Source organism: Geomonas sp. Red276, from assembly GCF_054784495.1.
Genome location: NZ_BLXW01000040.1, coordinates 1 through 45,679, shown reverse-complemented (window position 1 = coordinate 45,679; position 45,679 = coordinate 1). Strand labels below are relative to the sequence as shown.

The following is a 45,679-nucleotide window of genomic DNA, read 5'->3' as shown; positions in this document are numbered from 1 at the left end:
TTTCGTTGAATTGCGGCCAGATCTGGCCGTTCTTTGAAAGGATAGTCACATTCGGCAATAAAAAAGGCAGCCTCCTGAGAGACCGCCTTTTGATGGTTCACTGTTGCCGCGCCAGCGGCTTAGTTCAACATGTAATTGACCGGATCCGGTCATCCGCCCCGGTTAGGGGGCGAGAACGTGTTTTGATTTCTAGCAGCCTTGCCAGGTGGCCGATATTCCATTACTAGCGGGGGGAAATAGTTCCATTTCGGAGGATGAACAGTCCCGCTCATCTATCCCGTCTCCGGCTTTTGAAACGGCCTGTTCACCGCCACAAGGTGCTTTCCCGCCCTGACTGGCGTCCTTTCGGTGAGGAAACCGGGATGGGGTGGCGGATATCCCGACTAGCCCGAGAAACATTAGTAGAAATACATTATTTACGTTGACGTAACCTGCCGTTATGCCACAATTCCAGGGCGGGAAATGTTCCATTCGGGTGGATGACCAGACCTTGATATTCTTCCTTCTCTCGGTGCCTGAGGCCTCATTCCTCGGGGAGGAACCGCTCGCCGGAAACCTGCCGGGTGCGGTAGGGGGAAATATATATATCTTTACCTTTATTGTCAAAGGCGAACTTATGATGAGCGTTCATGACGACATTCTTACTGAGTACGGGTCCTATCTCCAGAAGTCGAATGTTCCCCCTCCTTTTCATACTGAGTACCTGGAATGGTGCTCCTGCTATTTGGATTTCTCCGCAAGAAATATACTGCCCAATTCGAGGTCCGAGTGCGTGCGGCTTTTTTGTGAGGATCTGCGCCGCAGAAAGGTTTCCCAGCGTCAGCTTGAAAGGGCAGCCAGGGCCGTTTCGATCTACTTCGCGATGCTTAGGTCTCCAAAGACCCAGGAAGAAACGTACCGTGTCGACTCGCCACCGGTTTCTTCAGGAACCGGGGGCCTGGCTGATGGTGCGGCACCCGGGCCCGCTCCGCTACCTTACGACGACTCGACGAACCGCCCATCGGCCTACCTGGAGGCCGGTTACCAGATCAAATCGGCGTCTCCACAATGGGATGCGGTTCTCAAACGGATGGTCGCAGAGATAAAGCTCCGCCACTACTCGAGAAAGACCCTGCGGGCCTACGCCCATTGGAGCCGGCGGTTCCAGCGGTTTCTCAAGAACAAGCCCCCTGAGTCAGTCTCCACCGATGACGCCAAGGCCTATCTCACCTATCTCGCCGTGGAGGGAAAGGTTTCCTCCGCCACCCAAAACCAAGCCTTCAATTCGTTACTGTTCCTCTTCCGCCAAGGGCTCCAGAGGGAGTTCGGTGTCCTCACCGGGGTACCCCGCGCGAAGAAATCCCTCTACGTGCCGATGGTACTTTCGCGTCCCGAGATTGACGCCATCCTGAAGGAGTTAGCACCCCCTTTCCGGCTTTTCGCCAGCCTTTTATTCGGCTGCGGCCTGAGGCTCTTCGAATGCCTGCAGCTGAGGATCAAGGATTTCAACATGGACGCCAATGTGCTCACCATTCATGGCAAGGGAAAGAAGGACCGGACGGTTCCCCTTCCCCGATGTATCCACCCGGAGCTTTTAGCCCAGATTGAGACGGTTGGGAAATTACACGATCAGGACTTGGCCAACGGCTACGATGGGGTCTTTCTGGATGACTCGGTCGAAAAGAAGTACCCGAATGCTCCCAAGGAGTTCGCCCAACAATGGTTCTTCCCCCAGAGAAACCTGACGGTACTGGCTGAAACGGGAGAGGCGAGGCGTTATCACCTGCATGAGACCGAGTTCCAGGACGCACTCTATTACGCGGTACGCCGTGCCAGGATCTCCAAAAAGGTCACCGCGCATACCTTCCGGCACTCGTTTGCCACCCATCTGTTGCAGGCCAACTACGACATACGCCTCATCCAGAGACTGCTCGGGCACGCCAACCTCAAGACCACTATGATCTATACCCACTGCGTACCGGTCTTGACGACCAAGGAGCCGATGAGTCCGCTTGATTTTTGACGCAAAGCCATTGCCCAAAGGCCGGGATGGCGAGCTCCCGCGCTGAAGCAGGTGGTGTGCCCTTTTCGTCCGGTCCCCTTTTCGCCCCCAGTAGGGTGGCGCCGCCGCTCGGTAATTCCAACCTTGCATTGATTAACTTTTTCAAATATACTTGCCTGCACATCCGCTCCGAAGGACAACCACGTAGATGATCACACCTGCCACCCCGATACCCGGCCAAATTTGGCGACAGCTCTCTACCCGTTCGCGTACCGTCCTTTCGCGTGCCGGGATACGGTCGTGCGAGGAGCTGCTGAGGTACGTCGAAACGGATCTACCGTCCATCCCCGGCTGCGGCAGCAAGACGTCTCACGAATTAGGCGCCCTGCGGACCCGCATTCTTGAGGAAATCCCCGCCCTCCGCGATCTCGGTGAAGAGTTCTCACCCGGCGGCTCGCTCCCCGCCGTTATCGACACCGAGACGCCGGCACGGCAATCCTGTGGGGTGGGTGAAGCGGACGCGGAGGGACAGCGGGTCGACCCCGCCGGCTGGAGTGTTCTCCACCGCACCCTCCCGGAGTTGTTTCACCTGTGCATCCCGGGTCTCGAACAGGGGGGCGATCGGCTGCCGACGGTTGGCGAGATGCCCATTCCAGCCGCGGACCTCGAACGGCTCCGCGTTGCCGCCATTTCCCCGGAAGACTCTGCGGCAGTTCTCGCCACGGTCACCGCCGGCTATTTTCTGCAGGCGGGGATCAGCGACGACGCCATGGCCATCATCCTCGACCAATTGGCACAGGCCGCCGGTGCTGGCCGATTGCCGACCGCAAAGCTTCCGGCGCCAACCGCCGACATCTGCGACGGCGGATTGTACCGGGACATGCCGTCGCCCCCCTCGCTCCCGGTGCCCGCTCTCCGTTACCCGCAACTTTTTTGCCCGCCCGCCGGCCAAGGGGGGGTGATGTGGCAAGAGGTCGCGAAGATCAGCGAGCGGAGGGTGATCGACCGCCTCGGTTTCTGCACCGCGGCACTGGAATGCATCGAGTACCTCTGGCATTTGAGGGAGATCGCCTCGCTCGTCATTGACGGCGCAGATGCCGGCATGCCGACCACGCTCTACGGGGACTTTTACGCACTTGCCGACGACTTCCTCCGCGAAGGGCTCGTCCCCGGCCTCGTCAAAGATGCCGAACGGCGGTACCGGCTGATGAAAGCGGTGCTGTGGCGTCCCGGCGACCGCAGGCCGTCGCTGAGGAAATTGGCCCAAAAGGAACAGGTGAGCGGGGAGAGGATCCGGCAGATTTTGTTGGAAACGACGGTCACGCTCGCCACCCCGCGCTTGCTGGGGCGCCACCGATACGTGTGGATCTGGATCGACGCGCTCCTCGAGGCCGCTGGCGGTGTCCTCTGTGCCAAGGAAATGGCCGAGTCGCTGACCAAGGCCTTGGGGTGGAAGGTCTGCCCCCCGGAACAGGTCATCGCCACCTTTGTCTGTATTTCGCCTCGGTACCAACATATCGGTCGTGCCCCGTCGGTGGGGATCGCTCAGGCAGGCCACCGTTGCGTACGGTGCCCCAGGATGCGCTCCGTACTCTCGACGGCAGCCGCTGAGTGTCCGCAGTGGAGGCTCCCCATCGACAGGGCGCTCGTCGGGCTCAGCGAGCACTGCCGGGAAAAGCGGTGCCCGGGATTCGGCAAGGTGAGCAGGTTCTCCCCCGCCACCCTCGCTCTGCTGGCGAGGGTGACGGAAGGTCTTTTCAGCGATGGCGACTCCGTCTACGCGCTCGAGGGCCCCGGTACCCGCAGCTCCTTCGAGGTCCAGGAATATGCCCGAAAGAAGGGATCTGCGGGGAGAGCGATACTGGAGCAGATCGTCGGGGCAGCCGGCAAACCGGTCCCTTTCGAGGAAATATGCCGGCAGCTGGTTGCCTCGGGCTGCGAAAGTGGGCCAACCACGAAAGCCCCCTGGGCATTGCTGCAACTCAAGCGCTCACCTTCGATACTGCCGTGGGGGAACGCGTTCGTACACAGGGACGCTCTTCCGGCGATGGCGACCGTCGTTACGGAGATCGAAAGAGAGATCGTGACGAGACTGACCGCGGACGAAATACCGTACCTCTCCATCAGTGGCCTCATCTTCAAGAAATACAGGGAGCGGTTACTGCGGGAAACCATCGCCACCCCCTATGGCCTCTACTGCTGCCTGGAAACTCTCGGCAGTCCCGACCTGCGGTACCCGGAATACCCGTACGTGATGAACAGGGAAGGCGACGGCGTCCGCCTGCCGGTGCCGCTGGTCCTGGAGGAGTACCTGATCAGGCAAAACGGCCCGGTTGCCGTCGAAGATATGGTGCGGTTCGGATTGGAAAAACTGTGCCTGAACAAATGCGATCCCCGCATCATCTGGCAGATACCCAACAGTGTGAGGGCCGACAGTTTCACGGTCGTCCACCTGGGGTCGCCCGCCATCGACGCGGGGGCTCTTGCGCCGGTCATAGAGTGTCTGACCCGGTACGGTGAACGAAAAGGGATCGCGGCGGGGGCGCTGTATCAGGCCAATGCCGCTTACTGCCGCGAAGTCGGGATTCCGACCGCGCTCCATCTGTACTGCCTGATCAGACATTTCTATCCGCAACGTTTCCGCATCATGCGGATATGGCAGCTCAAAACCAGGTCAAAGATGGGGGTCCCACCCGAGAATCTCCCCGATGTCGAGGCGGAGGCTCTTGCGCCGATCGTGGCGTATCTGGCCGGGCTCGAGCAAGGAAGCCGGATAACCGCGGGTGCCCTGTATATGGCGAACCTCCCTGTTTGCCGCGAGCTGGGCGTTTCGACACCGAAGCATCTGTACTACCTGATGGAACGTCATTATCCGCAACGCTTCCCCATCATCAGAAAGTGGGGGGGCCCCCCTCGCGACCGGGCAAGAAAATGTGTGGCCGCTTCTGGCATTTCCCACCTGGCAGAACGGATCCTTTCGTATCTCAGGAAGCAGGCCGGGCCATGTCCAATCTGCGAAGTGGCCGAAGCCGTGCGAGACGCAAGTGGGAAACGGACAGACCTCGGTGCGCTGGACCGGCGATATGTTCTGCGCGATACCCAGACGACTATGGTGGCCCGGGAATCCCTTGATTGGAATGGCCAGAAGCAGTCGGCAATAGAGAAGCTTGCCGCCAGACATCTCGAAGAAAAAGAACGGGAAGGGAAGGCATTCGGCAGATGTTCAGATATTTTCCGGGAGGTGGCAGAGATCGACGGCCTGCTGCCGGAAATTGGCGAGGCCGTCACCTGGACCCCCGTGCTGCTCCACGAACTGCTCGTCTCGGGTAACAGGTTCTTTGGCCTCGGCAAGAGGCGGGACCTCTTTGTGGCTGCAGACAACCGGCATGGCATTGCGACCCTCAACGACCTCGCTTACCATATCCTGCTCACCGATTTTGACGGCGCAGCCCCCGAATTCTTCCTGCTCGGGGAGCTGGACAAACTCGGCATCAGGCCGAGGTGGGACACATTCCGCTCGGGACGCGACCCGCGGATCGTTCGCACCGGGAAGATCCTGCATGCTGCCGGACACGAGGTGCCACCGGAGCTGATAGGATGGGAAAAACCGAAACCAACGGCGAGAAAAGTTAAGAGAAATTCGGCGGAATACAATGAAGAAAGGGGGATCGTCGCGGCAGAGATAGCGCGGCTTATGGAGACGCATGGCATTACCCCCCAGGCGGCATCCAAAATCACCGGCAGCGGCCACGCCGACTTCTACCGCTTCAGGCTTGGGCGGTTCAAAGGCGCCAGCCTCAAGCGGCTGGTTACCCTCCGAGGGAAGCTGGAGCAGCATGTGACGCAAGTGGCAGCATGTTGTGCGCCAGGCCGGGTCAGCATCGATTGATTCGCTTCTGGCCCCCCAAATGGTACCGGGCAAAACGCTTGGCCCGGGGGGCCCGGTATCACAGAAAAAGCCGATAGTCGCAGTCCAGGGCTGTTGCCAGTTTTTTCGCCATTTCCTTCCCGATCGAACGCTTCCCGTTCTCCATCTCACCGAGGTGGCGTCGTGAAATCCCTGCCTTCTCTGCGAGTTCGACTTGGGTCAAATCTTCCTTCGAGCGTGACCCGCGTAAAATCATGGAGGGAAGGTCTTCGCCCGGCCTGACTTCCCCCAACACCTCCCGCCAAGGACGACTTTCGCCCTCTTCGAGCTCCCGGGCATACTTAATGACCAGTTCCGCGTTGGACCGGTGTACCTGAAAGGTTACGGTTACGATGTCGCCAATAGGGGGCCTTTTCGTGCGTTCCACCATAAACACCTCCACTTCACGGATCATACTGTGCCCATTTTTAGTACGTCGTCTAGGGGTAGAATGGAACCGAAAATCTACGGGGAAAGAGGGCTGACAAAAAAAATGAGGGGGGATCGAAATCCCCCCTCCGGGTAGCTGCCTTGGTGAATGCTGATGGTGCGGGTGCTAGTTGTACGCGCTCTCGGAGTGCTGGGTCTGGTCGAGGCCGATGATCTCGTCTTCCTTCTCGACCCGGAAGCCCATGGTCTTGGAGAGGACGAAGGAGATCACGAAGGTGACGATCACCGCGTAGGCGGCGGCGGCGCCGACCGCGATCAGCTGGGTCACGAACTGCTTCATGTTGCCGGAGGTGAGCCCGGTGGCACCGACGGTGGCGAAGACGCCGGTCAGGATGGCGCCGGTGGTGCCGCCCACGCCGTGGACGCCGAAGGCATCGAGGGAGTCGTCGTACTTGAACTTGGCCTTCATCATGACGCCCATGTAGCAGACCAGACCGCCGGCGATACCCATCAGGATGGCGGCGCCAGGCTGCACGAAACCGGCGGCGGGGGTGATCACGACCAGGCCGGCGACCACACCGGAGCCGAAACCCAGGGCGGAAGGCTTGCCGGCGTGGATCCACTCGGCGATCATCCAGGTCAGGCCGGCAGCGGCCGGGGCGATGGTGGTGGTGGCCATGGCCAGGCCGGCCAGGCCGCCGGCGGCGTCGGAGGTGTTGAGGCCGACGATGGCGGAACCGGCGTTGAAGCCGAACCAGCCGAACCAGAGGATGCCGACGCCGGCAAGGGTCAGCGGGAGGCTGTGGGGAGCCATCCGCTCATGCGGGAAGCCGTGACGCTTGCCGAGGAAGTAGAGGACCACGAGTGCCGAGATACCGGAGGAGAGGTGAACGACGGTGCCGCCGGCGAAGTCCAGGGCGCCCATCTTGCAGAGCCAGCCGTCGGCCATCCAGACCCAGTGGGCCAGCGGATCGTACACGAGGGTGGTCCAGAGGAGCACGAATACGCAGTAGGTGGAGAACTTGATCCTCTCGGCCAGGGCACCGGAGATGAGGGCCACGGTGATCATGGCGAACATGCACTGGTACATGGCGAAGACATACTCGGGGATGGAGCCCGGCTCGGTGGCGACGTTCTGGAAGAGCGCGAAGACCGGGTTGCCGTCCTTGAAGGTGATCAGGCCGTTCATCATCGCCTTGCTGAAGTTGCCGATCAGGCCGTGTCCCATGTCCGGGCCGAAGGAGAGGGTGTAGCCGATGACGGCCCACTGCACGCCGACGATGCCCATGGCAACGAAGGAATGCATGATGGTGGATAGGACGTTCTTGCTGCGGACCATGCCGCCGTAGAAGAGGGCCAGGCCGGGGATCATGAAGAGAACCAGCGCCGAGGAGACCAGCATCCAGGCGGTGTCGCCGGTGTTGAGGACCGGATCGACGTTCTTGGGAGCCGGTGCGGCAGCGGTGGCAGCCGAAGCGGCGGCCGGGGCGGTAGCCGCAGCCGGAGCCGCAGCCGGAGCCGGAGCCGCAGCCGGAGCCGGGGCGGTAGCGGCAGCCGGGGCGGTAGCGGCGGCCGGGGCGGCCTTCTCCTCAGCCTGGGCGGCCAGCGGAGCGGCGAGCAGGCCGGCAACCAGTGCCAGCTTGGAAAGGGTCACGAATACTTTCTTGCAGGTTGAGGTCCCTGCTGCTTCCTTAGCCGTCTTTAGGATACTTCCTCGTACCATGTTTGACTCCCCATTGATCTTATTTGTTTATCGTTACAAGCCGAAGCTGCGTCATTGCTCGTTCAAGCCACGTTTGAATCCGACCGACCCTTCCTAGATGGCCTCGTCCCCTTTCTCACCGGTCCTGATGCGGACCGCCTCGTCGAGGTTGATGATGAAGATCTTGCCGTCCCCGATCCGCCCGGTGCGGGCGGTTTCCTCGATGGCGGAGACCACTTTGGCCACCAGGTCGTCGGAGACCGCGATCTCGATCTTCACCTTGGGGATGAAATCGACCACGTACTCGGCGCCGCGGTAGAGCTCGGTATGCCCTTTCTGGCGACCGAAACCTTTCACCTCGCTCACGGTGATACCTTCGATGCCTATCTCGTTGAGGGCATCTTTTACCTCATCCAGTTTGAACGGTTTGATGATTGCCTCGATAAGCTTCATTGCTTTCCTCCTGATCTGTGGCTTGCGCTGCCGGTTGCCCATCACTGTTGCAGCCGCCGTGCCAGCCTTGGAGAAATGCCTGTAAACGGGGAGTTAGGGAAAAGGAGGGGCGCAAGAAGAGAGAAAGCTGCACAAATAGGATGCAGCCCGCCGTCTAATTAAGCACAAATGGAGGGCGTGCTCCCCCCAAAACGGGGGGAGCCTTGGACGCGGGGGAGTCCCCCGCTATGAAACGTTCACTGGCGCGGTTTCGATGAGTACCCGCTGGAGAAGGGGAGCTGCCTCAGGTTGAATTCGGGGTAGGCGGCGGCCGCGACTTCGTACTGATCAAGCCCCTCCCGCTCGATGTCGGAGGGGACCCGGATTCCCATGATGCGGTCCAAAAGTCTGAAAAAGAGGTACGCCGCACAAAAAACGAACAGCAGGTTGACGGCGCTCCCGATCACCTGGGCGCCCAACTGGCCACCGTCGCCGTAGAACAATCCTTTGACGGTCCCTTTGACACCGTTGAAACCGTCCCCGTAAGTACCGTCGGCAAAGAGCCCCAGCGAGAGGACTCCCCACAGGCCGCAGACCCCGTGCACCGAAATGGCCCCCACCGGATCGTCGATCTTCATAACCCGCTCGAAGAAAAAGACGCTCAGGCAGCAGAAGACTCCGGCCAGGGCTCCGATCACCACCGCCGACAGCGAGGTGACGAAGGCGCAGGGGGCGGTGATGGCCACCAGTCCGGCCAAAAGCCCGTTGGCGCTCATGGTGAGGTCGGGCTTGCCGTACTTGAACCACATGAGGCTCATGGCCACGAAGCCCCCCGCCGCGCTGGCGAGCATGGTGTTGACCGCCACCACGCCGATCCTGAGGTCGGAGGCGGCCAGGGTGGACCCGGTGTTGAAACCGAACCAGCCGAAGGCGAGCACCAGGGTGCCGACGATGGCCATGGGGATGTGGTGGCCCGGAATCGGGTTGGGGGATCCGTCCTTGTTGAACTTGCCGATCCTGGGCCCCAGCACGAGGGCGCCCGCCAGGGCGGCCACCCCGCCGGTCATGTGGACCACCGAGGAGCCGGCGAAATCGACCTGCCCGTGCCCGAGCCCGAAGTTTGAGCCGAGTTGGGAGAGCCAGCCGCCGCCCCAGACCCAGTTGGCGTAGAGGGGATAGAGAAGGCCGCTCATCAAGAAGCCGTACACCACGAAGGCGGAGAACTTGAAGCGTTCGGCCATCGCCCCGGTGGGAATGGTGGCCGCGGTATCCATGAAGACCATCTGGAAGAGGAAGATGGCGAAGACCACCGAGTCGTAGCAGTTGCCGGAGAGGAAGAAGCCCCGGGTCCCGAAGAGGCCGAGATCCTTGCCGAAGAGGTGGAGGGTGAATTCCCCGTTCAGGACACCTCCGCCGCCGAGAGCCGCCACCGGCCCCACGCCCCCCATCTGGAGGGCGAAGCCGCAGGCCCAGTAGGCCAAAAGGCCTATGCAGTAGATCATGATGTTCATCGCCATGGTGTGGCTGGCGTTCTTGGCCCGGCAGAAGCCGGTCTCCACCAGGGCGAAGCCGGTCTGCATGAACATGACGAGGAAGCCGCAGAGAAGGGTCCAGGCCATGTTGAGCGCCACCCGGTTGTGGCCGGCGGCATCCGCGACCTTGGCCGCCAAAGGCTCGGAGGCGGAGAGCCTCTTCAAGTCGTCGGCGGTGGGGGCGCCGCTGGAGGCCCCGACCAGGTCGGCGGCTCCCCCGGTGCGCGCCCCGGACGGATCCCCGGAGGGGACGGCCGGGGAAATGGCGGCGGGCGCGGGCGCGGCCGCCGGAGCGGTAGCGGCGGCGGAAGCCGCTTCGGGTTTGACCTCGGCCCGGCAAAGGCTCCCGGCGGCTCCGACCAGGAGCCCCGCAGCCATCAACAGACGGACCAGGCGTGCGTACTTTTTCATCATGATTTCCATCTCTGCCTCCTTACGATGCAGGCCGAAGCGCGCGGCGTCCTTGCCCTCCCCGCCTCCAGCCGGCGGGTGACGCGCCTCACGTGATTGGTAAACCGCTTAAATAAAAAGGCCTCCGGCCCCAAAGGGGCGGGAGGCGTCGTTGCCTTTTCCGGGTGGACCGGCGCGTCGCGGTGCCGGTCTCTTCCTTTAATCTGCACAGGGCATGCCGGATGAAAATCAGGTGGATGCCAGGAATACGGTAGGTCGCGTTGAAAAACGAAACGCGACAGCATCGGCAGCCCAAAGGGATCGTCGCGTTTCACGGTAAAACTGTTCAACGCGACCTACGCCTGCTCTCCCCACCATGGCAATTGCCGACGAAGAAAAGGGAGCGCATGGGCACGGAGAGCCCACCCTACCCGGTTCGCCCCGGTGGGCGCTGATCCTTTATTTCACCAGGGAGGGACCGAACTGGATAACGGCGCCGCCGGCCAGGATGATGACGAGGCCGGCCCAGGTCGAGGTGGGGATACTCTCTTTGAAGAGGAAGCGGCCAGCGAGGATGCTCACCAGGGCGAAGATGGCGACGTAGACTCCGAGGAGCTTGGAGAAATCCCACTTGACGGTGTTGACCACCACCCCGTAGCTTCCGAGCATGGCGAAGCCTAAGACGATGAAAAGGACGGAGCCGGAGACGAGGCCCCTCCTGACCACCGCGTCCCCCCCCACCTCAAGGGCGGCCGCGGCGACGAAAACAATCCAGGCAAATAGTGTCATGTAATGCTCCTAATATTCGATATACCCTCGCCCCCCTTGGGGGAGAGGGTGGCCGAAGGCCGGGTGAGGGAAGATGTTAAAGTGGCGAGTGGGTATGGGCTAGGACGGCCCGCGCTTCATCATGAGGAGGATCAAGAGGACCAGGATAAGCAGACCGGCGGCGATGCCGAGGGCGATCCAAAGGGCCTTTCCCCTCCCCCCCTGCTTCCAGGGGGAAGGTTTCTTCAGCCGGTCGCAGCGGCCGGTGAGCGGCACGTCCTCGGGGTTGTCCAGCTCGGTCTTCATGGCGGCGGCCGAGTGGTAGCGCCTCCTCGGGTCCCGCTCCATGGCGTGCAGGACGATCTCCTCCACCTGGGGGGAGATCTTGGAATTCCTCTTCCTGGGAGCCTGCGGGTCGCCGGTCACCCGGGCGTTCATGATCACGAACATGTTCTCGTTCTCACTGGCGTAGGGGGGCGCCCCGGCCACCATCTCGTAGAGAATGGCGCCCAGGCTGTAGATGTCGGTCCGCTCGTCCCCCCGCTTCCCCTTCACCTGCTCCGGCGCCATGTAGTCGGGGGTCCCCACCGCCGGCGTGAACCCCGCGAAGGTAAGCCTTCTCCCCTCGGCCGACTTGGCGATCCCGAAGTCGAGGATCCGGATGGTCCCGTCGGAGCAGATCATGATGTTCTGGGGCTTTAAATCGCGGTGGATCACCCCGTGCTCATGCATGTGGGCGAGCGCGGAGCAGATCCGGCTGGCGAGCTTGACGGCGTCCTTCTCGGGCATGGGGCGGACGCTGTTTAAAAGATGGGCGAGCGTGTAGCCGCGGAGGTACTCGGTCACGATGTAGGGGCGGCTTTTCTGTTCGACCGGGTAGAACTTGAGGATGTACGGGTGATCGAACATGAGCCCGATCTCCTCCTCGCGCTCGAACCGGGAGTAGAAGCCGGGATCGCTCTCGAACTCCATGAAGGGGACCTTGAGGGCCACCTCGTTCCTGGTCTTAAGGTCGGTCGCCTTGTAGATGGTGGCCATCCCGCTGCGGCTGATGGTCTCGGTGATGAAGAAGCGGTCGTCGAGCGTCTTGCCGGGCTGGATCTCGTAGCCGACGTTCTCCTCGACCACCGGTTCGTGGTAGACGGGGAGTCCGCGGTAGTAGGATATCTTCTCCACGTCGGTGATCTGCAGCACCTGGATGGAAAGGTTGTCGTCGGTCCCCCGGTTCTCCGCCAGGGCCACCAGCTGGCGGCAGGCCTGGGCCGGGGAGAGGCGCGAGACGATGTCGGCGATCTCGGAATCGGCCACGTGGGCGTAGAGGCCGTCGGAACAGAGGACGATGCGGTCACCCTTAAAGGCGGTGGTCTGCTCCACGTCGACCCGGATGCCGGGGTCCTGGCCGACGCAGCGGGTAAGCACCGAACGGTGCTCGCTGGTCTTCGCGTCCAGCTCGCTGATCAGGCCGAACTTCTGCTGCATCCCGACGTAGGAGTGGTCGGTGGAAAGCTGCCTGATCTCCCCTTTCCTCACCAGGTAGACGCGGGAGTCCCCGACGTTTCCCACCACGACCTCGTCGTTTTTGAGCACCACCAGGCAGAGGGTGGTACCCATCCGGTCGCGGCCATGGTTCCCCATCCCCCGCTCGAAGACCGCGAGGTTCGCGGAGGAGAACATCTTGTTGACCAGCTGCTGCGAGGTGAGATCCCCACCGGTCTCCCGGAAAAGGGAAAGGGAGGTCTCCACCGCGAGCCGGCTCGCCACCTCGCCGTGGTTCAATCCCCCCACCCCGTCGGCCAGGGCGGCCACCGCGCCACGGGAGCGTTTCTCCTCGATGGTGGCGGGCTGCCAGAAGCCTACGAAGTCCTCGTTGTTCTCCCTCACCGGCCCCGGCGAGGAGAGTTCTGCGTAAATAAGTTCCATGATGACGGCACCTTAGCACGATCCCCGTGCGATGAAAAGCCTCGACATTGAAAAGGGGCGGCCAAAGAATTCTTGACCGCCCCGACGTTTCCATCCTGCCGCTATCCCGGGTTCACACCGCCTAAGCCGCCTGGGCCGCGACGGCCGTCCCGGGAACTGCCTGTCCTAGGCGAGCGGTTTCATCTCCGGTCTGCTGGTAAGGATGATCTCCTTGTTCTTGGACTTGGAGGCGGACATGAAGTAGATCAGCCCGTAGATCCCCCAGGCTGCGCAGATGCCGAGCGCTATGAACGGCTCCTTCCAGCTCATGCCGGCCACGGTGAAGGGACCGACCAGGTAGAAGAGCATGATGGCCAGGTTGGCGAGCAGGCCGGCCACCGGGATGACCACGTGCTTGAAGCCGTTGAAGGTGTGGTGCTCCTTGAAGGCGACCATGGCGATCACGCAGGTGAACATGTAGAGGAGGAAGGTGCCGAAGTTGGAGACCAGGGTCATGATCAAAAGGGTGTTCGGGAGCTTCGCGTAGGTCTCCGGGGCGAAGATGCCGAAGGAGTACCAGAAGTTGTGCTTGTCGAGGGCGGCCGGGGTGGTGCCCCCCTGGTAGATCACGCAGACCACCATGCCGATGAGGGCGGAGATGATCGCCAGGGTCCAGATCGCCTTGTAGGGGGACATGGTCTTGCCGTGCAGCAGGCCGAAGTGGGAACCGACCTCCTCGTCGCGCCCCATCGCGTAGGTGACGCGGGCGCCGGTGGAGAGGCAGGAAAGGGTGGTGCCGATCAGGGCGAGGAAGACGGTGAAGGCCTGGACCAGCATGAAGGCCTTGCCGGCGGCGGCGGAGCCGAAGAGCCAGGTGCCGGTGATGATCATCATGTCGCCCAAGGGGGCCCCGGAGGCGCCGGCCATCGGCATGGTGTAGCCGTTATGGAGCATGTAGTTGGCGGCGAAGTACTCGATCAGGTAGCAGACGGCGCCCTGGATGACCAGCGAGAGAAGGACGGCGCGCGGCACGTCTTTCTTGGGGTTCTTGGCCTCGTCGGCCATGGCAGTGACCGTCTCGAAACCGACCAGGATCAGGATGGCGATGGCGGCCTGGATGAAGATGAAGTTGAAGCCGTGGGGTGCGACGACGCTCTTGGCGGTGGCGTGGTAGTTGAAGGTCTCCACCCCCTTGTCGTCCTTGGTGATGGCGCCGGCGGCGGAGTAGTCGACGGTGAAGGGCGCGGCCTGCTTCAGGTCCTTGACCGGCTTGCCGTCCTTGTCGGCGGCGATCGGGTCGCCGGTCTTGTCGTCCTTCATGTCCTGCATCTGGTAGACCGGCTTGCCGTCCTTGTCGAGGCTCGGCTTGCCGTCCGCCATGACCGGCACCGGCTGCCCCTTGTCGTCCTTCACCACTTCCTGGGCCACCTGGTAGTTGACGGCCACCCCGTTGGAGAGGTGGTAGCCGACCGCACCCTGCGGATGCTGCACGCGGTAGCCGATGGCGATCACCGAGAAGACCAAAAGGGCCGAGATCTGCACGATGTTGATCACCACGTTGACGGCGGTGGTGCCGGTAACCCCGCGGAAGGCGATGTAGGCGACCCCCAGGGAGAAGACCGCGCAGAAGATCCACATGAAGATCTGGCTGTTATAGGTCCCGGAGAAGGTGTCGGGGAAGAACTGGTTCAGGAGGTAACCGGAAAGGATGGCGGTCACCCCGACCATCACGCCGGGATAGACCCAGTAGTAGAGGTGGCTCGCCCAGCCGGTGAAGAACTTGGCGATCCTGGCGAACTTGTAGGCCTTGGTCTTGGAGAGGAAGGCCTGCTCCGCGTAGAGGTAGGAGGAACCCGGGCCGGGGTAGAGCTTGGAGAGCTCGGCGTAGCTGTAGGCGGTGGCCAGGCAGAGCAAAAGCGCGAATAAAATACCGAACCACATGGCGCAGCCGGCCATCGGCGCCCCGTACAGGGACTGCATCTGGAAGGTCAGCCAGAGAAAGGCTCCCGGCGCGATGAGGGCCATGGCGTTCATGGTGAGACCGGTCAATCCCAGCGTCCCCCTGGTTACTGCTTGTTCATTGTTTCCCATTGTCACTCTCCTTTGTTAGGCTCGGTGAGGCTCCGATGCCCAAGTGCAATTTTTCCTCGTCGAATAAACCACCTGTGACAGAACAGCTGACTGCAAACTCCCCCTTTCCGGATAATCGAATTAAAAAAGGCGCCAATCCATCAGTCGATGGAGAGGCGCCTTTGCCTGTGAAACCGTCAGCGGTCATGACACGTCGTCGTGTCCTGGTTGTGACCGTTCCTGAGCACGAGGCGTGCCAGCTTCTGCAGGTGGGCGATTTAACACGCTAACGGGGGGGATGGAGGGAAGACGAGGGGGGCTCAGCGGCGTGGCGACGTTTCTTTTAGCAGCAGCGGTGATGAGAATTTAGGCACAACCGGCGCCCGCATCAGCGGGGGAAGAAGTGGGGAACCTCGGCCGGCGGGACCGGGAGGCTGAAGAGGTACCCCTGGTAGTGCTCGCAGCGGTGCCGGACCAGGAACTCGAGCTGCTCCGGGGTCTCCACCCCCTCGGCGATCACCTCGAGTTTCAGGGTGTGGGCCATCTCGATGGTGGCCAGGGTGATGGCGGCGTCGTCGGGGTCGGTGGTGATGTCGTTGATGAAGGTGCGGTCGATCTTCAGGACGTCGAGCGGGAAGCGCTTCAGGTAGGAAAGCGAGGAGAAGCCGGTGCCGAAGTCGTCGATGGCGAGCCTGACCCCCATCTTTTTGAGGGCCATCAGGGTCTTCACGGTCCGCTCGGTGTGGGCCATCAGCACCCCCTCGGTGAGCTCCAGCTCCAGCAGTCCCGGATCGATCCCGGTCTCCTCGAGGATGGAGGTGACGTGCTCGAGGAGCTCGTTCTTCATGAAGTGCTGGCCGGAGATGTTGACCGCCAGGGTGAAGCGGGGCAGCCCCGCGTCGAGCCACTGCCTCAGCTGCCGGCAGGCCTGCCGCATCACCCACTGGTCGATCTGGATGATCAGCCCGATCTCCTCGGCCAGCGGGAGAAAACGCCCCGGCTCCACCATCCCGAGATCCCTGCTGTTCCAGCGGACCAGCGCCTCGATCCCCACCACGGTGCCGGTGTCGGAGGCGACCTGCGGCTGGTAGTAGACGATGAACTCCTCGTCCTTGAGTGCCTTGTGGAGCTGGCTCTCCAGGATGATCCGCTCCAGGGCCTTGGCGTTCATCGACTCGTCGTAGATCTGGTAGCCGTTTCTCCCCTGCTCCTTGGCCTGGTACATGGCACCGTCGGCGTTGCGGATCAGGTCGCTTGCCGTGCAGGCGTCGTAGGGATAGAGCGAGATCCCGATGCTCGTGGAGACGAAGACCTCCTGCCCCTCCAGCGAGTACGGGTGGGAGACCGCCTCCAGGATCCTTCTCGCCACCTTGGCGACGTCCTGGAAGTGCTCGATGTCGCAGAGCATGATGGTGAATTCGTCCCCCCCCAGCCGCGAGACAAGGGAGACCGGCCCGTCCTGCTCGGCCCGGGCCAGGCAGTCGTTCTTCCTGACGCACCCCAAGAGCCGGTCGGCCACGTCCTGCAAGAGCCGGTCCCCTACCCCGTGCCCCATGGTGTCGTTGACGAGCTTGAAACGGTCGAGATCGAGGAAGAGGACCGCCAGCATCCGGTCGTTGCGGTTGGCGTAGACGAGCGCCTGCTCGAGCTGCTGCATGAAGAACCGGCGGTTGGGGAGCCCGGTCAGGGCGTCGTAGTAGGCCAAGAGCCGGATCTGCTCCTCGGCCCGCTTTCTTTCGGTGATGTCCTGGATGGTCCCGGTGAGGCAGACGGTGTCCCCCGCCTCGTCGAGCACGGTGGCCACCTCGGCGTGCAGGGTCCGCTCCACCGACTCCGACAGGAGGATCCGGTAGTCGAAGCTGACCGGGGAGCGCTGGGCGATGGCCTGCTCGATGGAGTTCTCCACGAAGCCGCGGTCGAGATGGTGCACCGGGTCGAGGATCGGGTTCCCGAACTTCCCGCCGTCCAGGCAGCAGAGGTTGTAGACCTCCTCGGAGCAGCGGATATCGCCGGTGGAGAGGTCCCATTCCCAGCTCCCGATGTGGGCGAGGCTTTGGGCATGGGCGAGACCCTCGCGGCTCTCCCGGAGCTGCTCCAGCATGCCGCTCGCCCTCAGCATGTAGCTCACCCGGTAGGGGAGGATGTGCCAGTTGATCGGCTTGGTGATGAAATCGGTGGCACCGGCCTGGTAGGCGGAGTCGATGGAGTCGAGATCGTCCAGGCCGGTCATCATGAGGACCGGGGTGTCGCGGCCGGTGACGGTCTTGCGGATGGCGCTGCAGACCGTGAAGCCGTCAAGGCCTGGCATCATGACGTCCAGAAGGACCAGGTCGGGGGCGCGCTCCTCGAAGACGGTGAGGGCATGCTCTCCGGACTCGGTGTCCCACACGGCGTACCCCGAGGTTTCCAGAGTCTCGCGGGCCAAAAGCCGTACCGCATGGTCGTCGTCCACCACCATGACCAGCGGGGTCACCCTCTTCGTCTTCCTGGTCAACATAGACGCCCTCCCTGCAACGCTTCCCGGACCACCCGGTACTCCTCCTCGACCCGTATCAGCAGGGGAAGCGCCCCCTCGGTGGAACCCTGGCGGCCAAGGGCCTCGAGCTCCTTGCAGACGTCGGCAAGCCGCATGGCGCCCAGGTTGGCGCTCGAGGACTTGAAGCTGTGGGCGGCGGCCTTGAGCTTCTCGGCGTCCCCGCCGGACTCCGCCTCCTTCATGGTCTGCAAAAGGGTGGGAGTGCTCGCGAGGTAGAGGTCGACCACCTTGCGGAGGACCTCTTTCCCCCGGTTACCCGGCAGGCTCCGGATCATCTCCAGCGCCCCGCTCATCTGGTCGTGGGAGATGGGTGCGGAGGCGTCCGCCGCGGAGGCGCCCCCGGCGGTGGCCAGCGAGGCGGCTATACGGGCCTGAGCGGCATCCATGGGAGCGCTGGGAGGAGCAGGGTGCTCGCTGGGGCCCCGCCCCACGGTCCCCGAAACCGGGGTTTTGAGGCCGGCATCCGGGGAGGCGGCGGCCTGCGGGGCCGAAGGGGGCGCCTGCCGCGGGGAAGCCGGTGCCGCGGGGTCCGGCACCACCGGGCGGACCTTTTCCAGCCCCCCCAGCGGGTCCTGTCCCGGGAAGAGCTGGGAGAGCTCCTCTCCCCCCGCCGCCGGGCGTCCCGGGGCCCCCCCTGCAGGGTCCGGCTGATGACCCGGGAGAGCTCGTCGCGGGTGAAGGGTTTGGAGAGGTAGTCGTCGGCCCCGGCATCCATGCAGGCCATCCGGTCCTGGGCCATTGCGCAGGCGGTCAGGGAGACGATCGGGATCCGCTTCCGTTCCCCCTCCTGGGCGGCTTCCCACTCCCGGATGGTCTTGATCGCCTCGAGGCCGTCCATGACCGGCATCTGGTAGTCCATCAGCACGAGGTCGTAGTTGGAGCGCTGCACCGCCTCGACGGCCATGAGACCGTTGGCGACGATCTCCACGTTGCAGGCCAGGCTTTCCAGCATCCCGCGGCCGACCTCCTGGTTCACCGGGTTGTCCTCCACCAGCAGGACCTGCGGCGGGGTGCGCCGCGCCTCCACCCCCTCCGGTTCTCCGGTCGACTGCTCCATGCCGAGCGCCTTGACCAGCGCGGCGTAGAGCCGGTGGGGGCGGAGCTCGTTCCTGGGGAGCGCGACCAGCCCCCCCTCCTCCCCCTCCTGGAGCAGCGAGGCCACGTCGGGATTGCCGATGAGCAGGAGCCTCACCAGCCGGCCGGAGGGGAGCGAGCGGAGGGTGGCGGCCAGCCTGGTCCCGTCGGTGCCGGAGATCTGCTGGTCCAGGACGGCGAGGTCGAAGGGGGCGGAGACCACCCGGCATACCGCGCCCGGGCCGTCGGCGGAGACCTCGTAATCCACCCCCCATCCCTTGAGCTGGGTTCCCAGGAAATCGGAGGTGGCCGGATCCGAACAGGCCACCAGCGCCCTCTTACCGCGCAGGGCGGCCCGGCTGTGTTCCGGACGCACCCACCCCTTCTCCGGCCCGGAATCCAGACGGACGGTGAAGGAGAAGGTGGAGCCTTTCCCCGGCTCGCTGGCCACCCGGATTTCGCCCCCCATCAGTTCGGTGAGCTGCTTGGCGATGGCCAGCCCCAGGCCGGTCCCGCCGTACTTGCGGGTCATGGACTGGTCACCCTGGGAGAACTGGGTGAAGATCCGCTGCTGCACCTCGGGGGCGATGCCGATCCCGGTATCGGTCACGGAGATGCGGACGATGTCGGGCGCCCGCTCCATGAACGCCACGAGCGTCACCGACCCCTTGTGGGTGAACTTCAGGGCGTTGCCGAGCAGGTTCACGATGACCTGGCGCAGACGCCCCGGGTCCCCCTGGAAGTCGCGGGGGAGCTGCCCGGTGATATCGCAGCGAAGATCCAGCCCCTTCTTGGCAGCGTCCTCGGAGAAGAGCTCCACCGTCTCCATCACCAGCTCGTGCAGGTCGAAGGGGATGATCTCCAGCTCCATCCTCCCCGCCTCGATCTTGGAGAAATCGAGGATGTTGTTGATGATGGAAAGAAGCGCCTGGCCGGAGCGGCGGACGGTCTCCACGAAGCGGCTTTGCTCCTTGCTGAGATCGGTCCCCTGCAAAAGTTCGGTCATCCCCAGCACGCCGTACATGGGGGTCCGGATCTCGTGGCTCATCTGGGCCAGGAACTCCGATTTCGCCCGGCTGGCCGCCTGGGCGGTCTCCATGGCACGCCTGACGTCGTCGAGGCTCGCGGCCAGTTGCCGGTTGACGTTGGAGAGCTCGCGGGTCCGCTCGGCGACCTCCAGTTGCAGCTCCTCGGAGTGCAGGGCCAGGCGCTCGTCGCGGACCTCGATCTCGGCCAGCATCTCGTTGAAGCAGGCGAAGAGGACGCCCAGCTCGTCGTCCTTCAGCCCCTCGACCCGGACTTGGTAGTCCTGCTTTTTGGAGACGATTTCCATCTTGCCGGTGAGTTCCTCGATGGGATCGGCGATCAGGGTTTTGACGCGGCGGGAAAGGGTGACCCCGAGTAAGGCGAGGGCCAGGAGGGCCAAGGCCAGCAACACACCGGGGAAGGCTAGGTCGCGGAACAGCGGCTGACGCCAGGTCAACACCAGGCGGCCGACTTGGCGCCCCCCGCGCTCTACCGGCAGGGTCACCATGCGGATCGCTGACAGCCGCGAGGGGGCGGTTTCCTTGCCGGCCGGGCGATGCTGGGCGAGCAGGCGGTCGTTGTGGCCGAAGAGCTCCGCCGAAATGAGGAAGGGATCGACGTCGGTCCAGGAGAGAATCTCGCGCACGGCATCGAGGTCACCCTCGGCAAGCGGCGAGGAGAGTTCCCTGATCACCCGCTCCCCCAGCGTGGCGACCTCGCGGTAGTGTTCCTGGCGCCCGCGGAAGGCCTGGTTGCCGACCGTGAGGACGGAGAACGCGACGAGCAGCAGGCTGTTGCCGACCAAAAGCAGCCGCACCAGATTGCGCCTGATGGAATTTTTCCCCGGCGTGCAAACGGTCACCGCGTCCCCCGTGCCGCCGCGTGCGGCGAGAGTCGGATGTCACCGCCCCCGTGAGGAGGCGGCGTTCTTGATCAGGGTGTCATTGGGATGAACATTAAGACTTTACAATGTTGCGCTTGATTTTCAAGGGATGCGAGTTGCTAAGGCAAGTGAGATGAAGTTGGAAAGGATGGCGGTGGAGGAGGCGCGGAAAGCCTCCTCCTCGAACCGGAAGCCGGTCAGGAAGTCGCACGGCGGGTTGGAGAGCGCCCCCCAGGAGGAGACGATGGCGCGGTCGACCTCGGGGTGGAACTGGACTCCGTAGGTGGCCGTGCCGAGCCGGAAGGCCTGGGCGGGGCAGGCGGGAGAACCGGCCAGGAGGGTGGCGCCCGCAGGGGGGGTGAAGCTGTCGTTATGGAGTTGGAAGGTGACGAATGCGCGGTCGACCCCGGCGAAGAGAGGGTCGGCGGCACCGGCCTCGTTCAATAGGACCCGGCAGATTCCCTTTTCTCCGTGCGGCGAAGGGGAGCTGACCAAGCCTCCGGTGACCTTGGCGAGGAGCTGCCCCCCGAGGCAGATCCCGAGGAGGGGAATCCCCGCGGCGTGGGTGCGGAGCATGAAGTCGCCGACCGTCAGCAGGTAGGGAAAGCGCCCGGTATCGTGGGCCCCCATATCCCCCCCCAGCACGATGACGCCGGTGCAAGATGCGGGGTCGGGGAGAGCCTCCTTAGCGTAGGCGTGCTCGCACCGGTACGGCTCCCCGGCGCTCTCCAGCAGCGAGGTCAGGCTCCCCGGCGGGCATTCGGGGTCGTTTTGGATGATGAGGAACATGCGGAATCCTTTGTACGTAGTTTGCATCTAAAGAAAGCATCGGCCATGCCAATAGTCCCGGACCTCACAGCCCCCCCTACTTCGCCCGTACCACCCCGGAATCGAGAAATTCCAGCCGCCCGTCGGGAAAATCCTCGGCGGTCAGCCTCTTCATCAGCCGCAGGGCCCGCTGCTTCGGGTCGAGGTGGGGGCCGGTCTTTCGCCGCTGGAGAAAGGAGTGGATCGCCCCGGCCTTGAACGAGCCGTCCGCCGCGAGCTCCACGGAAAGAAGCGGCGCGTAACCGTTCTCCCCGGCGACGTTGACGCCTCCGTAGGTGGCAAAGTTGCCCAAACTGTAGGCAATGAGCCTCCCCCGGTATAGTTCCAGGGCGCGCGGGACGTGGGGGCCGTGCCCGACCACCAGGGCGACCCCGCGGTCGATCGCGTCGTGGGCGAAGCGGAGCAGGTCCCCGCGCGGCTCGTTCATGAAGTACTCCATCCCGTGCGACACGTGCATGGCGGAGCGCCCCTCGGCGCCGTTGTGAACGGAGAGGATCAGGATGTCGTAGCGGCGGACCAGGGCGGCGATCTCGTCCAGCGCCTGCTGCCGGTAGACGATCGAGCGCGGGGGGGCGCCGAAGGAGAGGGAGACGATGCCCACCCGCAGGCCGCGGACGGTGAATTCCGCCACCTCCCCGTTTTTGCTCGAAAAAGTGACCCCCGCCTCGCGGAGGGCCCGCTTGGTGGAGAGGATCCCGGCCCTGCCGAAATCCTTGGCGTGGTTGTTGGCCAGGGAAACCATGGTGAGGCCGGCGGCCTTGAGGTTGGCGGCGAAGGAGGGGGGGGTGCGGAAGAGGTAGCAGCGTCCGGTGGAGGTGTCCTTGGTCGGCTCCTCCTCCGTGGTGAGCGGCCCCTCCAGGTTCCCCATGGAGATGTCCGCCTGTCTGAAGAAGGGGGCGGCCTCCGAGAAGAGCCACCTTCCGCCGTTGCGGGGGAGGTCGGGGGACGGGTAATCGCTTCCCATCATGATGTCCCCCACCGCCGCCACCGTGATCCCCCCGTCACCCCTCGCCCCGGCGGGGAAAATGGCAACGGCCACCAGCAAGGATGCTGTAGCCGCCGCCGTTTTCAGGATGCTCGTGAAGGGGGATCTCAAAGCGGGCGCAATCCTTCCGCGACCACCTCGACCACGTCCTTCACCCGGACCTGTCCGGCCCCCTTGTCCTTGAGGCCGTCCTCCATCATGGTCATGCAGTAGGGGCAGGCGACGCAGATGGTGTCGGGGTTTTCGGCCAGTGCCTCCTCCACGCGGACATGGTTGACACGCTCGCCGGTGAACTCCTCCATCCACATCCGGCCGCCGCCGGCGCCGCAGCAGAAGGAGTTCTCCTTGTGGCGGGGGAGTTCCTGCACCGCGCTCCCGGTAGCCTTGGCGACCGCCTCGCGGGGTGCGTCGAAGATCCCGTTGTGCCTCCCGAGGTAGCAGGGATCGTGGTAGGAGATCTTGCCAAGCCCCAGCTCCTTGCGGGGAAGGGTGAGCTTACCGTCGGCCAGAAGTTTCGCCACCAGCTCGCTTTGGTGCACCACGTCGAGCTCGAGGCCGAACTGGCGGTAGTCGTTTTTCAGCGTGGTCAGGCAGTGCGGGCAGAGGGTGATCACCTTGGTGACCCCGCGCTCGCGGAAGAGCTCCACGTTCTCGCGGGCCATCTTGTCGAAGAGGTACTCGTTGCCGAGCCTCCTCAAGCTGTCCCCGCAGCACTTCTCGTCCTTGCCGAGGATCCCCCAGGAGACCCCGGCCGCGTTCAAGACGGTGGCCAGCGCGACGGTGACCTGCTTGGCGCGGGAGTCGAAGGAGCCTGCGCACCCCACGTAGAGGAGGTACTCGGTCTCCCCCTTCTCGAAGGTCTTGACCTGCATGGTGGAGACCCACTTGCTCCGCTCGGCCGGGGCGATCCCCCAGGGGTTTGAGCGCTGCTCCATGTTCTCGAAGAGGTTCAGGAGCTCCTCGGGGAAACGGGCCTCGGTCTCCACCAGGTAGCGGCGCATCTTGATGATCTTCGGCATCTGCTCGATCAGCACCGGGCAGGCCTGAATGCAGGCGCCGCAGGTGGTGCAGGACCAGATGGCTTCCTCGGTGTTGGTCCCCTCCCCTTCCGGACCGATCAGCGGGACGCTGGGAGCCTTCCCCTCCCTGATGGCGGGGCCGTTCTCCAGGAGGTTTGTCTTGATGGCGTGCACGATCTGGCGCGGGTTCAACGGCTTGCCGGTAGCGGTCGCCGGGCAGGCGGCCTGGCAGCGTCCGCACTCGGTGCAGCTGTAGGTATCGAGGAGATCCTTCCAGCTGAAGCGGTCCACCCGCCCTACCCCGTAGACCTCCCCCTTGGCGAACTTCTCGCGCGGCTGGGTGTTCGGCCACTCAAGGCTCGCCAGGTAGCAGTTGGGGATGGCGGTCAGGATGTGCATGTGCTTTGAGTGCGGCAGGAAGCAGAGAAAGGCCAAAAGGACCAGCGCGTGGAGCCACCAGAAGAAGGCGACCGCCGCGGAAAGGGTGGCGGGATCGCCGGGGAAGATCCCCGCCACGAAACTCGAGACCGGCATGGCGGCCGCGGCCGGATCATTCCCCTGGGCGATCAGCGCGCCGTGCATGCCGAAGTAGGCGACCATCAGGAGCGCGATGAAGGAGAGGATCAGGAAGGCGTCCGCGCTTATCCCCTTCACGTAGGCGGTATCCAGGTAGGGAGGCCTGACGAAGAGCCTGCGGCCTACCGCGACGGCGATGGCCACCAGGGTCAAGAGGGAGACGATGTCGAAGGCGAAGAGAAGCCCGTGGTGCACCCCTTCCGGCAAGAGCCCCAGGTTCAGCGAAGGGATCACCCCGCTCACCAGGAACTCCCCGTTGGCCAGCATCAGGATCAGGAAGGACCAGAAGATGACCAGGTGGTTGAAGCCGAACGGCTTCTTGACGACCCGCATCTGGGCGAAGGCGTAGAGGAGCATCTCCTTCAGGCGGTCGAAGGGGCGGTCGAGCCGCTGCTCGGGCTGCCCGAGGGCAAGCAGCGAGAAACGGCGGTAGACGCTCCAGCAGAAAAAGCCCAGGGAGGCGATGAGCAGCGGAGTAAACAGAGCGTAATGCGGAATCATAAGGTTTCCTCGTGGATTATCGGGAGGCCTTGAGCGCCTTCAGCTTCTCGGTCAGGGCCGGAATGATCTTGAAGATGTCCCCCACGATCCCGTAGGTGGCCACCTGGAAGATGGGGGCCTCCGGATCGCGGTTGATGGCGATGACGACGTCGGAATCCTGCATACCGACCAGGTGCTGGATGGCGCCGGAAATGCCGCAGGCAATGTAGACCTTGGGACGCACCGTCTTCCCGGTCTGCCCCACCTGGCGGTCGGGAGGCATCCAGCCGGCGTCCACCGCGCTGCGCGAGGCGCCCACCACGCCACCTAAGACGGAGGCGAGCTCCTGCAGCATGGCGAAGTTCTCCTTGGCCATCATGCCGCGGCCGCCGGAGACGATGAATTCGGCACCGGCGATGTCGACGTCGCTGGAGCCCCCGTCCATCATCACCTTGAGCACCTTGACCGGGATCTCCTCCTCGGTCACCGCCGCCGGCTCCCGGACGATCTCGCCGGTAAGGGAGGCGTCGAAGGCGGGCATCGGCATCACGTGCGGGCGCACGGTCGCCATCTGCGGGCGGTACTTGTCGCAGATGATGGTGGCCATGATGTTCCCGCCGAAGGCCGGACGGGTCTGCATCAGGTTCCCCTTGGTGTCGATGGAGAGGCCGGTGCAGTCGGCGGTGAGGCCGGTGGAGAGCTCGGTCGCCACCACCCCGGCGAGATCGCGCCCGAGGCCGGTGGCCCCCATCAGGATCACCTCAGGCTTGTACTTCCCGACCAGCTGGCAGACGCCGCGCTGGTACGCCTCGGTCCGGTAATCGCGGAGCACCGGCGCGTCCATCAGGTAGACCTTCTGGGCGCCGTAGCCGATCGCCTGGCGGCAGAGCTCCTCGACGTTCTCCCCCATCACCACCGCGGCCAGCTCGCAGTTGCGCGCCTCGGCCAGTTCCTTCCCCTTCCCCAGGAGCTCCCAGGAGACCTTGGCGGCCTCGCCGCGGGTCTGCTCGACGAAGACCCAGACGCCGCGGTAGACGGAGAGCCTCTTCCTGAGCGCCGCCTCCTCGGGGTCCTCCTCGGCCGCTTCCACGGCGGCCCCGGCCGACGACTTGGCCAGCTCCTCCAGGATCCGCTTCTCCTCGGGGGTGAAGGCCATCTCGAGGGCCTGCACGGGGCAGACCTTCACGCACTTCACGCAGCCGATGCACTTGGAGGTGTCGACGATCGGCTCGCCGGCCTCGTTCATGATTATGGCATCTACCGGGCAAACGCTCTGGCAGCGGGCGCCGCAGGCGATGCATTTGCCCTCCAGGAGGGCGGCCTTGCCGCGCGGCTTCTTGGGCGGCTTGACGGCTTCAGTCATCCTTTCACCTATCCTTTCACCGGTACGGTGGTTACAGTGCCAACAGGTCTTTTTCCAGCATCTTGGAGATGAGGATCTCAGCCGCTTCTTCAGGGTCACGGGCGCCGTCGCCCAGGATCTCCCCCTTGGCGCGCTCGGGGGAGAAGATCCGGCTCACCCAGGTCGGGGAGCCCTTGAGCCCGATGCCGTTGGGATCGAGCTCGAGCACCTTGTTGTCCCAGAGCTCGACGGTCGCCTCCTCGGAGGCGAGCCGCATGGGAACGCTCGGGTAGCGGGGGCGGTTCAACTCGCGGACCACGGTGAGGAGCACCGGAAGGGGCGCCTCGACCTCTTCGTGCCTCCCCTCGAGCTTCCTCCTGACCCGGATCCTCCCTAGCGAGGGGTCGAGATCCTCCACCCGGTCCACCAGGGTGAGCTGGGAGCAGTGGAGGCGGGTGGCGATGCCGGGGCCTACCTGGGCGGTGTCGCCGTCGATGGTCTGCTTGCCGCAGATCACCACCCCGACCTCCTCGTCCTTGGCCAGCCTGGCGATGGCGGCCGAGAGGACCTTGCTGGTGGCGAGCGTGTCGGCGCCGCCGAAGGCGCGGTCGGAAAGGAGGATGGCGCGGTCTACCCCCAGCGAGAGCGCCTTTCTCAGGGTCGCCTCGGCGTTGGGGGGGCCCATGGAGATGGCCACCACCTTGAAGCCGAAACGGTCCTTCAGCCTCAGCCCCTCCTCGACCGCGTGGGTGTCGTACGGGTTGACGATGAAGGGAACCCCTTCACGGATGAGGGTGTTGGTGACCGGGTCGATCTGGACCTGGGTGGTATCGGGGACCTGCTTGACGCACACGACTACCAGCATGGAAAACCTCGGGTAATGTTGATGACTTCAGGCTACCTGAAGTACCGGCAAATATGTTGACGTAAGTCAAAGGACGGAAGATTGCGGGGGCAACGGGTGGGTGCCCTTCCACAAAACTTCCTTATTTCAAAGCCAAATCGAAGTTGCTTTTTGCAGGCCGGACCCTTAATATTATCCGGTATTTCACCTCTAGCACCCGAAGCCGGGTGGAGCTTCATGTCCAACAGATACATCGAAAAATCTTTTCTCTACCTGGTGGCTTTATCGGTCCTGCTCCATCTGGCCATCTTCCAGCTCGTCAGGATGATTCCCGAGGGGAAACCGAAGCCTCCCGAGCAGCCCACCATGGTGGACTTAACCGACCTCCCCCTTCCCAAGATGGAACAGCCCCACACCAAGGGGGACGAGATCTCCCCGCGGGAAACGGTACGCGACCAGCGCCCGGCCACCCCTCCCCCGGTCGCCCAGCGCCCGGTACCCCCGAAGCCCCAGGCCATGCGCCCCTCACCGCCCAGGCCGGCGGTCAAGCCGTCCCCCTCCCCGTCCCCGCTCAGGCAGCAGCCGCAGCCCTCTCCCGCCGCCAAGAGCGAGACGGCCCAGATCCCCAGGACCCCGCCCCCCCCCGCGGTCAGAGGGGAAGGGATCTTCAAGCCCAAGAGTTCCGACAGCTCCGTCCCCAAGGGGAGCCCGCTCTTCCCGAGCCCTACCCGCCTGGCCAGGCTGGAGGAGACCTACCGCCGCAAATACGCCAACGAGATCGACGACGAGACCCGTTTCCTCAACAGCGACGACATCCGCTTCGGCTCCTTCCTGAGAAGGCTGGAGACGGCGGTGTACGGTGTCTGGCGCTATCCGCGCGAGGCCTTGGAGCGTGGGATCGAGGGGACAACCCCGGTGAGGATCACCTTCAACCGGAGCGGCGAGGTGGTGCAGGTGGACATCCTGGAGAGCTCGGGGAGCAAGATTCTGGACAACGAGGTTCTGCGCACCCTTAAGGAGATCGGCCCCATCGGCTCGTTTCCCCGCGGGTACACCAGCGACACCTTCAAGGTCATCGCCTTCTTCCATTACGGCAACGGTGGAGGGAGACTCCACTAACACCCCAGCCGGCTCCTGAGGTAGCTCTCCAGGGCGCCGTTGAACTCCTCCCTCTTGAGCGCCATGTCCACCGTGGCCTTCAGAAATCCCAGCTTATCGCCACAATCGTGATGGGCCCCGTCGAACCGGCAGCCGTAGATCGACTCGCTGCTCCCGAGCTTCTTGAGGGCGTCGGTGAGCTGGATCTCGCCCCCCCTCCCCGGTTCCTGCACTTCGAGGATCGGAAAGATCCCGGGGGTGAGGATGTAGCGGCCGATGATGGCGAGGTCGGAGGGTGCCTCCTCCCGGCGGGGCTTCTCCACCAGGTCCCGCACCTCCCAGGCGCGCCCGCCCAGGTGCTCGGCCCTGACACAGCCGTAGGCGGAGATGCTCTCCATCGGGACCCGTTTCAGGGCCACCACCGGTGCCCGGTAACTCTCGTAGACCTCCAGCAGCTGGGCGAGGCAGGGCTCTTCGGCGTCGATGATGTCATCGCCCAAGAGGACCGCGAAGGGATCGTCCCCCACGAACTCCTTGGCGCAGAGGATCGCGTGGCCAAGCCCGAGGGCCTCCTTCTGGCGGACGAAGAAGATGGTGGCCATCTCGGCCAATTCCCGCACCTGGTGAAGCTCCAGGTCCTTTCCCTTGTCATAGAGCATCGATTCCAGCTCGAAGGCGATGTCGAAGTGATCCTCGATGGCCCTCTTGCCGCGCCCGGTGACGAACAGGATCTGCTCGATCCCCGAGGCGACCGCCTCCTCGACCACGTACTGGACGAGCGGCTTGTCGATCAGGGGGAGCATCTCTTTAGGGGTCGACTTGGTGGCCGGGAGAAAACGGGTCCCCAGGCCGGCTACCGGAAAGACTGCCTTCTTGACGCGCATGGTAGACCTCCCGAACCAGGCTGTCCTCAATCCATCCGACTTCAAGGGATCATCTTGCCGCCCGCCGCCCGCCGGGCCCGATCTCCCGTCCCCCGAACCCCGGCTACTTGACCCTGCGCTTGGCAGACTCCAGGGTGTTGTAGAGCAGCATGGTGATGGTCATCGGCCCGACCCCGCCCGGGACCGGGGTGATGGCGGAGGCGCGCTCGGCCGCGGCGGCGTACTCCACGTCCCCCACGAGCTTCTTCTCCCCCACCCGGTTCACGCCGACATCGATGACCACCGCCCCCTCCTTGATCCAGGAGCCCTTGATCATCTCCGGAACACCGACGGCGGCGATCACCACGTCGGCCTGGGCCACCTTGCCGGCCAGGTCGCGGGTCTTCGAGTGGCAAAGGGTGACGGTGGCGTTTTGCTGCAGGCACATGAAGGCGACCGGTTTGCCGACGATGTTGGAGCGGCCGACCACCACGACCTCCTTGCCGGAGAGATCGACCCCCGCCTCCTTGAGCATCACCATGACCCCGTAGGGGGTGCAGGGCTGGAAGGTCGGTTTGCCGATCACCAGGCGGCCGACGTTGTACGGATGGAAGCCGTCGGCGTCCTTGTCCGGGGAGATGGCCTCCAGGACCCGGTCGGTGTTGATCTGCTTGGGGAGCGGCAGCTGCACGAGGATGCCGTCGATCCTGTCGTCGGCGTTGAGCTTCTCGATCAGGGCGAGGAGCTCCGCTTCGCTCGTCTCCGCGGGGAGCTTGTATTCGTCGGAGAAGATGCCGACGTCGGCACAGGCCTTCTCCTTCATGGAAACGTACACCTTGCTGGCCGGGTCTTCCCCCACCAGCACGACCGCCAGGCCGGGGGTCACCCCTTTTTCCTTCAGACGTGCGGTCTCCGCCGCGATTTCACCGCGGATCTTCGCCGCGATGGCCTTCCCATCGATAATCGTTGCCATTGAATCTTCCTTTCCTGCGACGCCAACAGTTCGCCCTGAGGCCCCAGTAAAAAGGGCCCCAACGGCGGTCCGCCACTATCCTCATGAGCCGGCCGGGAACTACCCGGTCGCCCGATGTGAGGCAGCTGCCGGGTTTACCCCGGCCGAAGACTTAATGTATGGTCACTGGTGTGGTTTTAATGGAGAAATAATAAGTAAGAACAGGGAGTTTGTAAAGCGCTTTGGGAAAAGATCAAAAAAAAGACCCCCGTTGCCGGGGGTCTCGCAGTCGTTTAGGCGGCCGAGGGGCACCCTGCGCAACCGCCGCCCGACGGGCAGGACGGGGGGGACTGCTTGGAGCCGCCGCCGCTGTAGCCGTCCCCGTACCAGCCGCCCCCCTTGAGGGCGAATCCGGACTGGGAGATCAGCTTCTCGACCTCACCACCACACGAGGGGCAGGCAGAGGCCGGCGGATCGGAGAATTTCTGACGAAGCTCGAAGGTGTTGTTGCAGCTTTTGCACTGGTACTCGTAAAGTGGCATTGCTTGTACTTCCTCCTGGCATTACGTAACTCATGAGCAGGCGAGTCTGGAGTAACGGTAATATAAGGAGCCCCCCCGCCCTTTGTCAAGGGGTCGGGGCGAGCTCCAGGCTTTTGGTCATGGCGAAGAGGAGCCGCGAGCGGTAGATGATGCCGATCACCTTCTTCCCTTCCACCACCGGCACGCGCTGGAAGCGGTGCTTGATGAAGAGGTCGGCCACGTCGGTGACGTTGGCGTCCGGGGTGACCGAGATCGGCTGATGCTCCATGATTTCGGAGATCGGGAGGTCCTTGATCCGCTGGCAGAGGGAGGCGAAAAACGGGTCGTCGAAGCCGGGGGTCTTGACCCCCTCCATGAGCGCGGTGATGATGCTCAGGGGGGTAAGGATGCCAGCCAAGCCGCCCCGCTCGTTGAGCACGATGAGTCCCGGCGCGGCGTTCATGAAACTCTCGTCGCCGAAATTTGCCTTCATCGTGCGGGCCGCTTCCGCCACCGTGGTGCGCACCGAGATCGCAGGGACATCGGTCACCATTATGTCTCTTGCCTTCATTAGATCCTCTCTATTGAGTTAATAAGGAGAGGAGGTGGTCCTTGTCCACCCCCTCTACCTTGACGACCTTGTGCCGGGTCTTGGCGCCCGACTTGATGGTTACCTTGGACTTGGCGATCCCGAGCGTCTTGGCCAAGAGCTCCACGCACTGCTTGTTGGCGGCGTCGTCGACGGGAGGCGAGGTGAGCCTAAGCCTCAACTCCCCCTCCTTGGGGCCGCAGATCTCGCAGCGCGAGGCGCGGGGCTGGACGTGGACGGTGAAGACGATGGCGTCCGCATCCAGGGTCAGCCGGAGTTCCTCACTCATCGGTGACCGAAAGCATCTTGTAGTAGGTGTCGAGCAGGTGCTTGAAGCCCGCCTCGAAGCGCACCTTGTCCCTCTTGAGATCCTGGATCTGGTTGGAGAGCTCGATGACCTTCTTCTCGGCCTCGGCCACGATCCGCTCCCCTTTGAGTTCGGCCTCGGAGAGAAGGAGCTGCGCCTCCTTCTGGGAGTTGGCCTTCATCTCCTCGGTGATCTTCTGGGCGGCCAGCATGGTCTCGCGAAGCTGCGACTCGCGGGCCTGCAGCTCGCTCATGGCGGCCGCGTGGCGGTTGAGCCGCTCCTTGAGCTCGTTGTTCTCGCGGATGAGCCCTTCCATCTCGGAGGCCACCGCCTGGAGGAAGGCGTCGACCTCGTCGGGGTCGAGGCCGCCGATCATCTTCCCCTTGAACTGCTGCTGCTGGATGTCCATCGGACTTATCTTCATAGACCACCTTTAAGCTGGGACGCGTACATCATGAGGTAGGAATAGGCGGTATCGAAGACGATGATCTGCACGAGGTAGATGAGTGCGAACACCACCAGCGGAGAAAAGTCGATCGCCCCGGTGTCCGGCATGTAGCGGCGGACCTTCCGGAGGACGGGCTCGGTGGCCCGGTAAATGAAGTTGACGATGGGATTGTAGGGATCGGCGCTGATCCAGGAGATTACCACACTAGCCAAAAGGATGTACTTATAAACGGTAAGGAGTCCGCTTGCCAGCTCGACTATCTTTGCCAGGGCGTACAGAATGTTGCCTAGCAGAATCATTGATCCCCCTCTAAGACTGGTGGTTCGACTGCAAAGATATACAGGAAAAGAGGCTCCCTTGTCAAGGCCGCCCCCGGCCGCCTTGGCCCCTTTTCATGCCTTTTTCCAGACATTTTCCCTTGCTGGTACCATCGCCTTGGTCGGCTGTTCCAGTCCTTGCCCGGGGAGGGGCGGAAACGGGCTCTTCGGGGGGCGCCTGAACGGCGAGGAGGGTGGGGAGAGATTTCCGGTTGACTATCCCCCTTCCATCATCTAAAACGTCTTGAGCAATAAGGAAGCACGTCCGTCGCTGGTGGGCGGCCTGGTCTTCAAAACCAGTGTGGGGGGTGAGAAGCCTCCCGGGTGGGTTCGATTCCCATGTGCTTCCGCCATTTTTACCGCCGTACATGCAACTGCAGCCCGCACACCCGCCCAAACTGTCCATACTCACCGCAACCGCGGTTCCGGACACCGCTGCCTTTCCAACGATCTCTTGCGGGCGCCTCGTCCGCGAATCTGGTCTACCGCCCTTCTGTAACAGTGCAGGACAGAACCTCGTGGGCGACGGCCCCACCGGCGCGCCCCCTCACAGGAGCACGGCACGGTGGGGAGGCATTGACTGTCGAGTCAAAGCGAGTCACAATGACTCACAATGATTCAATGGAGGGAACTATGCGCCAGATAACGCTGCGAGGCATTCCCGAAGATGTCGAAAGCATGGTCAAGGACGAAGCCAGGACAAGAGGGGTCAGCCTTAACAAGGCCTTCGTTTCGTTACTGATAAGGGGATTGGAGCGAAAGCCGCAATCCCCTCGGATGGGTGCCACCCCGAAAAAAGGGGAGTTCCGTCAGTTCCTGGGGCTATGGGCAGAAGACGAGACCGCGGCGTTCAACGAAGCGCTCGAGGAGCAGCGCGGGGTGGATGAGGAGCTGTGGCGATGAATCGGCTCTTCTTGGATACTTCAGCGTACTCGCGTCTGATGCGGGGACAAGAGGAGGTGGCTGCGCTCCTTGACCAGGCTGACGAGGTCCACCTTTCGGCGGTGGTGGTGGGGGAATTGCTGTCGGGTTTCAGGAAAGGCAACAGTGAGAAACGGAACCGGCAGATCCTGGATAAGTTCCTCTCGATCACGCGAGTGTCGATCCTGCCGCTGACCCATCAGACCTCTGAGCGTTACGCCCTCATCCTCGACTACCTTCGGCGAAACGGCACCCCCATCCCCACCAACGACCTCTGGATAGCCGCCTCGTCCATGGAGCACGGACTGAACCTTATCACAGCAGACCGCCATTTCCTGAAGCTGCCGCAGATCCTGGTGACATTGGTGGAGTGACCATTGAGGCACAAATCGCTTTAGCAAGGACCGCAAAACTGTGACCAGAAATACAGACGCTATCTACGCCGCACCGCTACGGGAAATGATCGACTTTAAATTCGATGAGAGAGTGGTCGCGGTCTTTCCCGACATGATACAACGTTCGGTCCCCGGGTACGGGATGATCATCTCCAATATCGGCATCTTGGCCGGGAGATACGCCCAGGCGGGGAGCCACTGCTATGACCTCGGCTGTTCCCTTGGGGCAGCGACGCTCTCCATGCGGCAGCGGATCACCCAGCCGGATTGCGACATCATCGCGGTCGACAACTCGCCCGCCATGATCGAGCGGGGGCGCGAACTGCTGGCCCGCGACTCGGGCCCGACCGTTCCGGTGACCATGATCTGCGCCGATATCCAGGATGTCACTATCGAGAACGCCTCGGTGGCCGTCCTCAACTTCACCCTGCAGTTCATCCCCCCCGCGGAGCGGCTGGCGCTCATTCACCGGATCTATGAAGGGCTAAACCCCGGCGGCATCCTCATCCTCTCCGAGAAGATCGCTTTTGATGACGAGGAGCGGCAGCATTTCCATGTGGAGCTCCATCACGACTTCAAAAGGGCCAACGGCTACAGCGACCTAGAGATCAGCCAGAAGCGGTCGGCCTTGGAGAACGTGATGATCCCCGAACCCCTCTCCAGCCATCACGAACGGCTCAAGGCCGCCGGCTTCTCCTTCTCCGAAGTGTGGTTCCAGTGCTTCAACTTTGCCTCCCTGGTCGCCGTCAAATGAGCTTCTACGACAGCCTCTATCCACAACTTGCCGCCATGGGCCAGGAGCGCTGGGCGGAGCAACTGAAAGCGACCCTGCCGGAGAGGGTGCTCCTCGACCGCCACGGAAAGATGGCGGACTGGCTGACGGCACTGGAATCGCTGCCGGAGTTGCGCCCGTCCCGCATCGAACTGAAGGAGAGCGTCACCATCGGCTCAAGTGCCGATCTGGGCGAAATCAGCCGCGACGAGTTGATCGCCCAACTCCAGGCATTCCACCCCTGGCGGAAAGGTCCCTACCACATCTTCGGCATCGAGATCGACACCGAGTGGCGCTCCGACTGGAAATGGGAGCGGGTTTTGCCGCACATCCAGCCGCTCGCCGGCCGCAAAGTCCTCGATGTGGGCTGCGGCAACGGCTACCACGGCTGGCGGATGCGCGGCGCCGGCGCAGAGTTCGTCCTCGGCATCGAACCTTTCCTCGTTTCCGTGCAGCAGTTCCAGGTGATTCAGCGCTACCTTCGCGACCCGCAGCACCACGTCATCCCCATCGGCATCGAGGACGTCCCCCCCGATCTCGCCTGCTTCGACAGCGTGTTCTCCATGGGGGTCCTCTACCACCGGCGCTCCCCCCTCGACCATCTTTACGAGCTCAAGGGGTGCCTGCGCCCGGGTGGCGAACTGATTCTCGAGACACTGATTGTCGAAGGGGACCGGGAGACCGTCTTCATGCCGCCGGATCGTTACGCGAAGATGCGCAACGTCTGGTTCCTCCCGTCGATTGACGCGATGGCCTTGTGGATTGAGCGCTGCGGGTTCAAAAACATTGCCTGTGTCGACACCAACCGTACCAGCCTCGACGAGCAGCGCACGACAGATTGGATGCGCTTCGAGTCGCTGGCCGACTTCCTGGATCCCGACGATCGCGGAAGGACCATCGAGGGCCACCCGGCCCCGCTAAGGGCGATCTTTACGGCGACAAGACCGTAGGTATCGCTTCACTGCCTCCAACTCCGTAGCACAGCCATGAGGGCCGTAGAGGATCAGACACTTCTCTCCTTCGCTCATCCCAGCAGCGGGATGAGGCGATAGTCGGTGCGGCAGATACGTTCGCCTGCCCGCGCGCTTGCGCATACCGTCGAAGGCGCGATCCCCAGTTCGGCTCCTACCACCTTTCCCGGATGGACGTTCCTGATGTACGCCAGGTAACATACGGCGCTCCGCGCACGCGCAACTTCGGGCACCCGGCTGCGCCGGCGCACCTCCTCCCCACTCAGCCCGACCGCCTCGGCAACCTTTTCGACCAGCTCCGGCACCGGAATTACCTCAGGACGGACGGCGCTATAGATATGGTGGCTTCTCCCCCGCACGGGCGCCCGGCACGTCTGACCTTCCGCCACCTCCTGCACGAAACTGCTGGAGCCAAGCACCCGCCCGTCCCATAAGGTGGGCTGCGGGTCCACTCCCAGCCTTAACACCCGCCGCTTTCCTCCCCCCGCCAATTCCCAGCGCGTCCCCTGCCCTGCCCCGGCCTTGACGAACCGCCGGTAGGCCAGACGGCAGCGCTCCGTTTTCCTCCCGAAGCAATGGAGCACCTCGGCCGCGCTTTGCCCCTCCTGCTCGCGCAGCCCCAGCAGGACTCCATGCCCGCACCAGGGATAGCTTTCCAGTTCCTTCAAATTGGCCACCTCCCCGCAACGCAACGGGTGGAGGTGGAGGTAACGAACCATCTCCTTGAAAAGGATCTCCTCGTCGCAGACCACGGAGCGGTAGCGCCCGTGATACAGACGACCGCGCCGGCCGTGCCGCCGGTTGAAGGCGCGGGCGTACCCTACCAGGAGCGGCAGCATGAGATTGGCGAGCCTCTGGGTGGAGGGACGCACGAGGAGGTGGAAGTGATCGGCGGCAAGAGTCCAGGCGAGGCAATGGGTACCGGTGCGGCGCAGCAAAGGCCCAAGCTTTGCCAGCAGCAGCGTGCGGTCGGTGTCGTCCTCGAAGAGGAGTTGGCCGGGAACCGCCTTCACGATGACATGCTGGAGAAGGTCCACCTGATCTATGCGGGCGAGAGTAGGCATGCCGGAAGAGTACCAGCCCCCCACCCCGGCGCAACCGAAAGGTGTCCTCGTTTCAGTGCTGCCGTGGCGGGAAATCCGGTTGCCTCATGAAAGAAGGAGCGGGTGTCGCCGATACTCACCGTTGTAATTCCGAATACATACCCACCGGCCTATCCCGCAGGCCGGTTGATGCCCTGACGCTTGAACCAGAGGCCGTTTTCGGTAAAGTTAAACGATACTGGTGGCTTATGTGATTTTTTTCGGATTCCGAAAAAACTGCCGTCCTCCCCTCCCCCCCAAAGAATCTCTCGCCCTTCACCGCACCTCATTAACTTCGTTTTGACAGCAGGAATGAATATCTATATAGTCGCTTCCACCTACCACTCAACACAGGCGCCCCCCCGCCGTATTGAGGGTTACAACGCGTTCGAAGAAGGAAAAATTCGCCAGACTGGGGTCAGGCTCGCAACATTGCAATCTTTAAAAGCCTGGCCCAATGCTCCTATGTAGAGGATATTGGGAGGCGGGCTTCCATGAATGGCAATATGAATAAAAGACTCCACATAGTTAACGGCGATGCGGCGGCGGATGGGCTTACGAAAAGCGGCCTTCCCGGGGAGGTGCTCGTCTGGAGAGACCTGCTGTACGAGGGGCCGAGAGAGCCCGGGTGGCCGACGGAAAAGACGCTGAAGGCGCGGGCACTTTTTCTTGAGGAAACGACGGCGGGCGGACTGGGGCGGGACGAGATCCTCGACGGGCTGAAGAGTCAGTACGCGAAACTGGAGACGGTGTCCGAGTTCGATGAGGTGGTCTTGTGGTTCGATGCCTGCCTCTGCGACCAGTCGATGCTCTGTCATATTCTCACCTGCCTGGCCATCAAAGGAGCCGAAGAGCGCTGCTCGCTTCTCTGTGTGGACCGTTTCCCCGGCATCGTCCCCTTCAACGGGCTTGGGCAACTGCGTCCGAGTCAATTCGCCTCCCTGTATCCCTCGCGCCAGCCGGTCACCGAGGATCAGTTCCGCTTCTCGGAAAAGGTGGATAACGCCTTCGCGCACCAGGACCACGCCGCTTTTTTGAAACTTGCGACCACCGTCAATGCCCCTCTTCGCTTAGTTCCGGCCGCGGTGGACCGCTGGCTGGAAGAACGGCCGGACGAGAAAACCGGCCTGGGGCTTCTCGAACGGCTGGCGTTAGAAGCGGTGCAATCCGGTTGCCATACACCGGCAGACATCTTCACCCATGTCGCCGCCAGGGACACCTCCCCGCAGTACTGGGGAGACATCACCCTCTGGGCGAAGATCAACAACCTGGCCAAACGCCTACCTCCCCTGGTGAGGATAGAGGGCCCGACCGCCTACCTCCCCCAATGGGACAGCCAAAAGTCCATTCGCTCCTATCGGGTATATCATCTCGATCCGGCCTCGTCTGAGTAAAGGCTGAATAAGTGAAGAGCTGGCGAAGGTAGAGACTTTGAGGGTCGTAGCTATACAGCGCACATTTGAGCCGCTATGGCGACATCCGCCGGGGTGACCATGTCCACAGCGGCGATATCATTGGGTACGTCGGCAAGACCCGCAATGCCGCAACCACTCCCTGCCACCTCCATTACGGCATCTATCACCAAAGCCGGGGTCAGGACCCGTACCCCTACCTGGCGATGAAGGATGGGAGCAAAAAAGCGAAGGAGTGAGAGGGCGCGGGTGATGTTCGGAGGAAATCGGGAGGTGCCGGTGCATAGAGTTTGGAAGAGTGCGGGATTGAGCAGGCCGGCAGCCATGGCCGTCAGGGGGATCATTGCCGGCCTATTCTTCTGGTCGATTTTTGCCTGGTCATCAGCGGGAGCGGTGAGCGCCGCCATGGCGGCGGATGAGCCGGTCGTGGTGGAGGCGACGGGGGAATCGGTGGGGAGCGACCTGGAGGCGGCGGTCGAGGTTATCCAACGGGCCAAGCTGGAGGCGGAACGCGCTGCCGTCGAAAGTGCGGTCGGGGTCTTCATCCGCTCTCACACCCTGGTCAGTAACGGCCAGCTCGCCGACGATATGGTCTTCGCCAGGGTGCGCGGCAAGATCGAAAAGGTCGAGGTGCTCAAACAGGAACGTGACGCAACCGACCCGAACCGCTACCGGGTCAGAATCAAAGCCCTGGTAAGGCCGGTCTATCCCGAAAGCGGCGAGGGAATCCGCATCAAGGCGGCGCTGTCCCAGGAAACCCTGCGCGAGGGGGAATTAGTCGAGATCAACTACCAGGTAAGCTCAGATAGTTACGTCTACCTCTTCGTGATCGGTGCCGACAACTCGGTGACCCAGTTGCTGCCGAACTCGAAGGTCCGGGACAATTTTGTGCGCGCCAACCAAGTCGGGACTTTCCCGCCGCCGGATTCCGGAGTCCGGCTCAACGCGATGCTCCTCCCCGCGTTCAAGCGCACCGGGGCGGTGGAGAGGATCAAGATCATTGCCACCAGGCAGGAGGAGCCTCTGTTAAACAGCGGATTCCAGCAGGGATTCAAGGTGTACGACGCGAAATCCACCGGCCTCGTCAGCGATCTCTTAAAACGCCTCATGCAGTTGGATCCCGCCGACTGGGGTGAATACACTCTAAACTACAGGATTGTGCCCCAATAACAGCGCCTGACATGGATGGCCGAAGAGTCATCTTCGGCCGTCTCTCTCTTTCGCCACCCTCTCTCTTTCGACTGGAATCGGCAGCAATCAGCGCAGACGCAGGTTTCCCATCTCCTTGAGGGTTGCCAGGCCCGGCGTGATGACCGGCGTCTGTTCGACGTTTTGCAACCGCGCCGTCTTTTCCACCTGGGGAAGGAGGTAGCGGTACAGGCTTGCCACGGTTATCGAGCCATCCTTCCCCGCCGCGGCTTCTCCCTTCAAACCTTTCAGCAGATAGTAGGTGAACAGTCCGTGACCTGCTTTGTCGTAGGAGGTGCTGATTTGGCTTCCGCCGGCGGCGGCCAGCACTACCATGTTCTTACTCAAGGCGGGAGAAGCATCCACCGACATGACGAGCGGCCGCGCACCTTTGGCCAGAACGGAGCGCCCTCCGGAGCCGGAGAAGCAGGAATCAAGCACCACCACGACCTGTTTCGCCTTGAGCTGGGCAAGTCCTGCGTAGAGGTTTTTGAGCGGATAGGCGGTGGTCTCCAGATAGTTGGGGTCGCCGTCATAGGGGACCAGGTAGGGATCGCCGCTGGCCGGATTGGGGGCGCCATGGCCTGCGTAGTAGACGAACACGGTGCTCTGCGGGTTCACCCGGTTCTTAAGCCAGACGCCCAAGTACTTTTCGAGATCGGACTTGGTCGCCCTTTCGTTGGGGAGAAAAACGACATTCTCCTCCGGGTAACCCATCAGCCTCGTCAGGTAGGTCTGCACGGTCTTCGCGTCATGCACGGCAAAATCGACCCCCTTGATATCCCGGTAGGTCTCGATGCCGATGACGACGGCAAAGTTGTCGGCGCGGGGCGGGACCCGGGCATCGGCAACGTCATCGACATTGACTTCGCCAGCGGTGGCCGGCTCTTCGTTCGATCCCCCTTCGCGCCGGTCGGCAACGCGGATCGAGGCCGGCAGCACTCCCGATTGGATGGCCTTGGCCAGATCGCGCGCCTCATCGACGGTGAAACGGCCGGTTACCTGCAGCCTCCCTCCGGTAATGGCGGTGCGGATAACGGGGGCGGAAACTACGTTGCCGTCGACCGCGATGGCAATTTTCTCTCCCACCGACGCCTCGGTCACCTTGGCAAAGAGGTCGCTCCCCTTCTTGTTGAGAACGAGATCGATGACCGGTATGCCAGCTCCACCGGCCTCGAGGAAGGTCACTTCCGCACTCTCCACAACATCTCCGGAGAGGAGCGGCTTTTTCTCCACCACGTAGGGAATCTCCTCCACCTTCCCATCCCCATCCAAGGTCGACTCATAGATCGTTTCCGTATCGGCCGCGTCGCCATCCTGGGCGTTGGCATCCTTCACCAGCCTGAATTCCAGCCGGGACGGCCTCAAGAGAAATTCGATGACGGTGTCCAATTCGGTACCGGTTCGCGCCACGCGGAGAGTGATCCATCGCTCCCCCCTTTGCTCCACCGATCCGTCGGTAATGCCGATCGACTCCAGGCGGTTTTTCATCACCTCGACGGAGCGGCGGGTGATCTCCTTGTCGATGAACCCTTTCCCGGTGGAAGCGATTTCCAGGGTGACCACACTCCCCTTTTCGGATGCTGCCGCGCCCGATGTCTGAAGGGTGAGAAGTGCGAGGAGTATCAGCGGAGAAAGAAGCCAATTACGGAATGCCCGTCCGATCCTGATCATAAAAAGCCTCGCTGTCATATTCCATTCCCCCCATGACACTGACCGCATCTGCGGATGCCAGTCACCTTAATCTGCTTGAGCTGGAATAGTCAATAGCCGCATCAGAGCCAAAGGAAATCATGGAAGGACGAAGAAGACTGGTCGACAGCGATGGCATCGGCAAGAGGAGGTGATTTAAGCGCAAAGAGTGCTTCTAGCCACGGGTTGCCCACATGGAGCCGGATTTGACGAGGGCTTTTATTGGTTTATATTAACCCAATAAACCTGGCGGGACTTGCCTTACTTCTCACCCGGCTCCCCCCCAAGCTGAGAGGATTAGGAGTTATCTGTCCATGACCGAACCTCCCCCTTCCCTTTTGGACGACCTGCTCGCACGCGGGCACGAGTTCTCTTTCGACCAGGTCATGCGTCTGGCCCGCGTCGCGCTCGGATCGGACAAGCTGCCCGAACTGCCCGAACTGCCCGAACTGCCGAACCAGCCCTGGCGAAACCATCTGCGCATCCGCACCGACTTATCGCTCGCGTTTCCGGCAGCCGACGTGACAGGCGTGGAGGTTGGCGACCACGGAGACGACGAGACGGAACTTCTTGTCACCACCACCTTCCTGGGACTTTACGGTGCCTCATCCCCCCTACCGACCCACTATACCGAAGACCTACTTGACGAAGCCGCCGCCGGGGCGTCAGTCAACCGCGACTTCCTGGATCTACTCCATCAGCGGCTCTATGAGCTTTACCACCAGTGCTGGAGCAAGTACCGGCTCTTCATCCGAGTGACGGAGGAAAAGAATCCCCGCGACCGGGAGCGGCTGCTATCCCTGATCGGACTAGGTCAACAGGAGGCTCGCGAGGGTATCCCAGATGCATGGTCACAGGTCCGCTACGCGGGTTTATTTACCCAGCGGTGCCGATCGGCTGAGGGATTGAAGACGCTTCTGCGGGGCGCGCTGGGGATAAAGAACCTGGAAATCGAGCAGTGCGTACTTCGCCAGGCGACGATACCGCAAGACCAGCGCATCTGCCTCGGCATCTCCAATTGCACTCTCGGAGTCGACACGGTGGTGGGTAGTGAAATACCGGACAGGATGGGAAAGTTCCGCATCCATATCGGTCCCCTATCCAATGCCGACTTCAATTCACTGCTCCCCGGGACCATTCGGCATGAGAAGCTCGTCAGGTTGGTCCGGTTATACATCAGCGATCCCCTGGAGTTCGATATCCGGCTAACTATGGCCGCCGGGGAAGCACGCCCGCTTATCCTCGGGGATCCAAAGAGTGCCCTGCTTGGCCTCAACACCTGGTGCTCCGCCGGCGATACCCTTGGCCAGCAATCCGTCACCATTTCACCAGCCAGCCTACCGCAGCCGGCGCCACCAGACGATTCAGCCCCCGCGGGCGACATCCAGGCCGAATCCCACGTCTTTGCCGGGAGGGAATCACGCTTGCTCAGCGATGTATATCGGGAGGAGTTGGCTCGACTGCGGGAGTTGGCGACGAACTACGCCAAGAGCCATCCCGGGTTGGCCTCCATGGTTGGAGCACAGCAGGCGGACCCGGGTGTTGAGCGTCTACTGGAGGGAGTAGCTTTGCTCAACGCTCACCTGCTGATGAAGCTGAACGACGACTTCCCGGAGATAACCGGCGATCTGGCCCAGACGCTGGAGCCTTGGCAAATGCGCCCGATCCCGGCGACGGCAATTGTGGCATTCGCCGCCAAGTCCGGATCGGTAAAACCGCTATCGATTCCAGCCGGGACAGAAGTAGCGGCGCGTCCAATAGAAGAAACCACCTGCCTCTTTCGTACCTGCTTCGACGTAACATTGCTCCCACTGACACTCACTGATGCCACCTACCTGGAACCAGCGGGGAAGCCCCCTCGGATTGTCTTGAGCTTCCAGTTGCATGGGGTCCCGCTTTCTGAGTGGAAAGCTCCCCCCCTTCGCCTTTTTCTCGGCGGCTCTCATGCGAAGGACTGCGCCCTCAACTTGCTGCTTTTGCGATCCCTGAAACGCATCGTGCTTCGCGGCAACGACAGCGGTTCTACCGCAGAATTACCGGCCGATTGCATTGAGGCGGCAGGATTAGCTGCCAATGAAGCTATTCTTGCCGAGGGGTGCCCGGTTTCCGGCAATCTGATGCTCCAGGAATACTTCCTATTCCCGGAAAAGCATATGTTCCTGGACCTGCACGGCTTGGAGCGCTGCAGCGAGTTGGGCAGTGGACATCGATTCGAGATTGCATTCGAGCTCAACAAGCCTCCCTTCCCCGTACCGCACATTGAAAGGGACTCGTTCGTTCTCTTTGCGGTGCCTGTCGTGAACCTGTTCCATCACAAGGCGAAGTCTTTGATGATGACAGCGGAAAGCACGCCCCAACTGGTGAGGCCGGCAGGGAAGGCATCAGACAGTTATCAGGTGTACGCGGTGGACCGAGTTACCGCTCTGGAGGTGGGAACATTAGCCAAGCAGACATACAAGCCTGATACGCCACTGTCAAAGGCAACCCACGATGGCCACCTTTGCTCCATCACCCATACGAGATCAATGACCGGCAATGGCCTCGACACATGGATCTCGTTAGTTCCCTCAAGCGATGGAAGCGCAACTGCTGAAAAGAAGCTGAATATCGAGCTGATTTGCACCAATGGGTCATTACCGAAGCAGCTTGTGGTAGGCGGCATCAATCGTCCCACCTCGACAACGCCGGAAGCGGCGCAATTCACCAACATTACCCCTGTCACCGCCATGATCCCTCCGGAGGTCCGGCCAAATCTCCATTGGAGGATGCTGGGCGGGTTTTCCATCGGAACACTTCGTCTTAATGGGGTCGGCCATCTCCGCGCGTTTCTCCATCAATTGCTCCCCTTACAAGGAAGAGACCAGAAATACCTGGCGGCATACCGGCACCGAATCGACGGCATCCAAGAGATCAGCGTGACCGAGACCGACCGGCTCATAAAGGGGAGATTGTTCCGCGGCTATCACGTGCGCCTGACCGTGTGCGGGGAGAACTATTCAGGACCGGGTGATGTCTTCCTTTTCTGCTCAGTTCTGGAAAGGTTTCTGGGCGCCTGCGTCTCGGAGAGTTGTTTCATCATGCTGACTGCCGGAGAGTCAAACCATGGATTACAGCTTGAATACCCTGCGCGACTAGGTGGCACAACATTACGATTGTAAAATGGAGCTAAAATGAACAACAAAATTACTTTGGCAATAATCAAGATACTTATTCATTTATTCGTGATATGTGGTGGCGGAATTAATGGTTACGCTTCCGACTCAGAGGGGGCAAATAAATCCAATCAAAAGTGCAGTACGTCTAAACCGGAAGACGTGCTGACTTGTTTCGTAGAAGCCGATTTGAGCGACTACAGCAACAGGTCGGATGATGATCGATATCCATTGTGGTGGGATCTGACTGAAAATGGCGGCGCGCCTCAGGACAGCCTAAAATTTGTCGTAAGGTCGTACAAGATTCAGCAGTTAGGGACCTACGATGCAAAAACTGCAGTCCTTGGATTAGAAATAGATGCCCGCGCGTTGGTTTCGAACGGGCAAAAGATTGAGGACTGGCGAAAGCTGACGGTGTCAACTAATGGCGTCACCTACTCTACCAATACGAATGTCTTTGTAGAAAGCATATTTGGAAAAGGTGAAATCAGTGAACGCATAAGAGCACGAGAAGACGATTTGTATACCTTACCGATCAAAAATAGAACCTTAATGTTCACTATCAAGGTTATTAAAAAAAATGGAAAATGGGTAATTAGCAAAGAAAACATTCCACTAGAAATGACACGTCTACAGGAGGCAATTGCATACTTTACGACCCTCAAAAAAATGGACGTTGCCAATAATGATGTATGTGACGATAAATTATCATTCAAAATCTACATCAATAAAAAGCTTCAAAATGGGTACGTTTTGAGTGAGGTGAAAGGTGATGAAAAAAAATTCCGGCGCAAAATGTGTACAGATGACGGATATAAATCCAGGTTAGAATCAATCTCTAGCTTCAGTAAGATCCTTGCCACCCTTGACAGCCTTTCCAAGGAATAACTTTGAGCGACATTGCTCAAAATTCTCAGCGTTACGGCACAGGAAACACGAGGAGATCCGACCTCCCTAACCCACACAATGGCGAAGTGGTGGAAACGGGTGTCTTAGGTTTTGATTGCTCAGGTTTTGTCTGCCACGTTTTAATTGAGTCAGGATACAGACTCGATTACGAAAGTACTAGAGGCTTGATAAGCTGTAGTGCTTTCGATAAAACTGAGCCTGAGGACGTTAGGCCAGGAGACATCATTCTCTTTAGTGGTCATGTTGGTATCGTTGTCGAATACGATCATCAAAGATCACTAGGTAGGTTCATTCATATGAGTGGCAGAAATAACAAAGGTGGAATCACAACATCATATTTTATAACTGATATCAAAACATTTAGAGGTCAAAGCAATAAAAAAAGTCGGCCATTCGATCCTGATGGAAAACCAATAACATATGGATACGACAGACCCATAAATTCTTTCAAAAGAGTAAAAAATAGCCGATATAGCGCTGACCTTGACGTGCATCTCAATGGTGCAAATCAACTACCGACATTGCGTCCACTTGGAACAAGAGTCTACTCAAATCGTAATATTAAAAGACCAAATAGGTCAGCAAATAACGTTCATTCAATACACAGGTTTAAACCCACTATAAATAAAACGCGTCACCAAGACATTGGTTCGAGCATCATCAATGACATGTACGGCAAAGGTCAGTCTGTTGTAGCATGTGCAAAGTCAAAGTTTGGAGGGCTATTCAGGCATGAAAGGACACAAAGGCGATAAGTTTGAATTCCGTATAAAACACATCGACTATCAAGTGTGGGTCCAACATTTATCATTGTATGAACAGATATCTAAGCCGTTCTCGCTCATTATAAAAGTTGTAAGTAAAAACGAAATAGACAGTCACCTAGTTTTGGGGAATGATGCAGTTCTCACGATATACGGTCCGAATGGGAAACGTATATTGCACGGCATCATAAATAACTTAATGTTATCAGGCAAATGCGGCCACTTCCTGATTTATGAAGCAACCGTTGTCCCTTCAATTTTACTTCTAGATCTTAATAAACATTACAGAGCATTTCAAAAAATGACACCAATTGAAATAGTATCGCATTTACTGAACAATAACGACGTGATCAACATGGATCATTGTTTTCGGCTTGAATCAGAATACACGCCATTACGTTTTTGCAACCAATTCGGGGAAAGTGATTTTGGTTTCATATCACGGGTTCTTGAAGAGAATGGCATGTTTTACTATTTTGAGCATACCGAGAGTGGTCACACAATGATAATTTCTGACAGTGACGCTGTCTATGCTCTGTCAATTCAAGTTGCAAATGCACCAGCGAGGGCAGTAGCAAAGACCTCAGCGGGCGTCCGGTAGTCTAAACACTTGCGGGGGCGGTTATTTAGCCGATCGACTGCCTTCTGTACCGCCTCTTCTT

General features: G+C 61.5%; 37 protein-coding genes, 1 tRNA gene and 2 pseudogenes. 15 read left to right on the top strand and 25 right to left on the bottom strand.

Translation table 11 applies throughout. The features are described from left to right. Positions 1-1,069: 1,069 nt before the first annotated feature. Together ACYVL5_RS20195 and ACYVL5_RS20190 are read left to right on the top strand one after the other, a co-directional pair. Positions 1,070-2,002: a site-specific integrase gene (locus ACYVL5_RS20195; protein ID WP_460597380.1), complete on the top strand. Its 933-nt coding sequence runs from the start codon at positions 1,070-1,072 to the stop codon at positions 2,000-2,002. Between the two features lie 187 nt (positions 2,003-2,189). Further along, complete coding sequence (locus ACYVL5_RS20190; RefSeq protein ID WP_460597379.1) at positions 2,190-5,870, top strand: hypothetical protein; 3,681 nt, start codon at positions 2,190-2,192, stop codon at positions 5,868-5,870. A 58-nt stretch (positions 5,871-5,928) separates the two neighbouring features. Here the strand turns inward: ACYVL5_RS20190 and ACYVL5_RS20185 are convergent, their stop codons facing one another. From ACYVL5_RS20185 to ACYVL5_RS20115, 15 genes are all read right to left on the bottom strand, one after another. Continuing rightward, positions 5,929-6,279 carry a helix-turn-helix domain-containing protein gene (locus tag ACYVL5_RS20185; RefSeq protein ID WP_460597378.1) on the bottom strand — a complete coding sequence of 117 codons (351 nt, stop codon included), beginning with the start codon at positions 6,277-6,279 and terminating at the stop codon, positions 5,929-5,931. Positions 6,280-6,444: 165 nt separating this feature from the next. Continuing rightward, complete coding sequence (locus ACYVL5_RS20180; RefSeq protein ID WP_460597377.1) at positions 6,445-8,001, bottom strand: ammonium transporter; 1,557 nt, start codon at positions 7,999-8,001, stop codon at positions 6,445-6,447. Between the two features lie 93 nt (positions 8,002-8,094). Beyond that, positions 8,095-8,433, bottom strand: a complete 339-nt coding sequence (locus tag ACYVL5_RS20175; protein WP_460597376.1) for a P-II family nitrogen regulator — start codon at positions 8,431-8,433, stop codon at positions 8,095-8,097. 236 nt (positions 8,434-8,669) lie between these two features. Continuing rightward, the gene (locus ACYVL5_RS20170) at positions 8,670-10,367 is read right to left on the bottom strand and encodes an ammonium transporter (protein WP_460597375.1); all 1,698 of its coding nucleotides are present in this window, start codon (positions 10,365-10,367) and stop codon (positions 8,670-8,672) included. Between the two features lie 426 nt (positions 10,368-10,793). After that, positions 10,794-11,123 carry a hypothetical protein gene (locus ACYVL5_RS20165; protein WP_460597374.1) on the bottom strand — a complete coding sequence of 110 codons (330 nt, stop codon included), beginning with the start codon at positions 11,121-11,123 and terminating at the stop codon, positions 10,794-10,796. A 99-nt stretch (positions 11,124-11,222) separates the two neighbouring features. Further along, positions 11,223-13,022: a protein kinase domain-containing protein gene (locus tag ACYVL5_RS20160; RefSeq protein WP_460597373.1), complete on the bottom strand. Its 1,800-nt coding sequence runs from the start codon at positions 13,020-13,022 to the stop codon at positions 11,223-11,225. A gap of 165 nt (positions 13,023-13,187) precedes the next feature. Further along, positions 13,188-15,092 carry an APC family permease gene (locus ACYVL5_RS20155; protein WP_460597372.1) on the bottom strand — a complete coding sequence of 635 codons (1,905 nt, stop codon included), beginning with the start codon at positions 15,090-15,092 and terminating at the stop codon, positions 13,188-13,190. 367 nt (positions 15,093-15,459) lie between these two features. Next, positions 15,460-17,568: a two-component system response regulator gene (locus tag ACYVL5_RS20150; protein WP_460597371.1), complete on the bottom strand. Its 2,109-nt coding sequence runs from the start codon at positions 17,566-17,568 to the stop codon at positions 15,460-15,462. Continuing rightward, a complete protein-coding gene (locus ACYVL5_RS20145) occupies positions 17,562-17,993 on the bottom strand; it encodes an Hpt domain-containing protein (protein WP_460597370.1) in 432 nt (143 codons plus the stop codon). Before ACYVL5_RS20145 ends, ACYVL5_RS20150 begins: the two co-directional genes overlap by 7 nt. After that, complete coding sequence (locus tag ACYVL5_RS20140; protein WP_460597369.1) at positions 17,969-20,569, bottom strand: hybrid sensor histidine kinase/response regulator; 2,601 nt, start codon at positions 20,567-20,569, stop codon at positions 17,969-17,971. Before ACYVL5_RS20140 ends, ACYVL5_RS20145 begins: the two co-directional genes overlap by 25 nt. Before the next feature lie 123 nt (positions 20,570-20,692). After that, on the bottom strand, positions 20,693-21,379 hold the full coding sequence (locus ACYVL5_RS20135; RefSeq protein ID WP_460597368.1) for a type 1 glutamine amidotransferase: 687 nt from the start codon (positions 21,377-21,379) through the stop codon (positions 20,693-20,695). A gap of 76 nt (positions 21,380-21,455) precedes the next feature. Then, positions 21,456-22,514 (bottom strand): CapA family protein, encoded by a 1,059-nt coding sequence (locus ACYVL5_RS20130; RefSeq protein ID WP_460597367.1) that lies wholly within the window; start codon positions 22,512-22,514, stop codon positions 21,456-21,458. Then, positions 22,511-24,499 carry a heterodisulfide reductase-related iron-sulfur binding cluster gene (locus tag ACYVL5_RS20125; protein ID WP_460597366.1) on the bottom strand — a complete coding sequence of 663 codons (1,989 nt, stop codon included), beginning with the start codon at positions 24,497-24,499 and terminating at the stop codon, positions 22,511-22,513. Before ACYVL5_RS20125 ends, ACYVL5_RS20130 begins: the two co-directional genes overlap by 4 nt. A 16-nt stretch (positions 24,500-24,515) precedes the next feature. Beyond that, positions 24,516-25,841 carry an electron transfer flavoprotein subunit alpha gene (locus ACYVL5_RS20120; RefSeq protein WP_460597365.1) on the bottom strand — a complete coding sequence of 442 codons (1,326 nt, stop codon included), beginning with the start codon at positions 25,839-25,841 and terminating at the stop codon, positions 24,516-24,518. 31 nt (positions 25,842-25,872) lie between these two features. Then, positions 25,873-26,685, bottom strand: a complete 813-nt coding sequence (locus ACYVL5_RS20115; protein WP_460597364.1) for an electron transfer flavoprotein subunit beta/FixA family protein — start codon at positions 26,683-26,685, stop codon at positions 25,873-25,875. Positions 26,686-26,901: 216 nt separating this feature from the next. Between ACYVL5_RS20115 and ACYVL5_RS20110 the strand changes: the two genes are divergently transcribed. Continuing rightward, positions 26,902-27,783 (top strand): energy transducer TonB, encoded by an 882-nt coding sequence (locus ACYVL5_RS20110; RefSeq protein ID WP_460597363.1) that lies wholly within the window; start codon positions 26,902-26,904, stop codon positions 27,781-27,783. Here ACYVL5_RS20110 and galU read toward each other — a convergent pair. The 7 genes from galU to ACYVL5_RS20075 all read right to left on the bottom strand — a co-directional run bounded on the left by galU (position 27,780) and on the right by ACYVL5_RS20075 (position 31,741). Further along, the gene (gene galU, locus ACYVL5_RS20105; protein WP_460597362.1) at positions 27,780-28,646 is read right to left on the bottom strand and encodes a UTP--glucose-1-phosphate uridylyltransferase; all 867 of its coding nucleotides are present in this window, start codon (positions 28,644-28,646) and stop codon (positions 27,780-27,782) included. The genes ACYVL5_RS20110 and galU overlap by 4 nt on opposite strands. 103 nt (positions 28,647-28,749) lie before the next feature. Then, the gene (gene folD / locus ACYVL5_RS20100) at positions 28,750-29,598 is read right to left on the bottom strand and encodes a bifunctional 5,10-methylenetetrahydrofolate dehydrogenase/5,10-methenyltetrahydrofolate cyclohydrolase (RefSeq protein WP_460597361.1); all 849 of its coding nucleotides are present in this window, start codon (positions 29,596-29,598) and stop codon (positions 28,750-28,752) included. Between the two features lie 272 nt (positions 29,599-29,870). Next, positions 29,871-30,119, bottom strand: coding sequence for an FmdB family zinc ribbon protein (locus ACYVL5_RS20095; RefSeq protein WP_460597360.1), 249 nt, complete (start codon positions 30,117-30,119; stop codon positions 29,871-29,873). 85 nt (positions 30,120-30,204) lie between these two features. Further along, a complete protein-coding gene (locus ACYVL5_RS20090; protein ID WP_460597359.1) occupies positions 30,205-30,669 on the bottom strand; it encodes a CBS domain-containing protein in 465 nt (154 codons plus the stop codon). A gap of 10 nt (positions 30,670-30,679) precedes the next feature. Then, entirely contained in the window at positions 30,680-30,976 is a 297-nt protein-coding gene (locus ACYVL5_RS20085; protein ID WP_460597358.1) for a DUF167 domain-containing protein, read from the bottom strand. After that, entirely contained in the window at positions 30,969-31,418 is a 450-nt protein-coding gene (locus tag ACYVL5_RS20080) for a DivIVA domain-containing protein (protein ID WP_460597357.1), read from the bottom strand. The genes ACYVL5_RS20085 and ACYVL5_RS20080 overlap by 8 nt, the downstream gene beginning before the upstream one ends. Continuing rightward, positions 31,415-31,741 carry a YggT family protein gene (locus ACYVL5_RS20075; protein WP_460597356.1) on the bottom strand — a complete coding sequence of 109 codons (327 nt, stop codon included), beginning with the start codon at positions 31,739-31,741 and terminating at the stop codon, positions 31,415-31,417. The genes ACYVL5_RS20080 and ACYVL5_RS20075 overlap by 4 nt, the downstream gene beginning before the upstream one ends. A 273-nt stretch (positions 31,742-32,014) precedes the next feature. Between ACYVL5_RS20075 and ACYVL5_RS20070 the strand changes: the two genes are divergently transcribed. The 5 genes from ACYVL5_RS20070 (at position 32,015) to cmoB (ending at position 34,797) form a co-directional block, all read left to right on the top strand. After that, a tRNA-Sec gene (locus tag ACYVL5_RS20070) sits at positions 32,015-32,112 on the top strand. A gap of 280 nt (positions 32,113-32,392) precedes the next feature. Beyond that, positions 32,393-32,662, top strand: a complete 270-nt coding sequence (locus ACYVL5_RS20065; RefSeq protein WP_460597355.1) for a hypothetical protein — start codon at positions 32,393-32,395, stop codon at positions 32,660-32,662. Beyond that, positions 32,659-33,054 carry a PIN domain-containing protein gene (locus tag ACYVL5_RS20060; RefSeq protein ID WP_460597354.1) on the top strand — a complete coding sequence of 132 codons (396 nt, stop codon included), beginning with the start codon at positions 32,659-32,661 and terminating at the stop codon, positions 33,052-33,054. The genes ACYVL5_RS20065 and ACYVL5_RS20060 overlap by 4 nt, the downstream gene beginning before the upstream one ends. Positions 33,055-33,094: 40 nt before the next feature. Beyond that, the gene (gene cmoA / locus ACYVL5_RS20055; RefSeq protein WP_460597353.1) at positions 33,095-33,829 is read left to right on the top strand and encodes a carboxy-S-adenosyl-L-methionine synthase CmoA; all 735 of its coding nucleotides are present in this window, start codon (positions 33,095-33,097) and stop codon (positions 33,827-33,829) included. Beyond that, positions 33,826-34,797 (top strand): tRNA 5-methoxyuridine(34)/uridine 5-oxyacetic acid(34) synthase CmoB, encoded by a 972-nt coding sequence (gene cmoB / locus ACYVL5_RS20050; RefSeq protein WP_460597352.1) that lies wholly within the window; start codon positions 33,826-33,828, stop codon positions 34,795-34,797. Before cmoA ends, cmoB begins: the two co-directional genes overlap by 4 nt. A gap of 74 nt (positions 34,798-34,871) precedes the next feature. Here cmoB and ACYVL5_RS20045 read toward each other — a convergent pair whose 3' ends face one another. After that, the gene (locus tag ACYVL5_RS20045) at positions 34,872-35,882 is read right to left on the bottom strand and encodes a transposase (RefSeq protein ID WP_460597351.1); all 1,011 of its coding nucleotides are present in this window, start codon (positions 35,880-35,882) and stop codon (positions 34,872-34,874) included. Positions 35,883-36,406: 524 nt separating this feature from the next. Here ACYVL5_RS20045 and ACYVL5_RS20040 point away from each other — a divergent pair. The 3 genes from ACYVL5_RS20040 to ACYVL5_RS20030 all read left to right on the top strand — a co-directional run bounded on the left by ACYVL5_RS20040 (position 36,407) and on the right by ACYVL5_RS20030 (position 38,482). Then, the gene (locus ACYVL5_RS20040; protein ID WP_460597350.1) at positions 36,407-37,294 is read left to right on the top strand and encodes a DUF1835 domain-containing protein; all 888 of its coding nucleotides are present in this window, start codon (positions 36,407-36,409) and stop codon (positions 37,292-37,294) included. A gap of 65 nt (positions 37,295-37,359) precedes the next feature. Next, the gene (locus tag ACYVL5_RS20035) at positions 37,360-37,551 is read left to right on the top strand and encodes a M23 family metallopeptidase (RefSeq protein ID WP_460597349.1); all 192 of its coding nucleotides are present in this window, start codon (positions 37,360-37,362) and stop codon (positions 37,549-37,551) included. A gap of 40 nt (positions 37,552-37,591) precedes the next feature. Beyond that, entirely contained in the window at positions 37,592-38,482 is an 891-nt protein-coding gene (locus ACYVL5_RS20030) for a DUF4384 domain-containing protein (protein ID WP_460597348.1), read from the top strand. Between the two features lie 87 nt (positions 38,483-38,569). Here ACYVL5_RS20030 and ACYVL5_RS20025 read toward each other — a convergent pair whose 3' ends face one another. Continuing rightward, a complete protein-coding gene (locus ACYVL5_RS20025) occupies positions 38,570-40,066 on the bottom strand; it encodes a SecDF P1 head subdomain-containing protein (RefSeq protein WP_460597347.1) in 1,497 nt (498 codons plus the stop codon). 440 nt (positions 40,067-40,506) lie between these two features. Here ACYVL5_RS20025 and tssF point away from each other — a divergent pair, with 440 nt between their 5' ends. The 4 genes and pseudogenes from tssF to ACYVL5_RS20005 form a co-directional block, all read left to right on the top strand. After that, entirely contained in the window at positions 40,507-43,350 is a 2,844-nt protein-coding gene (tssF, locus tag ACYVL5_RS20020) for a type VI secretion system baseplate subunit TssF (RefSeq protein ID WP_460597346.1), read from the top strand. A gap of 12 nt (positions 43,351-43,362) precedes the next feature. After that, complete coding sequence (locus tag ACYVL5_RS20015) at positions 43,363-44,232, top strand: hypothetical protein (RefSeq protein ID WP_460597345.1); 870 nt, start codon at positions 43,363-43,365, stop codon at positions 44,230-44,232. A 2-nt stretch (positions 44,233-44,234) separates the two neighbouring features. Beyond that, positions 44,235-45,008: an NlpC/P60 family protein gene (locus ACYVL5_RS20010; RefSeq protein ID WP_460597344.1), complete on the top strand. Its 774-nt coding sequence runs from the start codon at positions 44,235-44,237 to the stop codon at positions 45,006-45,008. Continuing rightward, positions 44,986-45,543, top strand: a pseudogene (locus tag ACYVL5_RS20005) (contractile injection system protein, VgrG/Pvc8 family); the annotation flags it as partial. The gene ACYVL5_RS20010 and the pseudogene ACYVL5_RS20005, both read left to right, overlap by 23 nt. 17 nt (positions 45,544-45,560) lie before the next feature. Here ACYVL5_RS20005 and ACYVL5_RS20000 read toward each other — a convergent pair. Beyond that, positions 45,561-45,679: pseudogene (locus ACYVL5_RS20000) on the bottom strand (IS30 family transposase); the annotation flags it as partial.

Bases quoted from the DNA above. Each gene is read 5' to 3' on its own strand.
- ACYVL5_RS20115 (WP_460597364.1), bottom strand. From the start codon at position 26,685: ATGCTGGTAGTCGTGTGCGTCAAGCAGGTCCCCGATACCACCCAGGTC.
- ACYVL5_RS20180 (WP_460597377.1), bottom strand. From the start codon at position 8,001: ATGGTACGAGGAAGTATCCTAAAGACGGCTAAGGAAGCAGCAGGGACC.
- cmoB (WP_460597352.1), top strand. From the start codon at position 33,826: ATGAGCTTCTACGACAGCCTCTATCCACAACTTGCCGCCATGGGCCAG.
- ACYVL5_RS20040 (WP_460597350.1), top strand. From the start codon at position 36,407: ATGAATAAAAGACTCCACATAGTTAACGGCGATGCGGCGGCGGATGGG.
- ACYVL5_RS20095 (WP_460597360.1), bottom strand. From the start codon at position 30,119: ATGCCACTTTACGAGTACCAGTGCAAAAGCTGCAACAACACCTTCGAG.
- ACYVL5_RS20015 (WP_460597345.1), top strand. From the start codon at position 43,363: ATGAACAACAAAATTACTTTGGCAATAATCAAGATACTTATTCATTTA.
- ACYVL5_RS20125 (WP_460597366.1), bottom strand. From the start codon at position 24,499: ATGATTCCGCATTACGCTCTGTTTACTCCGCTGCTCATCGCCTCCCTG.
- ACYVL5_RS20060 (WP_460597354.1), top strand. From the start codon at position 32,659: ATGAATCGGCTCTTCTTGGATACTTCAGCGTACTCGCGTCTGATGCGG.
- tssF (WP_460597346.1), top strand. From the start codon at position 40,507: ATGACCGAACCTCCCCCTTCCCTTTTGGACGACCTGCTCGCACGCGGG.
- ACYVL5_RS20165 (WP_460597374.1), bottom strand. From the start codon at position 11,123: ATGACACTATTTGCCTGGATTGTTTTCGTCGCCGCGGCCGCCCTTGAG.
- ACYVL5_RS20150 (WP_460597371.1), bottom strand. From the start codon at position 17,568: ATGTTGACCAGGAAGACGAAGAGGGTGACCCCGCTGGTCATGGTGGTG.
- ACYVL5_RS20045 (WP_460597351.1), bottom strand. From the start codon at position 35,882: ATGCCTACTCTCGCCCGCATAGATCAGGTGGACCTTCTCCAGCATGTC.
- ACYVL5_RS20155 (WP_460597372.1), bottom strand. From the start codon at position 15,092: ATGGGAAACAATGAACAAGCAGTAACCAGGGGGACGCTGGGATTGACC.
- ACYVL5_RS20065 (WP_460597355.1), top strand. From the start codon at position 32,393: ATGCGCCAGATAACGCTGCGAGGCATTCCCGAAGATGTCGAAAGCATG.
- ACYVL5_RS20160 (WP_460597373.1), bottom strand. From the start codon at position 13,022: ATGGAACTTATTTACGCAGAACTCTCCTCGCCGGGGCCGGTGAGGGAG.
- ACYVL5_RS20175 (WP_460597376.1), bottom strand. From the start codon at position 8,433: ATGAAGCTTATCGAGGCAATCATCAAACCGTTCAAACTGGATGAGGTA.
- ACYVL5_RS20090 (WP_460597359.1), bottom strand. From the start codon at position 30,669: ATGAAGGCAAGAGACATAATGGTGACCGATGTCCCTGCGATCTCGGTG.
- folD (WP_460597361.1), bottom strand. From the start codon at position 29,598: ATGGCAACGATTATCGATGGGAAGGCCATCGCGGCGAAGATCCGCGGT.
- ACYVL5_RS20135 (WP_460597368.1), bottom strand. From the start codon at position 21,379: ATGTTCCTCATCATCCAAAACGACCCCGAATGCCCGCCGGGGAGCCTG.
- ACYVL5_RS20195 (WP_460597380.1), top strand. From the start codon at position 1,070: ATGGTCGCAGAGATAAAGCTCCGCCACTACTCGAGAAAGACCCTGCGG.
- ACYVL5_RS20145 (WP_460597370.1), bottom strand. From the start codon at position 17,993: ATGGATGCCGCTCAGGCCCGTATAGCCGCCTCGCTGGCCACCGCCGGG.
- ACYVL5_RS20120 (WP_460597365.1), bottom strand. From the start codon at position 25,841: ATGACTGAAGCCGTCAAGCCGCCCAAGAAGCCGCGCGGCAAGGCCGCC.
- ACYVL5_RS20170 (WP_460597375.1), bottom strand. From the start codon at position 10,367: ATGGAAATCATGATGAAAAAGTACGCACGCCTGGTCCGTCTGTTGATG.
- ACYVL5_RS20190 (WP_460597379.1), top strand. From the start codon at position 2,190: ATGATCACACCTGCCACCCCGATACCCGGCCAAATTTGGCGACAGCTC.
- galU (WP_460597362.1), bottom strand. From the start codon at position 28,646: ATGCGCGTCAAGAAGGCAGTCTTTCCGGTAGCCGGCCTGGGGACCCGT.
- ACYVL5_RS20085 (WP_460597358.1), bottom strand. From the start codon at position 30,976: ATGAGTGAGGAACTCCGGCTGACCCTGGATGCGGACGCCATCGTCTTC.
- ACYVL5_RS20075 (WP_460597356.1), bottom strand. From the start codon at position 31,741: ATGATTCTGCTAGGCAACATTCTGTACGCCCTGGCAAAGATAGTCGAG.
- ACYVL5_RS20110 (WP_460597363.1), top strand. From the start codon at position 26,902: ATGTCCAACAGATACATCGAAAAATCTTTTCTCTACCTGGTGGCTTTA.
- ACYVL5_RS20185 (WP_460597378.1), bottom strand. From the start codon at position 6,279: ATGGTGGAACGCACGAAAAGGCCCCCTATTGGCGACATCGTAACCGTA.
- ACYVL5_RS20080 (WP_460597357.1), bottom strand. From the start codon at position 31,418: ATGAAGATAAGTCCGATGGACATCCAGCAGCAGCAGTTCAAGGGGAAG.